Source organism: Streptomyces tritici, from assembly GCF_048500665.1.
GTDB lineage: Bacteria > Actinomycetota > Actinomycetes > Streptomycetales > Streptomycetaceae > Streptomyces > Streptomyces tritici.
Genome location: NZ_CP183183.1, coordinates 1219963 through 1276859, shown reverse-complemented (window position 1 = coordinate 1276859; position 56897 = coordinate 1219963). Strand labels below are relative to the sequence as shown.

The 56897-nt window shown below is 73.6% G+C and carries 51 protein-coding genes (2 of these 51 only partly in view); 36 read left to right on the top strand and 15 right to left on the bottom strand.

The annotated features are described in order from the left end of the window. From recN to ACNJ93_RS05905, 3 genes are all read left to right on the top strand, one after another. Positions 1 to 1608: the 3' portion of a DNA repair protein RecN gene (gene recN, locus ACNJ93_RS05915; protein WP_418961323.1), read on the top strand. The gene continues 111 nt to the left of window position 1, outside the view; the window shows 1608 of its 1719 coding nt (coding positions 112-1719); the start codon falls outside the window, past its left edge; its stop codon occupies positions 1606 to 1608. Between the two features lie 37 nt (positions 1609 to 1645). Continuing rightward, on the top strand, positions 1646 to 2386 hold the full coding sequence (locus ACNJ93_RS05910) for a hypothetical protein (protein WP_418956268.1): 741 nt from the start codon (positions 1646 to 1648) through the stop codon (positions 2384 to 2386). A gap of 90 nt (positions 2387 to 2476) precedes the next feature. After that, a complete protein-coding gene (locus ACNJ93_RS05905; RefSeq protein WP_418956267.1) occupies positions 2477 to 3577 on the top strand; it encodes a glycosyltransferase family 4 protein in 1101 nt (366 codons plus the stop codon). 36 nt (positions 3578 to 3613) lie between these two features. Here ACNJ93_RS05905 and ACNJ93_RS05900 read toward each other — a convergent pair whose 3' ends face one another. Continuing rightward, positions 3614 to 5236, bottom strand: a complete 1623-nt coding sequence (locus tag ACNJ93_RS05900) for a PucR family transcriptional regulator (RefSeq protein WP_418956266.1) — start codon at positions 5234 to 5236, stop codon at positions 3614 to 3616. A gap of 161 nt (positions 5237 to 5397) precedes the next feature. Between ACNJ93_RS05900 and ACNJ93_RS05895 the strand changes: the two genes are divergently transcribed. Both ACNJ93_RS05895 and ACNJ93_RS05890 read left to right on the top strand, forming a co-directional pair. Continuing rightward, positions 5398 to 6933 carry an APC family permease gene (locus tag ACNJ93_RS05895; RefSeq protein WP_418956265.1) on the top strand — a complete coding sequence of 512 codons (1536 nt, stop codon included), beginning with the start codon at positions 5398 to 5400 and terminating at the stop codon, positions 6931 to 6933. A 52-nt stretch (positions 6934 to 6985) separates the two neighbouring features. After that, on the top strand, positions 6986 to 8611 hold the full coding sequence (locus tag ACNJ93_RS05890; protein ID WP_418956264.1) for a flavin monoamine oxidase family protein: 1626 nt from the start codon (positions 6986 to 6988) through the stop codon (positions 8609 to 8611). A gap of 6 nt (positions 8612 to 8617) precedes the next feature. On the opposite strand, the gene ACNJ93_RS05885 is transcribed toward ACNJ93_RS05890, so the two are convergent. Beyond that, positions 8618 to 10003, bottom strand: a complete 1386-nt coding sequence (locus ACNJ93_RS05885; protein WP_418956263.1) for an FAD-binding oxidoreductase — start codon at positions 10001 to 10003, stop codon at positions 8618 to 8620. A gap of 105 nt (positions 10004 to 10108) precedes the next feature. Further along, positions 10109 to 11911 carry a glycoside hydrolase family 15 protein gene (locus ACNJ93_RS05880; RefSeq protein WP_418961322.1) on the bottom strand — a complete coding sequence of 601 codons (1803 nt, stop codon included), beginning with the start codon at positions 11909 to 11911 and terminating at the stop codon, positions 10109 to 10111. 502 nt (positions 11912 to 12413) lie between these two features. On the opposite strand from ACNJ93_RS05880, the gene ACNJ93_RS05875 reads away from it, so the two are divergent. The 12 genes from ACNJ93_RS05875 to ACNJ93_RS05820 all read left to right on the top strand — a co-directional run bounded on the left by ACNJ93_RS05875 (position 12414) and on the right by ACNJ93_RS05820 (position 26154). Continuing rightward, entirely contained in the window at positions 12414 to 14063 is a 1650-nt protein-coding gene (locus tag ACNJ93_RS05875) for a CTP synthase (protein ID WP_418956262.1), read from the top strand. Between the two features lie 80 nt (positions 14064 to 14143). Continuing rightward, complete coding sequence (locus tag ACNJ93_RS05870) at positions 14144 to 14770, top strand: NUDIX domain-containing protein (RefSeq protein WP_418956261.1); 627 nt, start codon at positions 14144 to 14146, stop codon at positions 14768 to 14770. Between the two features lie 185 nt (positions 14771 to 14955). Then, a complete protein-coding gene (locus tag ACNJ93_RS05865) occupies positions 14956 to 16941 on the top strand; it encodes a tetratricopeptide repeat protein (RefSeq protein ID WP_418956260.1) in 1986 nt (661 codons plus the stop codon). A 146-nt stretch (positions 16942 to 17087) separates the two neighbouring features. Beyond that, positions 17088 to 18203: an alanine dehydrogenase gene (gene ald / locus ACNJ93_RS05860; RefSeq protein WP_418956259.1), complete on the top strand. Its 1116-nt coding sequence runs from the start codon at positions 17088 to 17090 to the stop codon at positions 18201 to 18203. Between the two features lie 463 nt (positions 18204 to 18666). Next, positions 18667 to 19710 (top strand): ParA family protein, encoded by a 1044-nt coding sequence (locus ACNJ93_RS05855; protein WP_406860049.1) that lies wholly within the window; start codon positions 18667 to 18669, stop codon positions 19708 to 19710. After that, positions 19695 to 20213 (top strand): hypothetical protein, encoded by a 519-nt coding sequence (locus ACNJ93_RS05850; RefSeq protein WP_418956258.1) that lies wholly within the window; start codon positions 19695 to 19697, stop codon positions 20211 to 20213. The genes ACNJ93_RS05855 and ACNJ93_RS05850 overlap by 16 nt, the downstream gene beginning before the upstream one ends. Positions 20214 to 20258: 45 nt before the next feature. Beyond that, positions 20259 to 21410 carry a segregation and condensation protein A gene (locus ACNJ93_RS05845; RefSeq protein WP_418956257.1) on the top strand — a complete coding sequence of 384 codons (1152 nt, stop codon included), beginning with the start codon at positions 20259 to 20261 and terminating at the stop codon, positions 21408 to 21410. Then, a complete protein-coding gene (scpB, locus tag ACNJ93_RS05840) occupies positions 21407 to 22036 on the top strand; it encodes an SMC-Scp complex subunit ScpB (RefSeq protein ID WP_418956256.1) in 630 nt (209 codons plus the stop codon). Before ACNJ93_RS05845 ends, scpB begins: the two co-directional genes overlap by 4 nt. Then, complete coding sequence (locus tag ACNJ93_RS05835; protein ID WP_418956255.1) at positions 22036 to 23133, top strand: pseudouridine synthase; 1098 nt, start codon at positions 22036 to 22038, stop codon at positions 23131 to 23133. The genes scpB and ACNJ93_RS05835 overlap by 1 nt, the downstream gene beginning before the upstream one ends. Before the next feature lie 254 nt (positions 23134 to 23387). Beyond that, positions 23388 to 24386, top strand: a complete 999-nt coding sequence (locus tag ACNJ93_RS05830) for an AAA family ATPase (RefSeq protein WP_418956254.1) — start codon at positions 23388 to 23390, stop codon at positions 24384 to 24386. After that, a complete protein-coding gene (locus ACNJ93_RS05825) occupies positions 24383 to 25126 on the top strand; it encodes an NUDIX hydrolase (RefSeq protein ID WP_418956253.1) in 744 nt (247 codons plus the stop codon). Before ACNJ93_RS05830 ends, ACNJ93_RS05825 begins: the two co-directional genes overlap by 4 nt. Further along, positions 25123 to 26154: an ADP-ribosylglycohydrolase family protein gene (locus ACNJ93_RS05820; protein ID WP_418956252.1), complete on the top strand. Its 1032-nt coding sequence runs from the start codon at positions 25123 to 25125 to the stop codon at positions 26152 to 26154. The genes ACNJ93_RS05825 and ACNJ93_RS05820 overlap by 4 nt, the downstream gene beginning before the upstream one ends. A 39-nt stretch (positions 26155 to 26193) precedes the next feature. Here the strand turns inward: ACNJ93_RS05820 and ACNJ93_RS05815 are convergent, their stop codons facing one another. From ACNJ93_RS05815 to ACNJ93_RS05805, 3 genes are all read right to left on the bottom strand, one after another. After that, positions 26194 to 26883 carry a DNA polymerase beta superfamily protein gene (locus tag ACNJ93_RS05815; RefSeq protein ID WP_418956251.1) on the bottom strand — a complete coding sequence of 230 codons (690 nt, stop codon included), beginning with the start codon at positions 26881 to 26883 and terminating at the stop codon, positions 26194 to 26196. A 91-nt stretch (positions 26884 to 26974) separates the two neighbouring features. Then, on the bottom strand, positions 26975 to 27418 hold the full coding sequence (locus ACNJ93_RS05810; RefSeq protein ID WP_418956250.1) for a Rieske (2Fe-2S) protein: 444 nt from the start codon (positions 27416 to 27418) through the stop codon (positions 26975 to 26977). Positions 27419 to 27464: 46 nt separating this feature from the next. Then, positions 27465 to 27800, bottom strand: coding sequence for a DUF952 domain-containing protein (locus ACNJ93_RS05805; protein ID WP_418956249.1), 336 nt, complete (start codon positions 27798 to 27800; stop codon positions 27465 to 27467). A 103-nt stretch (positions 27801 to 27903) separates the two neighbouring features. Between ACNJ93_RS05805 and ACNJ93_RS05800 the strand changes: the two genes are divergently transcribed. From ACNJ93_RS05800 to der, 4 genes are all read left to right on the top strand, one after another. Beyond that, positions 27904 to 28992, top strand: coding sequence for a prephenate dehydrogenase (locus ACNJ93_RS05800; RefSeq protein WP_418956248.1), 1089 nt, complete (start codon positions 27904 to 27906; stop codon positions 28990 to 28992). Between the two features lie 109 nt (positions 28993 to 29101). Further along, on the top strand, positions 29102 to 29788 hold the full coding sequence (gene cmk, locus ACNJ93_RS05795; RefSeq protein ID WP_418956247.1) for a (d)CMP kinase: 687 nt from the start codon (positions 29102 to 29104) through the stop codon (positions 29786 to 29788). After that, positions 29743 to 30432, top strand: coding sequence for a lysophospholipid acyltransferase family protein (locus ACNJ93_RS05790; RefSeq protein ID WP_418956246.1), 690 nt, complete (start codon positions 29743 to 29745; stop codon positions 30430 to 30432). The genes cmk and ACNJ93_RS05790 overlap by 46 nt, the downstream gene beginning before the upstream one ends. 70 nt (positions 30433 to 30502) lie before the next feature. Beyond that, a complete protein-coding gene (der, locus tag ACNJ93_RS05785) occupies positions 30503 to 31951 on the top strand; it encodes a ribosome biogenesis GTPase Der (RefSeq protein ID WP_418956245.1) in 1449 nt (482 codons plus the stop codon). Between the two features lie 67 nt (positions 31952 to 32018). Here der and ACNJ93_RS05780 read toward each other — a convergent pair whose 3' ends face one another. Continuing rightward, entirely contained in the window at positions 32019 to 32255 is a 237-nt protein-coding gene (locus ACNJ93_RS05780; protein ID WP_418956244.1) for a hypothetical protein, read from the bottom strand. A gap of 218 nt (positions 32256 to 32473) precedes the next feature. Beyond that, positions 32474 to 33256, bottom strand: coding sequence for a hypothetical protein (locus ACNJ93_RS05775; RefSeq protein ID WP_418956243.1), 783 nt, complete (start codon positions 33254 to 33256; stop codon positions 32474 to 32476). A 193-nt stretch (positions 33257 to 33449) separates the two neighbouring features. Between ACNJ93_RS05775 and ACNJ93_RS05770 the strand changes: the two genes are divergently transcribed. After that, positions 33450 to 34100: a transglycosylase family protein gene (locus ACNJ93_RS05770; protein ID WP_418956242.1), complete on the top strand. Its 651-nt coding sequence runs from the start codon at positions 33450 to 33452 to the stop codon at positions 34098 to 34100. On the opposite strand, the gene ACNJ93_RS05765 is transcribed toward ACNJ93_RS05770, so the two are convergent. From ACNJ93_RS05765 to ACNJ93_RS05755, 3 genes are read right to left on the bottom strand one after another with little or no spacing between them, the layout of a single operon-like run. Continuing rightward, positions 34075 to 34755 (bottom strand): ATP-binding cassette domain-containing protein, encoded by a 681-nt coding sequence (locus ACNJ93_RS05765; RefSeq protein ID WP_418956241.1) that lies wholly within the window; start codon positions 34753 to 34755, stop codon positions 34075 to 34077. The genes ACNJ93_RS05770 and ACNJ93_RS05765 overlap by 26 nt on opposite strands. Continuing rightward, positions 34752 to 37376, bottom strand: coding sequence for an ABC transporter permease subunit (locus tag ACNJ93_RS05760; RefSeq protein ID WP_418956240.1), 2625 nt, complete (start codon positions 37374 to 37376; stop codon positions 34752 to 34754). Before ACNJ93_RS05760 ends, ACNJ93_RS05765 begins: the two co-directional genes overlap by 4 nt. Then, the gene (locus ACNJ93_RS05755) at positions 37364 to 37768 is read right to left on the bottom strand and encodes a hypothetical protein (protein ID WP_418961321.1); all 405 of its coding nucleotides are present in this window, start codon (positions 37766 to 37768) and stop codon (positions 37364 to 37366) included. Before ACNJ93_RS05755 ends, ACNJ93_RS05760 begins: the two co-directional genes overlap by 13 nt. A gap of 116 nt (positions 37769 to 37884) precedes the next feature. Here ACNJ93_RS05755 and ACNJ93_RS05750 point away from each other — a divergent pair, with 116 nt between their 5' ends. The 4 genes from ACNJ93_RS05750 (at position 37885) to ACNJ93_RS05735 (ending at position 42186) form a co-directional block, all read left to right on the top strand. Beyond that, complete coding sequence (locus ACNJ93_RS05750; RefSeq protein ID WP_418956239.1) at positions 37885 to 38421, top strand: hypothetical protein; 537 nt, start codon at positions 37885 to 37887, stop codon at positions 38419 to 38421. Further along, positions 38399 to 39688 (top strand): ABC transporter substrate-binding protein, encoded by a 1290-nt coding sequence (locus ACNJ93_RS05745; protein ID WP_418956238.1) that lies wholly within the window; start codon positions 38399 to 38401, stop codon positions 39686 to 39688. Before ACNJ93_RS05750 ends, ACNJ93_RS05745 begins: the two co-directional genes overlap by 23 nt. An 82-nt stretch (positions 39689 to 39770) precedes the next feature. Further along, a complete protein-coding gene (locus tag ACNJ93_RS05740) occupies positions 39771 to 41048 on the top strand; it encodes a glycosyltransferase family 4 protein (protein WP_418956237.1) in 1278 nt (425 codons plus the stop codon). Positions 41049 to 41184: 136 nt separating this feature from the next. Next, complete coding sequence (locus ACNJ93_RS05735) at positions 41185 to 42186, top strand: helix-turn-helix transcriptional regulator (protein WP_418956236.1); 1002 nt, start codon at positions 41185 to 41187, stop codon at positions 42184 to 42186. Here the strand turns inward: ACNJ93_RS05735 and ctaD are convergent. Beyond that, positions 42110 to 43858, bottom strand: coding sequence for a cytochrome c oxidase subunit I (ctaD, locus tag ACNJ93_RS05730; RefSeq protein ID WP_418956235.1), 1749 nt, complete (start codon positions 43856 to 43858; stop codon positions 42110 to 42112). The two genes, ACNJ93_RS05735 and ctaD, sit on opposite strands and share 77 nt — an antisense overlap. Positions 43859 to 44187: 329 nt before the next feature. Here ctaD and ACNJ93_RS05725 point away from each other — a divergent pair, with 329 nt between their 5' ends. Then, entirely contained in the window at positions 44188 to 44409 is a 222-nt protein-coding gene (locus ACNJ93_RS05725; protein ID WP_418956234.1) for an I78 family peptidase inhibitor, read from the top strand. Between the two features lie 99 nt (positions 44410 to 44508). Here ACNJ93_RS05725 and ACNJ93_RS05720 read toward each other — a convergent pair whose 3' ends face one another. Continuing rightward, complete coding sequence (locus ACNJ93_RS05720; RefSeq protein ID WP_418956233.1) at positions 44509 to 45534, bottom strand: phosphatase PAP2 family protein; 1026 nt, start codon at positions 45532 to 45534, stop codon at positions 44509 to 44511. Between the two features lie 428 nt (positions 45535 to 45962). Between ACNJ93_RS05720 and ACNJ93_RS05715 the strand changes: the two genes are divergently transcribed. Together ACNJ93_RS05715 and ACNJ93_RS05710 are read left to right on the top strand one after the other, a co-directional pair. After that, positions 45963 to 47642, top strand: a complete 1680-nt coding sequence (locus tag ACNJ93_RS05715; RefSeq protein ID WP_418956232.1) for an MFS transporter — start codon at positions 45963 to 45965, stop codon at positions 47640 to 47642. Positions 47643 to 47732: 90 nt separating this feature from the next. Beyond that, positions 47733 to 48935, top strand: a complete 1203-nt coding sequence (locus tag ACNJ93_RS05710; RefSeq protein WP_418956231.1) for an acyl-CoA dehydrogenase family protein — start codon at positions 47733 to 47735, stop codon at positions 48933 to 48935. 107 nt (positions 48936 to 49042) lie between these two features. Here the strand turns inward: ACNJ93_RS05710 and ACNJ93_RS05705 are convergent, their stop codons facing one another. Continuing rightward, complete coding sequence (locus ACNJ93_RS05705) at positions 49043 to 49477, bottom strand: cell division protein SepF (protein WP_418956230.1); 435 nt, start codon at positions 49475 to 49477, stop codon at positions 49043 to 49045. A 308-nt stretch (positions 49478 to 49785) separates the two neighbouring features. Here ACNJ93_RS05705 and ACNJ93_RS05700 point away from each other — a divergent pair, with 308 nt between their 5' ends. The 5 genes from ACNJ93_RS05700 to ACNJ93_RS05680 all read left to right on the top strand — a co-directional run bounded on the left by ACNJ93_RS05700 (position 49786) and on the right by ACNJ93_RS05680 (position 54611). Then, positions 49786 to 51045, top strand: coding sequence for a DUF5685 family protein (locus ACNJ93_RS05700; protein WP_418961320.1), 1260 nt, complete (start codon positions 49786 to 49788; stop codon positions 51043 to 51045). A gap of 45 nt (positions 51046 to 51090) precedes the next feature. Further along, positions 51091 to 51879, top strand: a complete 789-nt coding sequence (locus ACNJ93_RS05695; RefSeq protein WP_418956229.1) for a DUF1684 domain-containing protein — start codon at positions 51091 to 51093, stop codon at positions 51877 to 51879. 182 nt (positions 51880 to 52061) lie between these two features. Continuing rightward, positions 52062 to 52916, top strand: coding sequence for a S1 family peptidase (locus ACNJ93_RS05690; protein ID WP_418956228.1), 855 nt, complete (start codon positions 52062 to 52064; stop codon positions 52914 to 52916). A gap of 183 nt (positions 52917 to 53099) precedes the next feature. Further along, complete coding sequence (locus ACNJ93_RS05685; RefSeq protein WP_418956227.1) at positions 53100 to 54005, top strand: S1 family peptidase; 906 nt, start codon at positions 53100 to 53102, stop codon at positions 54003 to 54005. 117 nt (positions 54006 to 54122) lie between these two features. After that, complete coding sequence (locus ACNJ93_RS05680) at positions 54123 to 54611, top strand: hypothetical protein (protein WP_418956226.1); 489 nt, start codon at positions 54123 to 54125, stop codon at positions 54609 to 54611. Positions 54612 to 54664: 53 nt separating this feature from the next. Here ACNJ93_RS05680 and ACNJ93_RS05675 read toward each other — a convergent pair whose 3' ends face one another. Next, on the bottom strand, positions 54665 to 55540 hold the full coding sequence (locus tag ACNJ93_RS05675) for a DUF4231 domain-containing protein (protein ID WP_418961319.1): 876 nt from the start codon (positions 55538 to 55540) through the stop codon (positions 54665 to 54667). A gap of 213 nt (positions 55541 to 55753) precedes the next feature. Here ACNJ93_RS05675 and fxsA point away from each other — a divergent pair, with 213 nt between their 5' ends. Then, entirely contained in the window at positions 55754 to 55918 is a 165-nt protein-coding gene (fxsA, locus tag ACNJ93_RS05670) for an FxSxx-COOH cyclophane-containing RiPP peptide (RefSeq protein ID WP_418956225.1), read from the top strand. Positions 55919 to 55927: 9 nt separating this feature from the next. Further along, positions 55928 to 56897, top strand: the 5' portion of a protein-coding gene (fxsBH, locus tag ACNJ93_RS05665) for a radical SAM/SPASM protein FxsBH, inactivated beta-hydroxylase extension form (RefSeq protein ID WP_418956224.1). The gene runs 1262 nt beyond the window's last position; the window shows 970 of its 2232 coding nt (coding positions 1-970); its start codon is at positions 55928 to 55930; its stop codon lies beyond the right edge, outside the window.

Below are 56897 nucleotides of genomic sequence, written 5' to 3'. Positions count from 1 at the left end.
CTCGGGCTGCTGCTCGGCGGGCGGGCCGACCCGGCCCTCGTGCGGATCGGGGCGGGGTCCGCGGTGGTCGAGGGCCGCATCGCGCTGCCCCCCGGCGCGCCCGCCGCCGTCCGGGCCGAGGAGGCCGGGGCCGAGCTGGACGACGGGGCGCTCCTCGTCACCCGCACCGTCTCGGCCGAGGGCCGCTCGCGCGCGCACCTCGGCGGGCGTTCCGTGCCCGTGGGGCTGCTCGCCGAGCTCGCCGACGAGCTGGTCGCCGTGCACGGGCAGACCGACCAGCAGGGCCTGCTCAAGCCCGCCCGGCAGCGCGGCGCGCTCGACCGGTACGCGGGCGAGGCCGTCGCCGGCCCGCTGGCCGCGTACGGCGAGGCGTACCGCCGGCTGCGCGCCGTCACCGCCGAGCTGGAGGAGCTGACCACCCGCGCCCGCGAGCGGGCCCAGGAGGCGGACCTGCTGCGCTTCGGGCTCGCCGAGATCGAGGCCGTCGAGCCCCGGGCCGGCGAGGACGCCGAGCTGGCCGCCGAGGCCGAGCGGCTCGGTCACGCCGAGGCCCTGGCGTCCGCCGCCGCGCTCGCGCACACCGCGCTGGCCGGCAACCCCGAGGACCCCGAGGCCGTCGACGCGACGACCCTCGTCGCCGGGGCCGGGCGCGCGCTGGAGGCCGTACGGTCCCACGACCCGGCGCTCGCCGCGCTCGCCGACCGGATCGGCGAGATCTCCATCCTCCTCGCCGACGTCTCCGGCGAGCTCGCCGGCTACGCCGACAACCTCGACGCCGACCCGCGCCGTCTCGCCGCCGTCGAGGAGCGCCGCGCCGCGCTCACCCAGCTCACCCGCAAGTACGGCGCGGACGTCGCCGCCGTGCTCGCCTGGGCGCAGGAGAGCGAGGCCCGGCTCACCGAACTCGACGGCGACGACGACCGGATCGGCGAGCTGACCGCGGAGCGCGACGCGCTGCGCGCCGAGCTGTCCGGGCTCGCCCAGGCGCTCACCGACGCGCGGACGGAGGCGGCGGCGCGGTTCGCCGACGCCGTCACCGCGGAGCTCGCCTCGCTGGCGATGCCGCACGCCCGGGTCTCGTTCGACATCCGTCAGGTCGAGGCGGCGGACGGCATCGAGGTCGGCGGGCGGACCGTCGCGTACGGGCCGGCTGGCGCGGACGAGGTCGAGCTGCTGCTCGCCCCGCACCCGGGCGCGCCGCCGCGGCCGATCGCCAAGGGCGCGTCGGGCGGTGAGCTGTCCCGCGTGATGCTGGCGGTCGAGGTGGTCTTCGCGGGGACGGACCCGGTGCCGACGTACCTCTTCGACGAGGTCGACGCGGGCGTGGGCGGCAAGGCGGCCGTGGAGATCGGCCGCCGGCTGGCGAAGCTGGCGAAGTCCGCGCAGGTCGTGGTCGTCACCCACCTTCCGCAGGTGGCGGCGTTCGCCGACCGGCAGCTGCTCGTCGAGAAGACGAACGACGGCTCGGTCACGCGCTCCGGCGTGACCGCCCTGGAGGGCGAGGACCGCGTCCGGGAGCTGTCCCGGATGCTGGCCGGCCAGGAGGACTCGGAGACCGCCCGTGCCCACGCGGAGGAACTCCTCGCCACGGCCCGCGCGGAGGGCTGACCCGCCCGCCCCTGCCACCGCCCCCTAGGCTGATCACATGATCGGCAAACAGGGCGGGGCGGGGGCGTTCGTGCTGGCCGCGGGGGTGACCCGGGGGGTCTACGAGGCGCTCAGGCGCGGCGGGCCGGGCGGGGCGCGGCTGCGGCGGCTCAATCACGCGGGCCGTGACGTCGAGTTGTACGCCGGGCCGGCGACCGCGCTCGGCGCGGCCGTCGCGGCCGCCGCCGCGGGGAGCCCGCCGGCCGCGTTCGCGGTGCTCGCCGCCGGGGCCTGCGGGGCGTACGACGACGCCAGGGGCGACCACCGGCGCGGCTTCCGGGCGCATCTGGGCGCGCTGCGGCGCGGGGAGGTCACCAGCGGGGCCGTGAAGCTCTTCGGCATCGGCGCCGCCGGGCTCGTCGCGGGCGCGCTGATGAAGGAACGTCCCGTCGACAAGGTCCTCGCCGGCGTCGTCGTCGCCGGCACGGCGCACCTCGTCAACCTGGTGGACGTACGGCCCGGCCGTGCCCTGCTCGGCGTCCTGGCGCTCGGCGCGCCCGGTCTGCTGCGCGGGCCGGAGGCCGCGGCCCCGATGGGCGCGGCCGCGGCGGTCCTGGCCGACGACCTGGGGGAGCGGACGATGCTCGGCGACGCCGGGGCGCACGCGCTGGGCGCCGCCGTCGGCGCGGCCGTCGTCGCCGGCAACGGCCGGCTCGGGCTGGCCGCCCACGCGGCGGCGTTGGTGGCGGCGGCGGTGTGCGGAGACGAAGTCTCTGAGCTGGCTCGCTCACCCATGTGAGTGATCCCGTCCGGCGAGTTCGGGCGGCGGACACGGGAACGTGGCCCCTTCGGTGCCGGAACGTGCGTACGGGCTGGCATCCTTGGGCGCGTGACTCAGCTGCGTACGGTCCAAGTGCTGGGCGGCGGCAGCGCGGGCAGCAGCGCTCACGTCAGGTCACTCGCCGCGGGGCTCGTGGCGAGGGGCGTGCGGGTGACCGTGTGCGCCCCGGCCCACCTCGACCGTGACTACGACTTCCTGGGCGCCGGCGCCCACTTCGTGCCGGTGCCGCGCCGCAGCGACCCGGCGACGGTGGCGCAGCTGCGCAACGCGTGCATCGGGGCGGACGTGGTGCACGCCCACGGGCTGCACGCGGGCCTGCGGACGGCGCTGGCCCTCGCGGGACTGAGCGGCGGGACGCGGACGCCGTCGTACACGCCGGTCGTGATGACCTGGCACGTGCGCAGCCACGCGGACGGGGCGCGGGGCGGGCTGCTGCGGCTGATGGAGCGCAGGGCGGTGCGGGCGGCGGCGGTCGTGCTGGGCACCTCGTCGGAGCTGGTCGACCGGGCGCGCCGCCGCGGGGCCAGGGACGCGCGGCTGGCTCCGGTGAGCATGCCGGTGTCGCACGGCCCGGTGTGCCTGCACGACGGGAAGGCACGGGCCGAACTCGGCGCGGTGGACCGGCCGTTGCTGATGGCCGTGGGCGCGCTGGAGCCGGGGCGCGGGTACCGGCTGCTGCTGGACGCGGCCCGGGTGTGGCGCGCGGCCGATCCGCAGCCGCTGCTGGTGATCGCGGGGGAGGGGCGCGAACGGGCGGCGCTGCAGCGCCGGATCGACGAGGAGGCGCTGCCGGTACGGCTCCTGGGGCGGCGGGACGACGTGGCGGAGCTGCTTGCGGCGGCGGACGTCGCGGTGCTGCCCTCGCGCTGGGAGGCGCGGTCGCTGCTCGCGCAGGAGGCGCTGCGGCTGGGGGTGCCGCTGGTGGCCACGGCGGTCGGCGGGGTGCCGGAACTCGTGGGCGACGCGGCGGAGTTGGTGCCGTACGGGGACCCGGCGGCGCTCGCCGCGGCGGTCTCGGGCCTGCTGGCCGACCCCGACCGCCGCTCGCACCTGGCCGCGGCGGGGCGGGTGCAGGCGGCGACCTGGCCCACGGAGGACGAGACCATCGCCCACGTCCTGAGCGTCTACGACGAACTGACCGCCCGCTGAGCGCTCGGCGCCGGCCGCGCCCCGCGTCCCCGCCGGCTACCCCACGTGCCGCCGCGCCCTCAGGGCCAGGGACAGGGCCAGGACGACCTGGGGGTCGTCCAGGTCCGTGCCGAGGAGTTCGGCGATGCGGGCCAGGCGGTTGTAGAGGGTCTGGCGGTTGAGGTGCAGTTCGCGCGCCGTCTCCGCCTTGCGGCCCGCGTGCGCCAGGTACGTCTCCAGGGTGGGCAGCAGCGGGGGACGGGACGTGGCGTCGTGGTCGCGCAGCGGGCCGATCGCCCGCTCCACGAAGGCCGCCAGGTCCTCGTGGTCCCGCAGCCGCCACAGCAGCAGGTCGATGTCGAGGCGGCGCGCGTCGTACCAGGGGCGGTCCGACAGGCCCTGCGCCGCCGTCGCCGTCTCCGCCGCGTGCCGCAGGCCCGCCGAGGCCGCCGCCCAGCCGCCGGGCACGCCCACGACCACGACCGGCGGATGCGCGCCCGCCCTCTCCAGGCCGGCCCGCTCCACGCCCGCCCGCAGCGCCGCCGCGACCCGGTCCGCGACCGCCGTGCGCTCCGACTCCGAGCGCAGGCCCAGCAGCAGCGGCACCCGGCCCTCCACCGGGCGGACGCCCAGCAGCACCGGGACGCCCACCGACGACAGCTCCTCCAGGACCGCGCGGGCCAGCAGCGCCCAGTTCCCGGCCGGACCCAGCTCCGCGGCCAGCCGCATCACCACCGGCAGCAGCGGGCCCTCGCCCGGCTTGAAGCCGAGGACCCGTGCCTGCGCCGGCGCGTCCTCCGCCGTGATCCGCCCCTCGGCCAGGTCCGTCAGGAAGTCGCCCCGGCCGCGCGCGGCGAGCTCCTCCTCCTGCCGCGCCTGCATGAGGACGACCGCCAGGATGCCCGCGGCCCGCTCCGCCGCCATGCGGTGCACCGGGGCCAGCGGCCCCGACACCGACAGCAGGACCAGCCGCGCCCGTACACTGCCCGACCCCGGCCCGCCGCCGGGGACGTCCACGAGCACCGAACCGACCGGCGGGCCGGACTCGCGGGCCGCCCGCTGGCCGCGCAGGCCCTCCCACACCTGCAGCGGGTCCGCAGGCCCGGACTCGGTGCCCGCCGCGTACAGCAGCCGCCCGTCCGCGGTCTCCAGGAACACCGGGTTCGCCGCGAAGTCCGCGAGGATCCGCAGCACCTGCGGCACCCCGCCCCCGCCGAGCAGTGCCTCCGTGCACTGCCGGTGGACCTCCTCCGCCTGCCGCAGCAGCGCGTAGTGGCCGTTGACGATCTCGGTGTGGATCTCCTCCGTGACCGCCACGAACGGCACCTCGCGGTGCAGCTGCACCAGCGGCAGGCCCGCCGCCCGGGCCGTCTCCACGATCGTCGCCGGCAGCCGCGCGAACCGCGGCCCCAGCTCCACCACCAGCGCCGCGATCCCCCGCTCCGCGAGCCGCCGCACGAACGCCCGCTGCTCAGCCGGCCGGGTCCCGAGGCCCAGCCCCGTGGTCAGCAGCAGCTCGCCGCCCTTGAGCAGCGAGGCGATGTTGGGCACCTCGCCCGCGTGCACCCAGCGCACGGTGCGCTGCAGCCGGTCCGCGCCCGCGACGACCTCGGGCAGCCCGCCGCGCAGCCCGGGAAGTTCGAGGGCCCGCTGTACGGTGATCCCGCCCTGGTTGTCCATGGAGCCGGACGCTACCCGCGTCCGCGTTTCCGGGACATCACCCCACGGTCACGGCACCCGACAGTTCGCCCTCGGGGGCGACAACTCGTCGCCCCGTGGCGGGAATTGTGCGACCGCATGTCGATTGTGGCCTGCGTCACGCACGAGGATGCTCTCGCGCCATGGCAGACAACCCCACCCCGGCGGCCGCCGCCGCCCCCGAGGTCCACAGGCTGAAGGCGAACTCGGTCGGCGTCGTCGGCGTCGTTTTCATGGCCGTCGCCACCGCCGCGCCGATCACCGCGATGACCGGAAACCTCCCCATCGCCGTCGGTTTCGGCAACGGCACCGGCGCACCCGCCGGCTATCTCTTCGCCACCCTCGTCCTGACCGTCTTCTCCGTCGGCTACGTCGCCATGGCGAAGCGGATCACCGCCGCCGGCGCGTTCTACGGCTACATCTCGCACGGCCTCGGCCGGATCGCCGGCATGGCCTCCGGCATGCTCGCCGTGCTCGCGTACATCGTCTTCGAGGCGTCGATCGTCGGCGTCTTCTCCTACTTCGCGAAGACCACCGTCGCCGACCAGCTCGGCGTCGACCTGCCGTGGATCGTCTACGCGGCGGCCATGCTCGCCGTCACCGCCGTCCTCGCGTACTTCGACATCAACCTCACCGCCAAGGCGCTCGGCGTCATGCTGGTCGCGGAGATCGCCGTCCTCTTCGCGGTCGCCACCGCCGTGCTGCTCTCCGGCGGCGGCCCCGACGGGATCCCGGTGGAGCCGGTCAACCCGGCGAACGCCTTCACCGGGACCTCCGCCGGACTCGGCCTGTTCTTCGCTTTCTGGTCCTGGGTGGGCTTCGAGTCGACCGCCATGTACGGGGAGGAGTCCCGGGAGCCCAAGCGCGTCATCCCGCGCGCCACGCTGATCTCCGTGATCGGCGTCGGCCTGTTCTACATCTACGTCTCGTGGATGACGATCGCCGGGAACGGGCTCACCGGCTCGGTGAAGCTGTCCTCCTCCGCGAACCCGCTCGACCTGTTCTTCGCGCCCACCGAGTCCTTCATCGGCGGCTGGGCCGTCGACGCCTTCCAGTGGCTGCTGCTCACCGGCTCCTTCGCCTGCGGCATGGCCTTCCACCAGTGCGCCGCCCGCTACCTGTACGCCATCGGCCGCGAGGGCTTCCTCCACCCGGCCCTCGGGCGGACCCACCCGAAGCACGGCTCGCCGTACCTCGCCTCGTACGTGCAGAGCGCCATCGCCGTCGTCCTCGTCGGCGCCTTCTGGCTGACCGGCCAGGACCCGTACATCCACCTGTACACGCTGCTCGCGATCCTCGGCACGATGGCGATCCTCATCGTGCAGACCCTGTGCTCCTTCGCCGTCATCGGCTACTTCCGCAAGAACCACCCCGAGGACCGGCACTGGTTCCGGACCCTCACCGCCCCGCTGCTCGGCGGCATCGGCATGACCGCCGTGGTCGTGCTGCTGATCGCCAACATGGAGACCGCGGCCGGGCTCGCCGCGGACTCGCTCTTCTACGCGGCCATCCCGTGGATCGTCGGGTTGGTCTTCCTCGGCGGTCTCGGCCTCGGCCTCTACCTCAAGGCCCGCCGGCCCGAGCGCTACGAGATCATCGGCCGGATCGTCCTGGAGGACGCCGCCGAGCGCGCGGACGAGGACCCGGCGCCCGCGCCCGCCGCCGTACCGCAGAGCTGAACCCCGGCCCCCGATCCCGGGGGCCGGCCCCCTCCCACTCCAGGAGCGCCCCATGGCACGCACCAACCCGATGCACCTCCTGAAGCGACTGGCCGCCGAGCACGCCGACGCCCGGCGGCTGAACGTCCCCGTCGACGAACTGCGCGGCATGAGGGCCGACGCCGTCGGCCGGCGGTCCCTCCTCAAGTACGCGGCCGCCGCCGGACTCGCCGCCTCCGCCGCCGCGGCCGTCTCGCGCCCCGCCGCCGCCCGCGCCGTCACCCCCGCCCGCGTCGCCGTCGTCGGCGCCGGGATCTCCGGCCTGACCGCCGCCCTCACCCTCCAGGACGCCGGGCTCGCGCCCACGCTGTACGAGGCCAACCCGTCCCGCGTCGGCGGCCGGATGTGGACCCAGCGCGGCCACTGGGCGTACGGGCAGACCTCCGAGATCGGCGGGGAGCTCATCGACACCAGCCACAAGAAGATGCTCGAACTCTGCCGCCGCTTCGGCCTGCCCGTCGAGGACTTCCTCGGCGGCGGGCCCACCGGCGCCGAGGAAGTCCTGTGGTTCGACGGCGCGTACTACCCGCGCCACCAGGCCGACGAGGACTTCAAGGCGGTCTACCAGGCGCTCCACCGCGACCTGATCGAGGCGGGGGAGGTGAAGTGGAACCAGACCACCCCCACGGGCACCGCGCTGGACGACATGTCGATATACGAATGGATCGAGTCACGCGTCCCCGGCGGCCACGCCTCGCCGCTCGGCCGCTTCATCGACGTCGCCTACAACGTGGAGTACGGCGCCGACACCACCGAGCAGTCCTCACTCGCCCTCGTCCTGCTGATGGGCTATCAGACCAATCCGGGCCACTTCAACATCTGGGGCCTGTCCAACGAGCGGTACCACATCACCGGCGGCAACGACCGGCTCCCGAACGCCATCGCCGGCGCGCTCGCCCCCGGAACCCTGCGCATGGGCTGGTCCCTGACCGCCGTGCGCGCCAACGCCGACGGCACCCAGACGCTGACCTTCGAGGAGGCCGGCGCCGTCCGCACCGTCACCGCGGACCACACCGTCCTGTGCGTCCCGCTGCCGATCCTCCAGCGCCTCGACCTCAGCCGGGCCGGCTTCGACCCGCTGATGACGAACCTGCTGCGGGACGCCCGCATGGGCTACTGCACCAAGCTGAACATGCAGTTCGGCAGCCGCCCCTGGCGCGGCACCGGCCCCTGGCCCGGGGTCTCGGCCGGCGACTGCTTCACCGACTCCGAGGTGCAGCAGACCTGGGACACCACCAAGATCCAGGGCGGCACCGGCGGCATCCTCATCCAGTACGGCGGCGGCAGCCTCGCCAGGGCGCTGACCCCCGCCGCGCCGTTCTCCACCGAGTCCGACCCGTACGTACGGGACCTGGTCGCCCGTCACCTCAGGGGCATCGACGCGTTCTTCCCAGGGACGTCGAAGGCGTACACCGGGCGCGCCCAGCTCTCCGCCTGGCACCGCAACCCGTACACCCTGGGGGCGTACTCCTGCTGGCCGGTCGGCTATCTGCACCGGTACGCCGGCTACGAGGGCACCGCCCAGGGCCGGATCCACATCGGCGGCGAGCACTGCAGCTACGACTTCCAGGGCTTCATGGAGGGCGGCGCCACCGAGGGCGAGCGGGCCGCGCGGGAGGTGATCGCCGCGCTGTCCTGAGCCGCTTCAGGAGGTGGTCGGCACGATGTTGTGGTTGTGGCGGAACACGTTGTCGGGGTCGTACTGCGCCTTCACGGCGGCGAGCCGCCGGTAGTTCTCCTCGCCGAAGGAGTTCACCACCCGCTGCTCGCCCTCGACCCCGACGAAGTTCAGGTACACCGAGTCGACCGCCCACGGCCGGGCGTCCGCCCGCACGTCGCGCACCCACTGGACCGCCGGCTCGTCCAGGGCCGGGTCCTCCCAGGTGGCGAACGGGTGCACCGCCCAGGGCGCGGTGCGCCAGGGCTGCGGCCACCGCGCCGCGCCCCCGGCCACCGCGCCGCCCAGCATGAACAGCACGTGCTGGGTGGCCGTGCCGGCGGGGATCGCCGCCCCGCGTGCGCAGTACTGGTCGACGGCCTCGTCGGGGAACCCCGTCAGGTACTCGGCCGACCAGTAGTTCCGCAGGCCCGGCGGGTCGTCGAGCATGGACTGCAGCTCCGCGTACGGCACGTCCTGCACGATCTCCACCACCGGCCGCAGCGCGAACAGCGGCTCGGCGAACTCGCGCAGCTCCCCGACCGGCCCGGCGTACGTGAACAGCGTCCCGCACACCAGCCGGCCCACCAGCTCCTCGGGCACGAACGGCTCCGCCGGCGCGGGCATGTAGATCACCCCGCCGCCGTACCCGTCCGGGGCGCCCTCGGCGAGGTCCCGGAAGGTGCGCACGATCTCCGGCGCGTCGTCCGGCAGGAAGAACAGCATCGCCATGCTCATCCGTGGCAGCTCGTGCAGCCGCAGCGTCAGCGAGGTCGCCACCCCGAAGTTGCCGCCGCCGCCGTGCAGCGCCCAGAACAGCTCGGGGTTCTCCTCCGCGTCCGTGTGGACGTGCTTGCCCTCGGCCGTGATCAGGTCCGCCGCCAGCAGGTTGTCGCTGGCCAGCCCGAACTTGCGCTCCAGCCAGCCCGAACCGCCGCCGAGCGTGAAGCCGCCGACGCCGGTGGTCGACACCCGCCCGCCGGTGGTCGCGAGCCGGAACGGCGCGCACGCATGGTCCATCTGCCCCATCATGGTGCCGCCCTCGACCCGGACGGTGAGGTCCTCCGGGTCCACCACCACCGTGTGCATCCGGCGCAGGTCGACCACCAGCGCACCGTCGACCACGCAGGTCCCGGCGACGCTGTGGCCGCCGCCGCGCACCGCGATCGGCAGCTCCGCCTCCCGGCCGAAGAGGATCGCGTTCGACACGTCCGCCTGGCTCGCGCACTGGGCGATCACCGCGGGCCTGCGGTCGATCATGCCGTTGTGGATGACGCGGGCCTCGTCGTAGCCCGGATCGCCGGGCACATACACCTCGCCGGCCAGATCCTCGACGAGGCCGGCCAGGGCGCTTTCGGAGACGTGGGGACCCATGGGAGCCCCCCTTTCCGCGAGGGGCGACAGGACCTTCCCATCGTAGGTCGGCCGCCCCCGGCCCGCGCCCCGGCCGCGTACGCCCGCCCGGCCGCGTACCCCCGCTCAGCCCCCGTACGCCCCGCTGGCCGTCAGCCGCAGGGCGGTGTCGATCAGCGGCACGTGGCTGAACGCCTGCGGGAAGTTGCCCACCTGCCGCTGCAGCCGCGGGTCCCACTCCTCCGCGAGCAGCCCCAGGTCGTTGCGGAGCGCCAGCAGCCGTTCGAAGAGCCTGCGGGCCTCGTCCACCCGGCCGATCATCGCCAGGTCGTCCGCCATCCAGAACGAGCACGCCAGGAACGCGCCCTCGTCGCCGGGCAGCCCGTCCACGCCCTCCTCCGCGCCCTCCGTCGGGTAGCGCAGGATGAACCCGTCCTCCGTGGACAGCTCCCGCTGGATCGCCTCGATGGTGCCGATCACCCGCTTGTCGTCCGGCGGCAGGAAGCCCACCTGCGGGATCAGCAGCAGCGAGGCGTCCAGCTCCTTCGAGCCGTACGACTGCGTGAAGGTGTTCCGCTCCGGGTCGTAGCCCTTCTCGCAGACGTCCCGGTGGATCTCGTCGCGCAGCTCCGCCCAGCGCTCCAGCGGCCCCTCCGCGTCCCCGGACTCGATCAGCTTGATCGTCCGGTCGACCGCCACCCAGGCCATCACCTTGGAGTGCACGAAGTGCCGGCGCGGGCCGCGGACCTCCCAGATGCCCTCGTCGGGCTGGTTCCAGTGGTCCTCCAGGTACTGGATCAGCCGCACCTGGAGCAGCGAGGCGTAGTCGTTGCGGGACAGGCCCGTCATGTGCGCCAGGTGCAGCGCCTCGGTGACCTCGCCGTACACGTCCAGCTGGAGCTGGCTGGCCGCGCCGTTGCCGACCCGGACCGGGGCGGAGTTCTCGTACCCCGGCAGCCAGTCCAGCTCCGCCTCGCCGAGCTCCCGCTCGCCGGCGATGCCGTACATGATCTGCAGGTTCTCCGGGTCGCCGGCCACCGCGCGCAGCAGCCACTCCCGCCAGGCGCGGGCCTCCTCGCGGTAGCCGGTGCGCAGCAGCGAGGACAGGGTGATCGCCGCGTCGCGCAGCCAGGTGTACCGGTAGTCCCAGTTCCGGACGCCGCCGATCTCCTCCGGCAGGGAGGTGGTGGGCGCGGCGACGATGCCGCCGGTCGGGGCGTACGTCAGGGCCTTCAGGGTGATCAGGGAGCGGACCACGGCCTCCCGGTACGGGCCGTGGTACGTGCAGTGCTCCACCCACTCGCGCCAGAAGTCCAGGGTGGCGTCCAGGGAGCCCTCGGGGTCCGGCAGCGCCGGCTCCTCCTTGTGCGAGGGCTGCCAGGTCATGGTGAGGGTGACCCGCTCGCCGGGCTCCACGGTGAAGTCCGAGTACGTGGTCAGGTCCCGGCCGTGGGTCTCGGCGTCCATGTCCAGCCAGACGGAGTCCGGGCCGGCCACCGCGACCGTGCGTTCGCCGATCTTGTGGACCCAGGGCACGATCCGGCCGTAGCTGAACCGCATCCGCAGCGCGGAGCGCATCCGGACCCGGCCGCTGACGCCTTCCACGATCCGGATCAGCTGCGGCGCGCCGTCGCGCGGGGGCATGAAGTCGGTCACCCGGACCGTGCCCTGTCCGGTGTCCCACTCGGACTCCAGGACCAGTGAGTCGCCCCGGTAGCGCCGCCGGTCGGCGGGCGGCGGCGCGCTGCCGTCGGGGACCGCCGGCCCGATCCGCCAGAAGCCGTGCTCCTCGGTGCCGAGGAGCCCGGCGTAGACGGCGTGCGAGTCGAAGCGGGGCAGGCACAGCCAGTCGACCGACCCGTCCCGGCAGACCAGGGCTGCGGTCTGCATGTCTCCGATGAGTGCGTAATCCTCGATGCGCCCGGCCACGTGCATCTCCAGTCGAACGGCCACGTCCGCCCCGCGGGGCGCTGCTTGCAAGGTAAGCGATGGTCAGCGGGTCAAGGGTCGTTGACGAGACCTGTTCGACCGGTTGACAGCGGGGGTGTGCCGTTGGCCGGCCCGGCTCGGCAACGTGTCCGAGCAGAATACGTCGCACCCTAGTGATGCGCGCGGTCGTCCCGACAACGCCGCTGCTCCGTCCGAGGGAGCGAAAAGTGGCCGTTCGGGTGGGAGGAACGGATTGTCGGGTGACCTGATGGTGAATTCACCTCCCGGCGCGCCGCCGTCCGTCGCCGTGCGTGTGCACCCATGTGCCCCGTGTGGCCGGAAGCGGTCTCTCTTCGTCGCTGATACCCTGGTACCCCGTGGACCGGTGGGAAACGGCATCAGCCGAGGACCCCGAAACCGCAGCGACGGCGCCCCCGGAAGTCTCCGGAGCGGCCGCCGGTACGCACCTTCAGAACGCGACCACGGGAGCCCCCTCTTGGCGATGCCGCCCAACACCACGACGACCAAGCACATCTTCGTCACCGGGGGTGTCGCCTCCTCCCTCGGCAAGGGCCTGACCGCCTCCAGCCTGGGTGCGCTCCTGAAGGCGCGGGGCCTGCGGGTCACCATGCAGAAGCTCGACCCGTACCTGAACGTCGACCCCGGCACGATGAACCCGTTCCAGCACGGCGAGGTGTTCGTCACCAACGACGGCGCCGAGACCGACCTGGACATCGGCCACTACGAGCGCTTCCTCGACGTCGACCTCGACGGCTCGGCCAACGTCACCACCGGCCAGGTCTACTCCCAGGTCATCGCCAAGGAGCGGCGCGGCGAGTACCTCGGCGACACCGTCCAGGTCATCCCGCACATCACCAACGAGATCAAGTCCCGGATCCGCCGCATGGCGACCGACGACGTCGACGTGGTGATCACCGAGGTCGGCGGCACCGTCGGCGACATCGAGTCGCTGCCGTTCCTGGAGACCGTCCGCCAGGTCCGCCACGAGGTCGGCCGGGACAACGTCTTCGTGGTGCACATCTCGCTGCTGCCGTACATCGGCCCCTCCGGCGAGCTGAAGACCAAGCCGACCCAGCACTCCGTCGCCGCGCTGCGCAACATCGGCATCCAGCCCGACGCGATCGTGCTGCGCGCCGACCGGGACGTGCCCACCGCCATCAAGCGCAAGATCTCGCTGATGTGCGACGTGGACGAGGCCGCCGTGGTCGCCGCCATCGACGCCAAGTCGATCTACGACATCCCGAAGGTGCTGCACACCGAGGGCCTGGACGCGTACGTCGTGCGCAAGCTCGACCTGCCGTTCCGCGACGTGGACTGGTCCACCTGGGACGACCTGCTCGACCGCGTCCACAACCCGGAGCACGAGGTCACCGTCGCGCTGGTCGGCAAGTACATCGACCTGCCCGACGCCTACCTCTCGGTCACCGAGGCCATGCGGGCCGGCGGCTTCGCGAACAAGGCGCGGGTCAAGGTCAAGTGGGTCACCTCGGACGACTGCAAGACCCCGGCCGGCGCGGCCAAGCAGCTCGGCGACGTCGACGGCATCCTCATCCCGGGCGGCTTCGGCGACCGCGGTGTGAGCGGCAAGGTCGGCGCGATCCAGTACGCCCGCGAGAACAAGGTGCCGCTGCTCGGCATCTGCCTGGGCCTGCAGTGCATCGTCATCGAGGCGGCCCGGAACCTGGCGGACATCCCCGAGGCGAACTCCACCGAGTTCGACCCGGCCACCGCGCACCCGGTCGTCTCCACGATGGAGGAGCAGCTCGCGTACGTGGAGGGCGCCGGCGACCTCGGCGGAACGATGCGCCTGGGCCTGTACCCGGCGAAGCTCGCCGAGGGCTCGGTCGTCCGCGAGGTCTACGGCGACCAGCCGTACGTGGAGGAGCGCCACCGTCACCGCTACGAGGTGAACAACGCCTACCGCGCCGAGCTGGAGAAGAAGGCCGGTCTGGTGTTCTCCGGAACCTCCCCGGACAACAAGCTCGTCGAGTACGTCGAGTACCCGAAGGAGATCCACCCGTACCTGGTCGCGACCCAGGCGCACCCGGAGCTGAAGTCCCGCCCGACCCGCCCGCACCCGCTGTTCGCGGGCCTGGTGAAGGCCGCTGTGGAGCGCAAGACCGCGCAGTAACGGCACTTGTTACCGTTGCCGGGGTACGGGTCCCTTTCGGGACGCGTACCCCGGTTTCGTGTGTGGGAGGACGGACGCTGATGAAGTTGCAGGACACCCCCGAGGAGTGGCAGGTCGTCGCGACGGCGACGCCCTTCCAGGGGAACAAGACCAGCGTCCGCACGGACGACGTGGTGATGCCCGGGGGGACGGTCGCGCGCCGCGACTACCAGGTCCACCCCGGTTCGGTCGCGGTGCTCGCGGTGGACGACGAGGACCGCGTCCTGGTGCTGCGTCAGTACCGGCACCCCGTGCGGCACAAGCTGTGGGAGATCCCGGCGGGCCTGCTCGACGTGCCCGGCGAGAACCCGCTGCACGCGGCGCAGCGCGAGCTGTACGAGGAGGCGCACGTCAAGGCGGAGGACTGGCGGGTGCTGACCGACGTGTACACCACGCCGGGCGGCTGCGACGAGGCGGTGCGGATCTTCCTGGCGCGCGGTCTGTCCGAGGCGGAGGGGGACCGGTTCGAGGTCGCCGAGGAGGAGTCCGACATGGAGCTCGCCCGGGTGCCGCTGCCGGAGCTGGTGCGCGGGGTGCTCGCCGGCGAACTCCACAACAACTGCCTGGTGGTGGGCGTGCTGTCGCTGACGGCGGCCCGCGCCGGCGAGGGCCTGGAGGCGCTGCGTCCGGCCGAGGCGCCCTGGCCGGCGCGCCCGTTCGAGGCGTGAGGTCCGACGGCGGGGCGGGGGACACCCGCCCCGCCGTACCGGTGTGACGATCTGCTGATCCGATCGGGCGATCTGTCCGCCGCGCTCCGCCGGGGCGGCACCCGTGGCTGAACTACGCTCGTGATCGCCCGTGCGGAGCCCCCGCGGGATCGGATCGTGTGCGCGGACAGACGGGAGCGTGGCCCGTGTCGGATCAGGCGGTGGCGACCGGTGACGTGCGTCGATTCTTCGGCAGGCAGCGGGAGTTGAAGGCGCTGCGCGCCGACATCGAACGGGCGGGACTGGACACCCTGGCCGGCCGCAAGGCCCCCCGCGCCCGGGTCCTGCTGGTCGCCGGACGCCCCGGCTCCGGCCGTACCGCGCTGGCCGAGGAACTCGTCGCCGGACTGGCGGGCGCCTACCCCGACGGGGTGTTGCGCGCCCGGCTCACCGAGTTCGGCGGCGCCCCCGTGCCCACCGAGCGCACCGCCCGCGACCTGCTCGACGCCCTCGGCATCGCCGGACCCGCCGGGGCCGACGGCGACGAACTGACCGAGATCCTGCGCGAGGCCCTCGCCGTCCGCCGCACCGTCCTGCTGCTCGACGACTGCGTGGACGCCGAACAGGTCGACCCGCTGCTCCCCGACAACCCGGAATGCCTGGTCGTCGCCGTCGCGCAGGGCCCGCTCACCGGTATCCCCGACGTACGGCCCTGCACCCTCGGCGGGCTCGACCCCAAGTCCGCGATCGAACTGCTGGAGAGCTACACCGGCTCGGTACGGATCACCGTGGACCCGCAGGCCGCCGAGACGCTCACCGAGGTCTGCGGCGGCAAGCCCGCCGCGCTGGTCCTGGCCGGCTCCTGGCTGGCCGCCCACCCCAAGTCCTCCGTCGCCGACCTCGCCAAGCGGCTGCGCGCGCTGACCGGCGAACCGCAGGACCGCGCGTTCCGGCTGCTCCACGAGTCCCTGCCGCAGCCCGCCGCCCGGATACTGCGTCTGCTCGCCCTCGCCCCGCTGGGCCTCGCCGACGCCCACACCGCCTCCGCGCTGGCCGGCTGCTCCGTCTCCGCCGCCGCGACCACCCTGGCCGACTTCGCCCGGCTGGGGCTCGTCCGCCGGGCCGACGACGAGCAGTACCAGGTGCCCGGACACCTGGCGGCGCCGCTGCACGCCCTCCTGGAGGAGAAGGACCGGCCCGCCGAGGTGCAGCTCGCCCGGGCCCGGATGCTGGAGCGGACCGTACGGCTGCTGCAGTCCTGCCGCGCCGTGACCGAGCCCGAGGGCTCGCCCGCCCGCCGCCGGCTCGCCGGGCAGCCGCGCGCCCTCAGGTTCCCCGGCGCGCCCGCCGCCGCCCGGTGGCTGACCTCGCGCCGCCCGGTGCTGCTCGCCTCCGCCCGCCTCGCCGTCGCCGACGGGGAGCTCGACACCCTCGCGCGCCGGCTGGTGTCCGCCCTGGTCCGGGCCCTGGCCGCGCACCGCGGCGCGGAGGCCGCCGCCCCCGACCTGTACGGGCTGCACGGGCTGGTCCTGGACGTCGCCGAGCGCCGCGGACTGCACCGGGAACGCGCCGCCGCCCTGCTGAACCTCGGCGACCTGGACGCCGCGACCGGCCGCACCGAGGCCGCCCTGGTGCGCTACCGGACCGCGCTCGACGCCGGACGGGCCGCGAACGACCCGTACGCGATCGGCCGCGCGATGGAATCCGTAGGAGGTTCCTACCAGGAGCTGGGGGACTGGCAGCGGGCCGGCGACTGGTACTCCCGGGCGCTGGCGCACCGGCTCGCCCGCGACGAGCGCGCCGACCAGGCCCGGCTGTACGGCCGGCTCGGCGCGGTGCTCACCTACTCCGGCCGCTACGGCGAGGCGCTGCGGAACTGGCGCGCGGCCGCCGCCGGCCACCGCCGGCTCGACGATCTGCCCGGCTACGCACGGGCGTTGAGCGAGGCCGCGCGGGTCCAGGAGTACGCCGGCCGGCCCGAGGAATCGCTGCGGACCTGCGAGGAGGCGGTGGAGTGGGCCCGGCGCGCCCGCGACGAGCGGCTGCAGGCCGCCCTGCAGCTGAGGCTGGCCGACACCCTCGACCGGCTCGGCGATCCCGCGGCGGCCCGGCTGCACCGGGCGGCAGCCGAGAGGTTCCTTGGAACTGACTCTTCCGCCTACGAAATCCGTAGTGCTTCTCGTGAGGATTAGTTGTTTGTAAGGCTAGACAGCGGGAAATCCTTCATTAGACTGGGTCCGCCGCGATGGAACGCGGTCTGTCCCGGTGCGCAGCGATGCATCCGGGTATGTATGGCATTGCTCCACCTTTCCCCCTGATTCAAGGACCGTGATCGACGATGAAGGTCGGCATCCCCCGCGAGGTCAAGAACAACGAGTTCCGCGTGGCCATCACCCCCGCCGGTGTCCACGAGCTCGTCCGCAACGGCCACCAGGTCTTCATCGAGCAGAACGCCGGTGTCGGCTCGTCCATCACCGACGAGGAGTACGTGGCCGCGGGCGCCGAGATCCTCGGCACCGCCGACGAGGTCTGGGCCACCGCCGACCTGCTGCTCAAGGTCAAGGAGCCCATCGCGGAGGAGTACCACCGCCTCCGCAAGGACCAGACCCTCTTCACCTACCTGCACCTGGCCGCGTCCAAGGAGTGCACCGACGCCCTGCTGGCGTCCGGCACCACCGCGATCGCCTACGAGACCGTCGAGACCGCGAACCGCGCCCTGCCGCTGCTCGCCCCGATGTCCGAGGTCGCGGGCCGCCTGGCCCCGCAGGTCGGCGCGTACCACCTGATGCGCTCGGCCGGCGGCCGCGGCGTGCTCCCCGGCGGTGTCCCCGGCACCCACGCCGGCAAGGCCGTGGTCATCGGCGGCGGCGTCTCCGGCTGGAACGCCACCCAGATTGCCGTCGGCATGGGCTTCCACGTGACCCTGCTCGACCGGGACATCAACAAGCTGCGCGAGGCCGACCGGATCTTCGGCACCCAGGTGCAGACGATCGTCTCCAACGCCTACGAGCTGGAGAAGGCCGTCGTCGAGGCCGACCTCGTCATCGGCGCCGTCCTCATCCCGGGCGCCAAGGCCCCGAAGCTGGTCACCAACGAGCTCGTCGCCAAGATGAAGCCCGGAAGTGTCCTTGTCGACATTGCCATCGACCAGGGCGGCTGCTTCGAGGACTCCCACCCGACCACCCACGCCGAGCCGACCTTCCAGGTCCACAACTCGGTCTTCTACTGCGTCGCCAACATGCCGGGCGCGGTGCCGAACACCTCCACCTACGCCCTCACCAACGCCACGCTGCCCTACATCGTGTCGCTGGCGAACAACGGCTGGGCCGAGGCGCTGCGCCGCGACGCCGCGCTGGCCAAGGGCCTCAACACCCATGACGGCAAGGTCGTCTACAAGGAGGTCGCCGAGGCTCACGGCTACGAGCACGTCGAGCTGAACGCCCTTCTGGGCTGAGCCGAGGCCGCCCGGGAGCCCCGGGCCGAGCTTCGCCGACGGTGAGTCAATCCCCGCCGTCAACCTCACGCGTCCGGCCGGACCTTGTCGAGCAAGGTCCGGCCGGATGTGTGTCCGGCCACGTTCCGGCCCGGGTTCAACTCGCCTCGAACGTAACCCTTTAACCGTTTCGCACACCCCTGAAACGTGTGGATGCATGCTTGTGCACCCTTGACAGAGGGATGTTCGGTTGCCGACACATCGGGCCGGGTCCGGTGGATTGTGTTGCTGCGGACCGGTGACACGCCATAGAGTCGCCAACCGTCGGCATGGTGCCACGCTGACCTATCGATAAATGTTCCTGGTCACTTCCAAGGAGGTAAGACGACTTGTGAATAAGTCGACATTCACTCCCGGGAGTGGCGAGCCAGGAGGCGACCCGATCGGCTCCGTCGCGGTCCGTACCTTCGCGACACACCAGCCCATGACGACAGCCCACACGATGAAGACGATGGACGGCCTACACGTGAACGCCACGGCCGGCAACGAGAGTGGCCGAGAGTCCACCCACTTCGCCGCCTACGACGAGCTGCCCGAGGGGCACTTCTACGACCCCGACGCCGAGTACGAGCCCGACCCGGAGTACGCGGCCACCCTCGCACCGGACGCTGCCCGCCAGCGCCGCGAGCGGATCGGCCCGACCGGACGGCCCCTGCCGTACTTCCCGATCCCGGGACCGCTGACCGACCACGGTCCCGCGAAGATCATCGCGATGTGCAACCAGAAGGGCGGCGTCGGCAAGACCACGTCGACCATCAACCTGGGCGCGGCGCTCGCCGAGTACGGCCGCCGGGTGCTGCTCGTCGACTTCGACCCGCAGGGCGCGCTGTCCGTGGGTCTCGGCGTCAACCCGATGGAACTCGACCTCACCGTCTACAACCTGCTCATGGAGCGGGGCATGTCGGCGGACGAGGTGCTGCTCAAGACCGCGGTCCCCAACATGGACCTGCTGCCGAGCAACATCGACCTCTCGGCGGCCGAGGTCCAGCTGGTGAGCGAGGTGGCGCGGGAGTCCACGCTGCAGCGCGCGCTCAAGCCGCTGATGAACGACTACGACTACATCGTGATCGACTGTCAGCCCTCGCTCGGCCTGCTCACCGTCAACGCCCTGACGGCGGCTCACAAGGTCATCGTGCCGCTGGAATGCGAGTTCTTCGCGCTGCGCGGTGTCGCCCTGCTCACCGAGACCATCGAGAAGGTCCAGGAGCGGCTGAACCCGGAGCTGGAGCTCGACGGCATCCTCGCCACGATGTACGACTCCCGGACCGTGCACAGCCGCGAGGTGCTCGCCCGTGTCGTCGAGGCCTTCGACGACCACGTGTACCACACGGTGATCGGCCGGACCGTGCGCTTCCCGGAGACCACGGTCGCCGGTGAGCCGATCACCACGTACGCCTCGAACTCCGTCGGCGCCGCCGCCTACCGCCAGCTCGCCAGGGAGGTGCTCGCCCGGTGTCACGCCGAGTGAGTCTGCCCGGAGCCGACGAGCTGTTCCGCACGACCGGAGGCATGGCCCTGCAGTCCTCCTCGCCCCGCCGGGGCGAGCCGAGGGTGCCCGCGCCGGCGGGCGAGAGCGACACCGAGGCGGCGGCCGAGGGCGCGAGCGGCTCCGAGGAGCACGCCGCGGCGGACTCCTCGGACACGGCCGAGCCGCGCGCCCGCGCGGCCGAGCAGGAGCCCGCGGCGGGGCCGAAGCCGGGGACGGCGGGCGCCGCGACGCCGGCGGCCCGCCGCCGCCGTACGCCCAGCCGGCGGCCGAGCGGGCGGGAACGGCACGACGAGAAGATCACGGTCTACGTCTCCGCCGAGGAGCTGATGGACCTGGAGCACGCGCGCCTGGTGCTGCGCGGCGAGCACGGCCTCGCGGTCGACCGCGGCCGGATCGTCCGCGAGGCGGTCGCGGTGGTCCTCGCCGACCTGGAGTCCCGCGGCGACGCGAGCATCCTGGTCCGGCGCCTGCGCGGCCGCTGACGGTAGCCTGCGCCCTGCCGCGCCCCCCGCACCGCCAGGACCTCCATGCCCCCCGCCGAAACGTCCCCCCAGCCCCGCCGCCGCCCCCTGGGCCGAGGCCCGGGCGCCGCGACGCGCCCGGCGGCGGGGGAGGGGACACCGGACACCGCGCCGGCCCCGCTGCCGCCTGGCCCGGAGCCGGACTCGGAGCCGCCTGGCCCGGAGCCGGAGCCCGAGTCGGCCGCCCCGCAGCCGGAGCAGCCCGAGCCGCAGCCGGCCGCACCGCAGCCCGGGCCGGTCGCCCCCCAGCCGGAACCCGCCGCTCCGATCGCGCCCGCGCACCCCGCCGAGGAGCCGGCGCCCGCGGACGTACCGGATGCCCCGCAGCCCGCGCCCGCGGACGCCCCGGACGCTCCCGCCCCGGCGGAGGGCGGGCGGTTCACCGTGCGGCTGGGGAACTTCGAGGGCCCCTTCGACCTGCTGCTGCAGCTCATCGCCAAGCACAAGTTGGACGTCACCGAGGTCGCGCTGTCCAAGGTGACCGACGAGTTCATGGCGTACATCCGCGGCATGGGACCCGACTGGGACCTCGACCAGGCGACCGAGTTCCTCGTCGTGGCCGCCACGCTGCTCGACCTCAAGGCCGCCCGGCTGCTGCCCGCCGCCGAGGTGGAGGACGAGGCGGACCTCGCGCTGCTCGAAGCGCGCGACCTGCTGTTCGCGCGGCTCCTGCAGTACCGCGCGTACAAGCAGATCGCCGCGATCCTCGCCGAGCGGTGGGAGACCGAGGGCCGCCGCCACCCCCGGACCGTCGGCCTCGAACCGCACCACGCCGCCCTGCTGCCCGAGGTCGTCATCAGCATCGGCCCCGAGGGCTTCGCCCGGCTCGCCGTCAAGGCCATGCAGCCCAAACCCAAGCCGCAGGTGTACGTCGACCACATCCACGCCCCCCTCGTGAGCGTGCGCGAACAGGCCGCCCTCGTGGTCGCCCTGCTGCGCGAGCGCGGGACGCTGAGCTTCCGGGAGCTCGCCGAGGACGCCGACGACACCCTCACCGTCGTCGCGCGCTTCCTCGCGCTCCTGGAGCTGTACCGCGAGAAGGCCGTCGCCCTCGACCAGGAGGACCCGCTCGGGGACCTCACCGTGTCCTGGACCGGCGGGGACGGGGACACCCGCGTCACGGACGAGTTCGACCGCGTAACGGAGGCCATGGAGTGAGCGACGTCCCGGGCGGCCTCAAGCCCGCCCTCGAAGCCGTGCTGCTCGTCGTCGACGAGCCCGCCACCGAGGAGCAGCTCGCCAAGGTGCTCGACGTGCCCCGCCGCGCCGTCGCCGACGCGCTGCGCGAGCTCGCCGACGAGTACACCGTCCAGGGCCGCGGCTTCGAGCTGCGATTCGTCGCCGGCGGCTGGCGGTACTACACCCGCCCCGAGCACGCCGCCGCCGTGGAGCGCTTCGTGCTCGACGGGCAGCAGGCCCGGCTGACCCAGGCGGCGCTGGAGACCCTCGCGGTCGTCGCGTACCGCCAGCCGGTCAGCCGCTCCCGCGTCTCCGCGGTGCGCGGAGTCAACTGCGACGGCGTCATGCGGACCCTCCTCCAGCGCGGTCTGGTGGAGGAGGCGGGCGCGGAACCCGAGACAGGTGCGATCCTGTACAGGACGACGCACTACTTCCTGGAGCGGATGGGCCTGCGCGGCCTGGACGAACTCCCCGAGCTCGCGCCCTTCCTCCCCGAGGCGGACGCGGTCGAGGCCGAGTCCCTGGAAGGAATGCCGTCGTTCGATCCGGACACCCCGGATCGCGAGGACGAAGACGCACGAGCCCACGACAAGACGGAACTTTGATGCGAAGCAGCAGCGGCAGGAACAGCGGAAACAACGGCGGGAGCCGTGGTGCCAAGAGCGGCGGCCGCGGCAACTACCGGGGAGCCGGCAACGGCCGGGACGAGCGGGGCCAGACGCCCGGCCGCTCTCGCCGGCCCCGCCCCGAGGAGCGCACGTACGACGTGGGCACGCCCACCGACGGCCCGAAGCGCGGCCGTGGCGAGGCCGCCCGCGGCGGCGCCAAGGGCGGCCCCAAGCAGTCCCCGAAGCGCGGCGGCGGCCGTACCGCCCCCGCCCGCTCGCGCGAGTACGAGACCCGCGCGGAGGAGCGCAACCGCGAGCGGTACGCGAACAAGCCCGAGATCAAGACGCCCAAGACCTTCCCCGGCGCCGAGCAGGAGGGCGAGCGGCTGCAGAAGGTGCTGGCCCGCGCCGGCTACGGCTCGCGCCGCGCCTGCGAGGAGCTGATCGAGCAGGCCCGCGTCGAGGTCAACGGCGAGATCGTGCTGGAGCAGGGTCTGCGCGTCGACCCGGAGAAGGACGAGATCCGGGTCGACGGCCTGACCGTCGCCACCCAGTCGTACCAGTTCTTCGCGCTGAACAAGCCGGCCGGCGTCGTCTCCACCATGGAGGACCCGGACGGCCGCCAGTGCCTGGGCGACTACGTCACCAACCGCGAGACGCGGCTGTTCCACGTCGGCCGGCTCGACACCGAGACCGAGGGCATCATCCTGCTCACCAACCACGGCGAGCTGGCCCACCGTCTCACCCACCCGAAGTACGGCGTGAAGAAGACCTACCTGGCGGCCGTCACCGGCCCGCTGCCCCGTGAGGTCGGCAAGCGGCTCAAGGACGGCATCCAGCTGGAGGACGGCTACGCGCGCGCCGACCACTTCCGGGTGGTCGAGCAGACCGGCAAGAACTACCTGGTCGAGGTCGTGCTCCACGAGGGCCGCAAGCACATCGTGCGGCGCATGCTCGCCGAGGCGGGCTTCCCGGTGGAGAAGCTGGTGCGCACGGCCTTCGGGCCGATCGCGCTCGGCGACCAGAAGTCCGGCTGGCTGCGCCGGCTGTCGAACACCGAGGTCGGAATGCTGATGAAGGAGGTCGGCCTGTAGGCCGGCGTCCGTCCGACGAAGGGGCCCGTGACCGCCGCCCGGCGGTCACGGGCCCCTTGTCGTGCGGTCACGTGCCCCTGCGCCGTTCCCGTCGCTTCGTACTTGTGGACGAGCGCTCCCAGGCTTTATAGTCAAGGTGACTCTTAAAGAGCTCGGTGTGTCGTGCGACGGCCGGGCCGCCTGGACCCACGGGGGTGGACCAGGCGGCACCCGGCGGCACGGCGCCCGATCGCCGCGAGGCGGAGGTGACGGGCATGAGGCGCTACGGGCACGGGCTGGTCCTGGGCAGGTTCTGTCCGCCGCACGCCGGCCACCACCACCTCATCCGCACCGCCCGCGACCGCTGCGAGCGGCTCACCGTCGTGGTCTGCGGCGCGGCCCCCGAACCGCTCGCCCTCGACGACCGGGTCTCCTGGCTGCGCGAGGTGCATCCCGAGGTACGGATCGTCGCCGCGGACTCCGTGACCGATCCGTCCGCCGTGCCCGCGGCCGTCCTCGCCGCCGCCGCGGTCCCCGAACCGATCGACGCGGTCTTCAGCTCGGAGCGGTACGGCGAGGAGCTGGGCCGGCGGCTCGGCGCGGAGGCGGTCTGCGTGGACCCCGGGCGCAGCGTCTTCGCCGTCTCCGGCGCCGCGGTCCGCAAGGACCCGGTGAGCTGGTGGGACTTCCTGGAGCCGCCGGTGCGCGCGGCGCTCACCCGGCGGATCGTCGTGCTCGGCGCGGAGTCCACCGGCGCGACCACCCTGGCCCTCGCCCTCGCCGACCACTACCGGCGGCGCGGCGGCGTGTGGGCGCGCACCCGCTGCGTACCGGACCATGCGGACGCCTACCGCGGCCCGCGGCCGGTGCGGGAGCTGCGCTCGGAGGAGTACCCGCTGATCGCCGACGGCCAGGCCGAGCGGGAGGAACAGGCGGCCCGCACGGGCTCGCCGGTGCTGTTCTGCGACGCGGACGCGTTCACGGCGGCCATCCGGCACGAGCGGTACCTCGGCGTCCCGAGCGAGGACACGGCCCGGATCGCCGCGCGCGGACGCCAGCACCTGTGGCTCCTGACCGACCACCGGGGCGTGCCGGCGGACGGCGACGACGGGCTCCGGGCCTGGATGACCGCGCGGCTGCTCGCCCAGCTCGCGCACACCGGGCGGCGGACCGCCGTCCTGACCGGACCGCACGAGGAGCGGCTGGCGACCGCCGTCGCCGCCGTGGACGACCTGCTGGCCGAGGGCTGGCACCTGACCCCGGAGTTCCCATGAGCACCGCCCGGGCCCCCGAGGGCTACGACAAGTACGCCTTCGAGCCCTTCGCCGTCACCGTCGACCTCGCCGTCCTGACCGTCCGCGCGCAGCGGCTGCACGTCCTGCTCGTGGAACGCGGCCAGGAGCCGTACGCGGGGGCCTGGGCGCTGCCCGGCGGCTTCGTGCTGCCCCGGGAGTCCTCCGAGCAGGCCGCGCGGCGCGAACTCGCGGAGGAGACCGGGCTGTCGGAGGAGACGGTCGCGGGGCTCCACCTGGAGCAGCTGCGGACGTACAGCGAACCGGACCGGGACCCGAGGATGCGGGTCGTGTCGGTCGCGTACACCGCCCTCGTGCCGGACGAGCTGCCCGAGCCGCGCGGCGGCGGGGACGCGGCGCAGGCGCGCTGGCTGCCGTACGGGACGCACGGGCCGCTCGCCTTCGACCACGACCGGATCCTCGCCGACGCCCGGGAACGGGTCGGCGCCAAGCTCGAGTACACGTGTCTCGCCACCGCCTTCTGCCCGCCGGAGTTCACGCTCGGCGAGCTGCGGGAGGTGTACGAGACGGTCTGGGGCGTCGAGCTCGACCGCCCCAATTTCCGGCGCAAGGTCCTCGCCACGCCCGGCTTCGTGCAGGCCGTGGAGGGACCGCCGCGCCTCACCGGCGGACGGGGGAAACCGGCCGCTCTCTACCGGGCGGGCAGCGCCACCGCGCTGCACCCGCCCCTGCTGCGACCGGAAGGACGGTCAACCGCATGATCCATGCACGGACCCTCACCAAGCAGGCCGCCACGGGGACCCTGATCGGCCTGGCGCTCGGCGACGCGCTGGGCTTCCCCACCGAGTTCAACGACGTGCCCGCCATCCTCGCCAAGTGCGGGCCCTGGCGGCGGATGGAGCTGCCCGGAGGACGCGGGAAGGCGTACGTCACCGACGACACCCAGATGACCCTGGCGGTCGCGCGCGCCCTGCGCACGGCCCAGGACCGGGGCACGCTGGCGCCCCTGAGGCTGACCCGCCCCCTCCGCGAGGAATTCGTCGACTGGTACCACTCCCCGGACAACAACCGGGCACCCGGCCGGACGTGCATGGTGGCCTGCCGGCTGCTCGACGGCGACCGGCCCTGGCAGCAGGCCAGCCAGATCGGCTCCAAGGGCTGCGGGGCGAACATGCGGGTGGCGCCGGTCGGGCTCGCGCCCGGGCTCGGCGACGAGCAGCGGGCGGGCGCGGCGCAGCTCCAGTCCGCGCTGACGCACGGCCACCCGACGGCCCTGGCCGCCTCCGACCTGACGGCCCGCGCGGTGTACCTGCTCACGCAGGGCGCGGAACCGCTGGGCCTGGTCGGCCGGCTGCGCTCGTACGCGTACGAGAACCGGTCCCGCTACCACCACAAGTGGCTCGGCGACCTGTGGACCCACGGCCACGACGCCACGCCGGAGTCCTTCATCGAACGCGGCTGGGACGAGTGCCTGGCCGTCCTGGAGAAGCTCGCCGAGGCCGTCCGCACCGCCGACCCGGAGCTCGACCCCTGCGAGTACACCGGCGACGGCTGGATCGCCGAAGAGGCCCTGGCCACCGCCCTCCTGTGCTTCCTGCAGTTCCCCGAGGAACCGCTCACGGCCCTCCGCCGCGCCGCCTGCACCCGCGGCGACTCCGACTCCATCGCAGCCCTCACCGGCGCCTTCGCCGGCGCCCACCTCGGCGCCGCCGCGTGGCCCAACGAATGGTCCGAACGCCTCGAATACCGCACCGAACTCCTCACCCTGGGCGCCCTCTGGGACGCCTGACGGCCAGGACCTGTCCGGCGGATCATGGCCGGACAGGTCCTAGAGGGCGCGCAGGGCTGAGGTGTGGCGGGTTCGGGTGAGGAAGGTCTCGATCTTCGGGTGGTCCGGGGATTCGGGGAGGGGGGAGGTGTTCAGGGACTCGTCCGCCTCCGTGCGGAGGCGGGTCATCCAGGACTCGACCTCGGGCCAGGGGACCTCGCCGCGTTTGACGGCGAGGAGGCGGTCGCGGTGGGGGCCCGCGTCCAGGGTCAGGCGGCCGGTGCGCAGGAGGTCGCGGCAGCTGATCAGGAGGCGCAGGAGGTGCATCGCGTGCTTCCAGCGCGGGGCGCCGTACTGGCGGAGGTCGGCGTCCAGCTTGCGGCGCTGGCCGGCCGCGTAGCCGACGAAGGTCGCGTGCGTGCGGCGGGACAGGAACGCGCCGCGCAGCGCCAGCAGTTCGCGGCCGGTGTCGTCCACGTGGTCGACGAGCGGGGAGTGCAGGCACTCCAGGATGTTCGGGTTGCCGCGCAGGGCCAGTTCGCAGAAGCGTTCCAGCTCCCAGCTGAACTGCTCCTCGCCCGGCCCCTCCACATGCGTCGGCGGCTTCTCGAAGCGCCAGTACAGGGGCGTCGGGGCCAGGAACACGCCCCGCCGGTCCGTGTCGCTGCCTTCGGTCGCCAGACCGAAGGCGCGCGACCCCATGACGCAGGAGTAGATCGTGTGGTCGCGCACCAAGGTCTCGGGAATCATGCGGGGGAGGGTAGTGCGGGAGCCCGACCTGGGGCGCGGGGGTTTTCGCGTGGTGGACTCAGCGCGGGATTCTCCCGCGCTCGGCGTGCGCTCAGCCCAGGGTGATCCGGTCGCCCACCACCGTGATCCGTGCCGCCGGCAGCGCGCGCGTGGCCGGGCCCGCCTCCACCGCGCCGTCGGCGACGGCGAACTTCGAGCCGTGGCAGGGGCAGTCGATCGTGCCGTTCGCGACCTTGCTCACCGTGCAGCGCTGGTGCGTGCAGATCGCCGAGAACGCCTTGAACTCGCCCGCCGTCGGCTGCGTCACGACGACCTTGCGGTCCGGGAAGATCCTGCCGCCGCCGACCGGGATGTCCGCGGTCGTCGCCAGCGCCTCGCCCGCCGGGGCGGAGGCCGTCGGCCCCGTGGCCGTCGGCGTCGGCGCCGCGCCCCCGTCCGAGCCGCCGTCCGCGTCGCAGCCCGCCGCCGCCAGCGCTGCCAGCGAGCCCGCACCGGCCAGCAGGACGCTGCGGCGGGGCTTGGGTTCAGAAGTCATGGCGCCCAGCTTGGTCGCCCACCCCGCCGAAGCGCCGCCAACACGCCTACACCCAGGGCGTCAGCTCCCTCGCACGGCCGTCCTCGTCCCGCCGCACCTCCAGGACCGCCGTCACCGCCGTCCGCTCGATCGGGCCGTACACGTGGGGGAAGAGCCGGTCCTCGCCGCCCTCCCAGCGGACCTCCGCCGACAGCCGCGCCTCGTCCAGGACCAGCACCAGCAGCGTCCCCGGCACGTCCCGGTAGTGCGCGTCGGCGATCGCCAGCGCCGCCTGCTCGTCCGGCGAGCAGTGCACGAAGCCCTCCGCCGCGAGCGACGGCGGGGCGTAGGCGGCCTCGGGGGCCGCGATCCAGGTGTCCAGGGGTACGACGTGCATCAGCATGCGGACCTTTCTACCGCCTCCGGCCCCGGCGACTAATCTTGATCGGAGCACTCCGCACCCTCCCCGCAGGCCCCGTGGCCGCCCCGAGCAAGGACACCGCCCAGTGAGAACCGCCGTCGTCATCGGAACCGGGCTGATCGGCACCTCCGCCGCGCTCGCCCTCGCCGGCCGGGGCGTCACCGTCCACCTCGTCGACCACGACCCGGCCCGCGCCCGCACCGCCGCCGCCCTCGGCGCCGGCACCGACGAGCCCGCCGAGGGCCCCGTCGACCTCGCGATCGTCGCCGTCCCCCCGGCCCACGTCGCCACCACCCTCGCCGACGCCATGCGCGCCGGCCTCGCCCGCGGCTACCTCGACGTCGCCAGCGTCAAGGGCGGCCCCCGGCGCGAGCTGGAGGCGCTGGGCCTCGACCTCACCGCGTACATCGGCACCCACCCGATGTCCGGCAAGGAGCGCTCCGGACCGCTCGCGGGCAGCGCGGACCTCTTCGAGGGCCGCCCCTGGGTGCTCACCCCCACCCGCGACACCGACACCGAGGTCCTCAACCTCGCCCTGGAGCTGGTCGCGCTCTGCCGCGCCGTGCCCGTCGTCATGGACGCCGACGCCCACGACCGCGCCGTCGCCCTCGTCTCGCACACCCCGCAGCTCGTCTCCTCCATGGTCGCCGCGCGGCTCGAGACCGCCGACGAGACCGCCGTACGGCTGTGCGGGCAGGGCATCCGCGACGTGACCCGCATCGCCGCCTCCGACCCCCGGATGTGGGTGGAGATCCTCTCCGCCAATCCCGGCCCGGTGGCCGACGTGCTGGCGGGCGTCGCCGCGGACCTCGACGAGACCGTGCGCGCGCTGCGCGCCCTGCAGTCCGCCGACGAGGACAAGCGCCGCGACGGCGCCACCGGCGTCGAGGACGTGCTGCGCCGCGGCAACGCGGGCCGCGCCCGCGTCCCCGGCAAGCACGGCGCGGCGCCCACGCAGTACGAGACCGTCGCCGTGCTCATCAGCGACCAGCCGGGCGAACTGGCCCGGATCTTCGCCGACGCCGGCGCCGCGGGCGTCAACATCGAGGACGTCCGCATCGAGCACGCCACCGGCCAGCAGGCGGGCCTCGTCCAGCTCATGGTCGAGCCCACAGCGGCGGGCCTCCTGGGCGCGGCGCTCCGCGAACGGGGCTGGTCCCTGAGGACGGCGTAGCGGCGCCGGGCGGCCCGCCCCGGACCGCTCGGCCGAACGGGGGTCCGGGAATCGGTAACCTTGTGGTGGTCCCTCGCATCCGCCGGGGCCGTCCCCTGCCACCAGGAAGGTGCCCCACACCGTGGAATCCGTGATCGTCGCCATCGACGGCCCCTCCGGCACGGGCAAGTCGAGCACGTCGAAGGCGGTCGCCGCCAAGCTCGGACTGCGCTACCTGGACACCGGCGCCCAGTACCGGGCGATCACCTGGTGGATGATCACCAACGGGGTGGACGTCGAGGACGCGCAGGCCGTCGCGACCGCGGCCGGCAAGCCCGTGATCGTCTCCGGCACCGACCCGACGGCCCCGACGATCACCGTCGACGGGCTCGACGCCTCCGGCCCGATCCGGACGCAGGAGGTCACCTCCCGGGTCAGCGCCGTCAGCGCCGTCCCGGAGGTCCGCTCGATCATCACCGACCTGCAGCGCTCCATCGCCGCGCAGGCCGCCGGCGGCATCGTCGTCGAGGGCCGGGACATCGGCACCACGGTGCTGCCCGACGCCGACCTGAAGATCTTCCTCACCGCGTCCCCCGAGGCCCGTGCCGCCCGCCGTTCCGGCGAGCTCAAGGGCTCCGACGTGCACGCCACCAGGGAAGCCCTGATCAAGCGGGACGCGGCCGACTCCAGCCGCAAGACGTCCCCGCTCGCCAAGGCCGACGACGCCGTCGAGGTCGACACCACCGAGCTCACGCTCGACCAGGTCATCGAATGCGTGGTCACCCTGGTGGAGGAGAAGAGGGCGGCCGGCAAGTGAGCGAAGCTCCGACGGAGCGCGGCGCCGAGGTTGGCCGCAGGATCGGCGTCGGCCTCATGTACGGGTTCTGGAAGCCCCGCGTGCTCGGCGCCTGGCGGGTTCCGGCCACCGGGCCCGTGATCCTCGCCGTCAACCACGCGCACAACATCGACGGGCCGATGGTCATGGGCGTGGCGCCCCGGCCCACCCACTTCCTCATCAAGAAGGAGGCCTTCGTCGGGCCTCTGGGCTCGTTCCTCAAGGGGATCGGGCAGGTCGAGGTGGACCGCTCCGGCGCCGACCGCGCCGCGATAGGCAACGCCCTCGCCGTCCTGGAGCAGGGCGGCGTGCTCGGGATCTTCCCCGAGGGCACCCGGGGCGAGGGCGACTTCGCCTCGCTGCGCGCCGGGCTCGCGTACTTCGCCGTCCGCAGCGGCGCGCCGATCGTCCCGGTCGCCGTCCTGGGAAGCACCGACGCCCCCGGACGGTTGATCAAGGCGCTGCCGCGGCTGCGCAGCCGCGTCGACGTCGTCTTCGGCGACGCCTTCCAGGCCGGCGACGGCTCGGGGCGGCGTACCCGCAGGGCGCTGGACGACGCCACCGTGCGCATCCAGGAGCAGCTCACCGCGCACCTGAAAAACGCCAGGCGTCTCACCGGACGCTGAGCGAGACTCTGAGTAGTGGGGCCCGGGGCCCGGGAACCCACCGACCACGAATGATCAAGGAACGGACTTCATGAACGACCAGCACGATCACGGGGCACTTGGCGACGCCGAGTACGCGGAGTTCATGGAGCTCGCCGCGGAAGAGGGCTTCGACCCGGAGGAGGTCGAGGGCGCGATCGAGGAGGCCGGCCACGGCCCGCTCCCCGTCCTCGCCGTCGTCGGCCGCCCCAACGTGGGCAAGTCGACCCTGGTGAACCGGATCATCGGCCGCCGCGAGGCGGTCGTCGAGGACCGTCCGGGCGTCACCCGCGACCGCGTCACCTACGAGGCCGAGTGGGCCGGCCGCCGCTTCAAGGTCGTCGACACCGGCGGCTGGGAGCAGGACGTCCTCGGCATCGACGCCTCCGTCGCCGCCCAGGCCGAGTTCGCCATCGAGGCCGCCGACGCGGTCGTCTTCGTCGTCGACGCCGTCGTCGGCGCCACCGACACCGACGAGGCCGTCGTCAAGCTGCTGCGCCGCGCCGGCAAGCCCGTCGTGCTCGCCGCCAACAAGGTCGACGGCCCGTCCGGCGAGGCCGACGCAGCCATGCTGTGGTCCCTCGGCCTCGGCGAGCCGTTCCCGGTCTCCGCGCTGCACGGCCGCGGCACCGGCGACCTGCTCGACGAGGTCCTCAAGGCCCTCCCCGACGCCCCCGAGCAGACCTTCGGCACCGCCCTCGGCGGCCCCCGCCGCATCGCCCTCATCGGCCGGCCGAACGTCGGCAAGTCCTCCCTGCTCAACAAGGTCGCCGGCGAGGAGCGGGTCGTCGTCAACGAGCTGGCCGGCACCACCCGCGACCCGGTCGACGAGCTGATCGAGCTCGGCGGCAAGACCTGGAAGTTCGTGGACACCGCGGGCATCCGCAAGAAGGTCCACCTCCAGGAGGGCGCGGACTACTACGCCTCCCTGCGCACCGCCGCCGCCGTGGAGAAGGCCGAGGTCGCGGTCATCCTCATCGACACGACCGACTCCATCTCCGTCCAGGACCAGCGGATCATCACCATGGCCGTCGAGTCCGGCCGGGCGATCGTCATCGCCTACAACAAGTGGGACGAGCTCGACGAGGAGCGCCGCTACTACCTCGAGCGCGAGATCGAGACGGAGATGCAGCAGGTCTCCTGGGCGCCCCGGGTCAACGTCTCCGCGAAGACCGGCCGCCACATGGAGAAGCTGGTCCCGGCGATCGAGACCGCGCTGGAGGGCTGGGAGACCCGCGTCCCCACCGGCCGGCTGAACGCCTTCCTCGGCGAGCTGGTCGCGGCCCACCCGCACCCGATCCGCGGCGGCAAGCAGCCCCGCATCCTGTTCGGCACCCAGGCCGGCACCAAGCCGCCGCGGTTCGTGCTCTTCACGTCCGGCTTCCTGGAGCACGGCTACCGCCGCTTCGTCGAGCGCCGGCTGCGCGAGGAGTTCGGCTTCGAGGGCACCCCGATCCACATCTCGGTGCGGGTGCGCGAGAAGCGCGGCAGGAAGAAGTGACCTGACGGCACACACGGCGGAGGGCCGGGGCGCACAGCCCCGGCCCTCCGCCGTTCCACGAGGTGCGTCACAGTCCCCGGCGCGGGCCCGGTGGCAGCGCCGCCTGCCAGCCCCGGGAGTACGTGAACCCGCTCGTGCCGCCGTAGCCGCCGTACCCGCCGGTGCCGAGGGTCCGGAAGTTCGGCTCGTCCTCGCCGCTGCGGTCGCCCGGCAGGGCCCGGAAGGCCCTGCGGTACTCCGCGTACAGCCGGTCGTAGATCGGCGTCTGCGACGGCTCCGCCGTGCCCTCCTGCGCGGGGCGCATGGCGGGGATCGGACTCTGGTACGGCTGCGGGGAGGGATCGTATGCGTGCACGTATGTGCCAACGACCCCGCCGCCCGTCGGATGCGGGCGGCCGTCGGAAAGAGGACGCTCCGTGGGGCGGCTCGCCATGGGGCCGCTCTCCGGAGCGGCCCGCGGGCGCGGGACGGCCGGGACCCCCGGCACGTACGCCGGTCCTATGTCCCGGCGCACGTCCCCCATCAGGTGCCGGCCAGCGGCATCGCGGCGGCCACCAGGCGGCCGTTCGCCGCGGCCTTCTCCAGCGCGTCGCGCAGCAGGTCCTCGCGCGGCTGCTGGCCGATGGAGCCGACCGGGGCGGCGAACACCAGGACCGTGTGCGACTTGTTGGCCGCCGCGCGCCAGCCCTCGGTGACCTGCAGTGGCTGGTGGGCCTGCCACCAGGCCGCCTGGCCCGCCCCGCCGGGCCCCGGCTGGAGCACGGAGTGCAGCTGGCCCATGGCCACCAGGACGGACCAGCCGGGCAGCTGGGCCGGCTTCTGGTTGACGTCCACGACGGGCTGGAAGCCCTGCTCCAGGAGCAGCGGCAGGAACTCGTCGGTGGTGCCGTCGGAGCCGGGCCGGGCGACCGGCGCGGTGGGCTCGACGACCAGCGCGGGGTGCAGCTCGCCCTCGATGAGCACGAGACCGCTGGTGACGCCGAGGACGGCCTGCTCCGGGTGGGCGGCGGCCAGCGCGTCCGCCGCGTCCGAGGCGGTGATGGAGCGGACCGCGCCCTGCAGCTGGTCCTCGGCGACCCTCACGACCTGCGACGGGATGCAGCTGGCGTGGGCGAACGCCAGGACCGCGGTCTCCTCGCCGACGAACAGGACGGTGCTCGTGCGCTCCTGCTCGGAGTCGCCCGGCGTCCGGCAGGAGGTGCAGTCGTAGCTGCCCGGGGCGTTCTCGCCGGCGAGCAGCCGGTCCGCTTCTTCGTCGCCGATCTCGGCGCGTACGTCCTCGCTGACGTCGAGCATGCGCGGCACGGGGGACTCCCTGGACTCGGTGCGTGCGACGCCGGGCGGTTCCCGGTCGTCTCATGCCGAGTTCAACGGGCGATGCGCGGCCGGAGTCACGCGTCACATGCCACGGGGTTGCGGTGGGCCGACCGGGTGGGGTCGGCGGGCGGCCCGCGCGGCGACGCCGCCGCGGCGGGGGAGCGGTCCTTAGCGTGACCCGATGTCGAAGATCCGATGTTCTGCGGCCGGCGGCCGGCGCGCCGCTCTGCTCGCGGCCGGTGCGCTGCTCTCCACGGTGACCGCCGCGGGCCTGTGCACGCCTCCCGCCGAGGCGGCCCCCGTACCGTCCGCCGCGTCCGCGTCCTCGTCCCCTTCCTCCGCCTCCGTCGCCCCGGCGGCCGTGTCCGCGTCCGTGCGGGCCGGTGCCGTGCCCGCGTACGCCTGTGCCAAGGACCAGTGGCCGTGGGGCTGCGTCGCCCTGTGCGAGAGCGGCGGCGACTGGCACATCAACACCGGCAACGGCTACTACGGCGGGCTGCAGTTCTGGCAGCCCACGTGGGAGGAGCACGGCGGCCTGAAGTACGCCCGGCGCGCCGATCTCGCCACCCGGGCCCAGCAGATCAAGGTCGCGGAGGAGGTGCTGCGCACCCAGGGCTGGAAGGCGTGGCCGGTCTGCTCCAAGCGGTACGGGCTGAGCGGGCGGATGCACGTCGTCCAGCCCGGCGACACGCTCAGCTCGATCGCCCGGCGGTTCCGGATCAAGGGCGGCTGGAAGGCGCTGTACGAGGCCAACAAGAAGGAGATCGGGGCGGATCCGAACCGGCTGCGGACCGGGGTCATGCTCCTCATCTCGATTCCGGCGTCCACGTAGCGACTTCGGCGGGCTCCCCGCTGAACGCGAGGGAGCCCCGCCGCAGTTCGTGCACCAGCGTGCCGCGGGGCAGCGCGCCCGGCGGCGGCAGGCGCTGCTCGGCGAGCACCACGGCCGCGCCGCGCTCGGCCGTGAGCGCGGCGAGCCGCTCGTACGTGCGGGCCGCCACGGGCGGGGACATGCCGAGGGCCGGCTCGTCGACGAGGACGACGCGGGCGTCGGGGGTGAGCAGCGCGCGGGAGACGGCGAGCATGCGGCGCTCGCCGCCGGACAGGGTGCCGGCGCGGCGGGGGAGCAGCGGGACGAGGGCGGGGTACGCGTCGAGGGCCGCGTCGGGGGCGGCGGGGCAGAGGGCCAGATTCTCCGCGACGGTGAGGGTCGCGTACACGGCGCGCAGGTCCGGTACGAGGCAGAGCCCGCGCCGCGCGCGGACGTGGGCGGGCCAGCGGGTGGCGTCCTCCCCACGCCAGAGGAGGCGGCCGGATGCCAGCGGGACGGTGCCGGCGAGGGCGCGCAGCACGGTGGTCCGGCCGGCGCCGTTGCGGCCGAGGAGGACGGTGACGGTGGCGGCGGGGACGGGCAGGTCGACCCCGTGCAGGGCTTCGAGGGGCCCGTAGCGGACGCGGGCGCCGATCAGGTGCATCTCCGTACTCATGACACGAGCCGCCCGCCCTCCATGGTGTGCACGGTGTGCGCGATCCCGGCGACGAGGTCGAGGTCGTGCTCGACGACGAGCACGGCGAGGCCGTCGGCGGCGAGGGCGGCGAGGACGCGGGCGAGGTCCGCCGTCTCGGCGGCGTCGAGTCCGGCGGCGGGCTCGTCGAGCAGCAGCGTGTGCGGCCGCCCGGCGAGGGCCCGGGCGAGCTCGACGCGGCGGAGGGTGCCGGTGGGCAGCCCGGCGGCCGGGAGGCGGCGCAGGGCGCCGTCGAGCCCGAAGAGGCGCAGGGCGAGGTCGGTGGCCTGCCCCGGGGGGCCGGCGCGGCGGTGGCCGCCCTGCTCGGCGCCGATGCGGACGTTGTCCTCGACGCTCAGGGACGGGAACACGGCCAGCTGCTGGAAGCTGCGGGCGATGCCGAGGCGGGTACGGGTGTGGGCGGGGCGGTGCGTGATGTCCGTGCCGTCGAGCACGACGCGGCCGGCGCGGGGGCGGAGGCTGCCGGCGAGGCAGCCGAAGAGCGTGCTCTTGCCGGCGCCGTTGGCTCCGACGACCGCGGTGATGCGCCCCGGCGGTACGTCGACCCCCACCCGGTCGAGCCCCAGCACGCCACCGGGGTACGCGTACACCAGCCCTTCGGCCCGCAGCCCGGCTGCGCCGCCGCCGCGGCGAGCGGACGCGGGGTGCGGGGCGCCGCCGGCGGGTGCGGGTGGGTGGGGCTGTGCCCGGCCTCCGGCCGGGCTGTGGTTCCCTCCCGTGCCACCCGTGCGGGTGGGAGTGTCGGGTGCGGGTCCACCGGTGCCGGGCTGGGCGCCGTCGGCGGCTGCGGGTCGGTGGGGGTGCGTCCGGCCTGCGGCCGGGGCGGGGGCGCGCGTGGACAGCCAGGCGGTCAGGGTGGGGAGGCGGGCGTTGAGGGTGGCCAGGAGGCCGATCAGGGCGGCTGCGACGCCGCCTCTCGGGCCGGCGTCCAGGGCGACCAGCAGGGCGGCGCCCAGCAGGGGGGCCAGGAGGCTGTCGGCGCCCAGGACGACGAGCGCGGCGAACCACAGGAGCGCGCGGACCGGGTCGTACGCCTCCGGGTCGAAGGCCCGCAGCGACATGCCCCACAGCGCGCCGCCCAGCCCCGCCAGGCCCGCGCCCGCGACGAAGGCGGCCAGTTTGAGGCGGGCGACCGGGACGCCCGCCGCCTCCGCGCCCGGCTCGTGGTCCCGCAGGGCCGCCAGGGCCCGTCCCGCGCGGCCCCGGCGCAACGCCGCGACCAGGGCCAGGCAGGCCGCCAGGACGGCCAGCTCCAGGGCGTAGTACGCGCGGTCGTCCGCGAAGCCCGGCGGCCGGTCGAGCGACAGCCCGGCCGTCGCGTACGGCTGGGCGAAGACGAAGCGGCTCACCGCCACCCCCACCGCGAGCGTCGCCAGCGCCAGCGCCAGGCCGTGCCGGCGGATCGCCGGCCAGGCCGTGAGCCCGCCCGCGACCGCCACCGCCGCCACGGCCACCGGCAGCGCCGCCCAGGCCGGCCGGCCCGCCCCGGTGAGCACCCCCGTCAGCAGCGCGCCCAGCCCCGCGTACGCCGCCTGCCCCAGCGCGATCTGGCCGCCCCGGCCGGTCACCACCACCAGCGACAGCAGCACGATCGCCAGCGCCGGGACCTGCATCGACGTCCTCAGGTCCGAGCCCCCCAGGCCCAGGGGCAGGAGGAACAGGACCGCGGCCACGAGCCAGATCCCCGGTGGCAGCCGGGCCGGCACCGACGGGGGCGGCAGCGTGTCCTTCGCCCCCACCCCCGGCAGCACCCACGCCACCACGAGCAGCGCCACCACGAACAGGTTCGCCCCCAGCGCCTGCACCAGCGGACCCGCCCAGCCCTCCGGGTGCAGCCGCGTCAGCTGCGCCTGCGCCACGCCGATCGCCAGCGCCGTGCCCACCGCCACCGGCAGGCTCCGCATCCGCGCCGCCACCGCCACCGCGATCACCTCGACGACCAGCAGCGGCATCCCGTACGGGTCGAGGCGCACGTACGGCGCGAGCAGCACCCCCGTCAGCCCCGCCGTGAACGCGCCGAACGCCCAGCCCACCGACGCCACCCGGTCCGCGTCGATGCCGCCCAGCACCGCCAGCGGCCGGTTGTCCACCACCGCGCGCAGCTCCCGCCCGAACCGGGTCCGGCGGGTCACCGCCGCCACGCCGCAGGCCAGCACCACCACCGCGCCCAGCTGCGCCCAGGGGTCGTCGCCCAGCAGCACCGGTGCGTCGTCCCGCGCCCCCGTGCCCCACAGCAGCGCCGCCGCCCCGACCAGCAGCACGAACACGCCGATCGAGGCCACCAGCGTCCGCGTCGGATCGGAGCCGGCCCGGGCCAGCGGCCGGAACACCACCCGGTCCAGGGCCAGGCCCAGCCCGGGGGCCACCAGGAGCAGGGTCACCGCCGTCCCGAGGGCGAGCGGCCAGTCCCACACCACCACGAACTGCCGCAGCGCGTACGCGCACACCATCGCGATCGCCCCGTGCGCCAGGTTCAGCACCCCGGTCGCGCGGTAGGTGACGACGAGCCCGATGCCGGTGAGCGCCGCCGCGCTGCCGATCGCCAGGCCCGCGAGCGTCAGCTCGTACGTCAGCGAGGCCACGGCTCACACACCGGGCAGGGGTCCAGCTCCTCGTCCCCCGCCGGCACCGCCTCCGCCTTGCCCGCGACCAGCGGGCAGTCCGGGCGGTGGGCCAGCGTCCCGCCGGGCACCCGCAGCGGCGGGTCCGTGGACGACGGCCTCCAGGGGACCTCGTCCGGGGACTCCGGCGGCCCCTGGGCGGGAAGCCCGCCCTCGGGCGGCCCGTCCCGCCCCGCCGCCCCCGCCGCGACCAGCACCGCGGCCGCCACGATCAGCGCCGCCCCCGGCACCGTCCCGGACGCCAGCCACGGCAGCTGGCGCTCGGCGAAGCGCTCGCCGGACATCCCGTACCAGCCGACCGCGCACAGCACCGCGCCCGCGGCCGCCGCCGCGAGCCCGGCCCACAGCAGCATCCGGCGTGTCGGCACGGACGGGACCTCCCAGGGCTTGCTTTGCGTGGAGCCGGTAACCGGCCCACCCTGGAATCATCGGGCCGCAGGGCCCGAACGGACACCCGGTGGTGAGCCAGATGGTTCTCAACAGACTCGGCGGGCGCTCACGTCTGGCGGCGCTCGCGGCCGCGGCCGTCCTCGTCGTCGCTCCCGTCGCCGCGGCCTGCGGTGACGACGACTCGCCGTCGTCGCCGTCGACGCCGACCTCACCGATCGCCCCGCCCGTGCCCACGTCGCCCCCGGCGGCCGACGAACCGGCCGACCCGGTGGCCGCGAAGGCCGAGATCACCAAGAACTGGACCGCCTTCTTCGACGCGAAGACCCCGGTGGACGAGAAGGTCCGCGTCCTGGAGAACGGCGAGCAGATGCGGCCGGTCCTGGCCGCCTTCGCGCAGGATCCGAACGCCGCCAAGTCGTCCGCGAAGGTCAGCGCCGTCTCCTTCACGGCGAAGGACAAGGCCGAGGTCACCTATGACCTGCTGGTCGGCGGGACCCCCGCGATCCCGGACAGCAAGGGCACCGCGGTCGAGCAGGAAGGCACCTGGAAGGTCTCCGTCCAGACGCTGTGCGCTCTGGTGAAGCAGAGCGGCAATGCGGCCGTTCCGGGCTGCTGAGGCACTGTTCCTGACGCTGCTGCTCGCACTGCTCGCCGCCTGCGGCAGCCGGCTCCCCGAAGCGGCCTTCGGGACGCGGTCCACCGGCCCCGCCGACGGCACGCCGATCCGCGTCGGCATCATCACCAGCGCGACCAGCCCCGTCGGCGGCGACGCCTTCACCGGCCCGCGCGACGGAGCCCTCGCGTACTTCGCCGCGCTGAACGCCGACGGCGGCGTGGCCGGCCGCCGCGTCGAGCCGGTCACCTGCGACGACGGCGGCAGCGGCGTCGGCAACACCGCCTGCGTGCACGAACTCCTCGACGAGAAGAAGGTGTTCGCCCTCGTCGCCACGACCGCCCTCGACTACGCGGGCGCCCCGCTCGTCGCCCGCGCCGGCGTCCCCGACATCGGCGGCCAGCCGCTCGGCCCCGCGTACGACACCTATCCGCACCTCTACGGGATCTACGGCAGCCTCGCCCCACGCACGGGCGGGTCGCCGGGCTGGAACGGCGTCCTGTACGGCGGGACCGAGGTGTACCGCTACTTCCGGACCGAGCACGGTGCGGGAACGGCCGCCGTCGTCTCGTACAACCAGGCCGCCTCCGCCGCCTACGCCCGGCTGATCGTGGCCGGACTGCGCGCCGAGGGCTACCGCGTGGTCACCGAACAGGTCGACTTCGCCCTGCCCAACTACCGCGCCGTCGCCGCCGATCTGCGCGCCCAGCGCGCCGACCTCGTCTTCGACGCGCTGGACAGCCACGGCAACGCCCGGCTGTGCGAGGCGATGGACGACGCCGGGGTCCGGGTCACCGCCAAGGTCACCAACGTGCAGAACTGGAATTCCGCCGTCCCCCAGGACTACGCGCGCTCCCCGGTCTGCCGCAACGCCCTGTGGGTGACCGGCTCCAGCCGCAACTACGAGGACACCGACCACCCGGCGGTCAAGGCGTTCCGCGAGGGCGTCCGGGGCACGCTGAAGGGCCGGCCGCTCTCCCAGTGGCAGCTGGAGGGCTGGGCGGCGGCCATGTGGTTCACGGATGCGGCGCGCTCCTGCGCCGGCGCGCTCACCCGGGCGTGCGTGGAGCGGTACCTGAACCGGCCGGAGCCGTACACCGCCGGCGGACTGCTGCTGCCGGTCCGCTTCGAGCGCCTGGACGAGCCGCCGAAGGCCCGGCGGACCTGCCTGTCCGTGGCCCGCTGGCAGGACGGCCGCGGCTGGGTGACGCAGGGCGGCGGGATGACGGCCACCTGCGCCACCGTGCCCCAGCTGCCGTACCGGCCGTGACGACGCGCTCCGCCGGGGCAGTAGAGTTCCCGGGGACCCAATTCACCACGGACGTTCTCGACGGGGGAGGCGCGTCAGCGCCATGCGCATTTCCTTTCTGCTGCACAACGCCTACGGCATCGGCGGCACGATCCGCACCACGTTCAACCTCGCGCAGGTGCTCGCGGAACGTCATGACGTCGAGATCGTCTCCGTGTTCCGCCACCGCGACGAGCCGATGCTCGGCGCCCCCGCCGGGGTGACGATGCGTCACCTCGTCGATCTGCGGAAGCACAGCCCGGAGTACGACGGGAACCACCCGGACTACGCGAAGCCGGCCCGGGTCTTCCCGCGCGGCGACGGCCGCTGGAAGCAGTACAGCCGGCTCACCGACGACCGGATCGCCGCGCACCTGAGGAACCTTCAGGCGGACGTGGTCGTCGGCACCCGGCCCGGACTGAACGTGCACATCGCCCGGCAGACCCGGCGCGGCCCGGTCCGGGTCGGCCAGGAGCACCTGACCCTGGACAGCCACGGCTACCGGCTGCGCCGCGAGATCGGCCACCGGTACGTGCTCCTCGACGCCGTCACCACGGTCACCGAGGCGGACGCCCGCTCGTACCGGACGCGGCTGAAGCTGCCCGGCGTGCGGATCGAGGCCGTGCCCAACAGCGTGCCCGCCCCCTCGGTGCCGCCCGCCGACCCGGCGTCCAGGATCGTCGTGGCCGCCGGCCGGCTCACCAAGGTGAAGCGTTACGACGTGCTGATCGACGCCTTCGCCAAGGTCGTCGCCGCCCGCCCCGACTGGAAGCTGCGGATCTACGGCACCGGCGACGCCACCGGCAACGAGCGCGGCGCGCTGGAGAAGCAGATCGCCGCGCTGGGCCTGAAGGAGCACGTGGCCCTGATGGGCACGGCCAACCCGATGGAGCCCGAGTGGGCGAAGGGCTCGATCGCGGCGGTCACCTCGCGGCTGGAGTCCTTCGGGATGACCATCGTCGAGGCGATGCGCTGCGGCCTCCCGGTGGTCTCCACGGACTGCCCGCACGGTCCGCGGGAGATCATCGAGGACGGCGTGGACGGCCGGCTCGTCCCCGTGGGCGACTCCGACGCGGTCGCCTCCGCGCTGCTCGAACTGATCGAGGACGACGCACTGCGGGCCGCGACGGCCGAGGCGGCCCGGACGGCCTCGGAGCGCTTCGACCCGGTGCGCATCGCCGCCCTCCACGAGACCCTGTGGAGCGAGCTGGTCGCCCGCGGCGACTCCGGCCGGGCCCGCAGCCGGTTCCGTGACGCCCTGCACCAGGCCCGCGGCACCGTGCTCGACGCGGCGTACGCGGTCCGCTACAAGGCCGCGGACGTCCTGCGCCGCAAGGGCTGACCCGGACCGCGCGGAAGCGCTGATCCGTACGGCCGGCAAGCGCTGAGCCGCACCGCCCGCAAGGGCCGACCGCGCCCCCGCGAGAGCGGGGCATCGCGGACGGAGGCTGTCCGCGACGGCTGGCAGACTCGGGCCCATGTTGGAGACCTCGGCACGACTGCTGCGCCTGCTCTCGCTGCTCCAGACCCACCGCGAGTGGTCCGGGACCGCCCTCGCCGACCGCCTCGGCGTGACCACCCGGACCGTCCGCCGGGACGTCGACCGGCTGCGGGAGCTCGGCTACCCGGTCAACGCCAGCCCCGGCACCGGCGGCGGCTACCAGCTCGGCGCCGGGGCGGAGCTGCCGCCGCTGCTGCTGGACGACGAGGAGGCCGTGGCGGTGGCCGTGGGGCTGCGCACGGCGGCCGGACAGGGCATCGAGGGCATCGGCGAGACCTCCGTACGCGCCCTGGCCAAGCTGGAGCAGGTGCTGCCCGGCCGGCTGCGGCGGCGGGTGAGCGCCCTCAACGCCTTCACCGTGCCGATGCTCCGCACCCCCGCCGCACAGCTCGACCCTTCGGTGCTCACCGAGCTGGCCAACGCCTGCCGGGACGGCGAGCGGCTCCGCTTCGAGTACCGCGACCACCACGGCGCCGCCACCCGCCGCACGGTCGAGCCGCACCGCCTGGTGTGCACGGAGCGCCGCTGGTACCTGGTCGCGTGGGACGTGGAACGGGACGCCTGGCGGACCTTCCGGGCCGACCGGATCACCCCCAAGCCCCCGCACGGCCCGCGCTTCCCGCCGCGCGAGCCGCCCGCCGAGGACTTGGCGGCGTACGTCGCGCGCGGGGTGTCGAGCGCCGTGTACTCCACCGAGGCGGTGGTGCGGCTGCACGTCCCGCTCGACGAGGCGCGGCGGGCGATCGGCCCGATGGACGGCGTCCTGGAGGGGGACGGCCCGGACCGCTGCCTGCTGCGCACCGGGGCGCACGGCCTGGACGTGGTGATGATCCACATCGCGCTGCTGGGCTTCGAGTTCGAGGTGGTCGACCCGCCCGAGCTGGAGGACCGGATCCGCGCGCTCAGGGACCGGCTGTCCCGGGCCCTGGACCGGACCGGTCGGACGGCTCCACCTCCGCCGGCCCCGAGCCCGCGCTGAGCCGGATCCGCTCGTACGAGGCGAACTCCGGGTGGTGCAGGTCGAACGCCGGGCTCTCGGAGCGGATCCGCGGGATGGAGGCGAAGTTGTGCCGGGGCGGCGGGCAGGAGGTCGCCCACTCCAGCGAGCGGCCGTACCCCCAGGGGTCGTCGACGTCGATCTTCGTCCCGTACCGGTGGGTCTTCCAGACGTTGTGGAGGAACGGCAGCGTGGACGCGCCGAGCAGCAGGGAGCCGATCGTCGAGACGGTGTTCAGCGCCGTGAAGCCGTCGGCCTCCAGATAGTCCGCGTACCGGCGGGGCATGCCCTCCGCGCCGAGCCAGTGCTGCACGAGGAAGGTGAGGTGGAAGCCGGTGAACAGCGTCCAGAAGTGCAGCCGGCCCAGCTGCTCGTCGAGCATCTTGCCGGTGAACTTGGGCCACCAGAAGTAGAAGCCGGCGAAGGTCGCGAAGACGACCGTGCCGAAGACCGTGTAGTGGAAGTGCGCCACGACGAAGTACGAGTCGGTGACGTGGAAGTCCATCGGCGGCGAGGCGAGCACCACCCCGGTCAGCCCGCCGAACAGGAACGAGACCAGGAAGCCGATCGACCACAGCATCGGGGTCTCGAAGCTCAGCGAGCCCTTGAGCATGGTGCCGGTCCAGTTGAAGAACTTCACCCCGGTCGGCACCGCGATCAGGAACGACAGCAGCGAGAAGAACGGCAGCAGCACCGCGCCCGTGGCGAACATGTGGTGCGCCCACACCACCACCGAGAGCCCGGTGATCGCCATGGTCGCGCCGATGAGGGTGACGTAGCCGAAGATCGGCTTGCGGGAGAAGACCGGCAGGATCTCCGTGACGATGCCGAAGAACGGCAGGGCGATGATGTAGACCTCGGGGTGGCCGAAGAACCAGAACAGGTGCTGCCACAGCAGTGCGCCGCCGTTCTCGGCCTGGAAGACCACCGAGCCGAACCGGCGGTCCGCCTCCAGGACCAGCAGCGCCGCCGCGAGCACCGGGAAGGCGAGCAGGACCAGGATCGCGGTGAACAGCACGTTCCAGGTGAAGATCGGCATCCGGAACATCGTCATCCCCGGGGCCCGCATGCCGATGATCGTCGCCAGGAAGTTCACCGAGGTCAGGATCGTGCCGAAGCCGGAGAGCGCCAGGCCCATGATCCACAGGTCGGCGCCCACGCCGGGGGAGCGCTCCAGCCCGTTCAGCGGGGCGTACGCGGTCCAGCCGAAGCTCGCGGCGCCGGTCGGCACGAGCAGCGAGCCGATCACCATCAGCCCGCCGAAGAGGAACAGCCAGTACGAGAACATGTTCAGCCGCGGGAACGCCACGTCCGGCGCCCCGATCTGCAGCGGCACCAGCTCGTTGGCGAAGCCCGCGAAGGTCGGCGTCGCGAACAGCAGCAGCATGATCGTGCCGTGCAGGGTGAACGCCTGGTTGAACTGGTCGTTGCTGATCAGCTGCAGGCCCGGCCGGGCCAGCTCGGCGCGCATCAGCATCGCCATCAGCCCCGCGAGGAGGAAGAAGGCGAACGAGGTGATCAGGTAGAGGTGCCCGATCTTCTTGTGGTCGGTGGTGGTCAGCCAGCCGATCACCGCCCGTCCCCGGCGCCGGGGCGAGGAACGCCGCCGGGCGGGTGGCTCCGCCACCTCCGCCGTCGCCGACTCCGTCCCCATGGGCTCCCTCCGGTGATCCGTCGAGGACTCGTGCACATCCTGCGGTGAGGACGTGAATGCCAGGTGGAATCGGCGCCCCGCAATTCACCGTCGGGCCCCGCTTCCGGCAATTCCGCAAGCCTCTCGGACGTGACCCCGTAGCGCGGCGGAATTACCGGCCGACCGGCGGGAAACTCCCCGTACGAGTGACATTGTTCGAGCCAAACACATGTCGGCGAGCTGTGACAGAAGTGTGACGGATGTGCCGCACGAGCATGCTGAGACAACTCGTCCCGGCCCCTCACCGGTCCCGCTTCCGTCACCGTCCGAGGCCGCCTAACGTGAGGGCCATGGCACCGATACCGACCACTCCCGAACCGCCCGAGGACACCCCGCAGGCCTATGTCGGCCTCGACGCGGACAGCGCGGAACGACGCGCGAGAAGCCGCGGCTGGGGCGTCGTGCGCTCCCTCGCGCCCGGCTCGATCATCACCATGGAGTACCTGCCGAGCCGGATCAATTTCGAGGTGGACGAGAACGAGAACACCGTCCTGCGCTGCTGGCTCGGCTGAGCCGCCGGCGGCCGGCCCCTGGAGCCCGGCCATGACGAAGGCCCCGGCCGTGCGGCCGGGGCCCTGTCGTCGAACGGGTCGTGCGTACCGCTCCCCGCGTCAGCCGCCCGTCGCCGGGCGGGAGTGCGGCGGCCGCCGGCTGCCCGACTTGGTCACCGGCGTCCGCTCCCCGCGCGCGTGCGCGTGACCGTGCGGATGCGCGTGCGCGCGCGAGGGCGTGGCCAGCGGGTTCGTGCCGCGGGCCGCGGCGGCGCGGCCGCTGCCGGCCCCCACCGGCTCGCGCACCGGCCCCTCGTGCGCCTCGTGCTCCCCGGCCGGGACCGCCGCCGGACGCGGCGGGTACAGCGCGGGACGCGGGCCACCTGCCGCGACGGGCCGCGACGGCGCCGTACGGCGACGGGCCCGCAGCTGCGCGCGCTGGTCCAGGATGAACGCTTCGGCCCGGGCGATCACCGGCTCGCACCACGGCAGCGCCAGCAGGATCAGCAGACCGGCGGCCCAGCCCAGCAGCACGTCGCTCAGCCAGTGCGTACCGAGGTAGACGGTGGTGAGACCCACGCCCAGGGCGACCACCGCGGACAGCGCCGACAGGTAGCGGCGGGCCCGCGGGGTGGTGGCGAGATACGCCAGGATGCCCCAGGTCACGACGCCGTTCGCGGTGTGACCGGACGGAAATATATCGCCGCCCGCGAAGAGCTCGGCCGAGCCGATCTGCGTCGCGTAGTGGGGGCCGAGCCTGCCCAGCCCCAGCTTGACCGCGCCCACCGTCACGTTGAGCAGCAGGAGCGCGGCCCCCAGCGCGAGCAGCGGACGCAGCGTGTGCTGCCGCCAGGACCGCCAGCCCAGCCAGGCCGCCACCATCACCGCGGTGGGACCGCGCTGGCCGAGCACCACGTAGTAGTCGAGGAACGCGTGCAGCTCCGGCCATTGCTGGTACGGACGGAAGAGCATGATCTTCCAGTCGAGCAGCACCAGCCAGGTCGACAGCAGCACCGCGACCACGATCGCGAGATAGAACACGGCCGTCCCGCCGAAGAGGGCGAGACGGGTTCGGGTCATCCGTGGGATCTCTATCTTCGGCGGTTCCGGCTCCCGGTCCAGCCGGGCAAAGATGTCGGTACGCACCCAATGGACGTTACAGGGAGTGAGTGCGCGGACCCGCCGATCCGGGCTGTTCGTGATGACGATGTGATGTGGAGTCCGTCTCATTGGCGGTCCCAATTACCCGGTCGCCGCGGAAATCCCGGGGAGTCCGCGCCTATTGGCCGGGCAGCGTTTGTCGGAACTCTGTTTGCGGCTCGGGACCGCGGTCGACGGAGGGCCGGGTTGCGGGCCGGCGAAATATTTCACCCGGACGGCCGCGGTGAATTCCAGGCGCCGCGCCGGGCCTCCCGCGTGGCCTACGCCACACCCCCCGCTCCCCGGGGTGAGAGCTGCGCCACGCGCCCGACCCCCGAACTCGCGTACGCTGGCGACTCACTCGCCTGTCGATGCCGGGCCGCCCCGAGGGGCCTGCGCCCGCCGAACGCGAGCGGTCACTGGGAGGTACGTACATGGCGCGGACGATCACGGCTCGGGCACGGCTGCGGGCCGCGGCCGAGGGTGCCAACCGCTGGGTCGTCCTCGTCGTCCTCTGTGTCAGCCTGCTTCTCGTCACCCTCGACGCGACCGTGCTGCACGTCGCCGTCCCCTCCCTCACCGCTGAGCTCAGGCCCAGCTCGACCCAGCTCCTGTGGGTCGTCGACGCCTACCCGCTGATCTGCGCCTCGCTGCTGATCCTGTTCGGCACGCTCGGCGACCGGGTCGGACGGCGGCGGGTGATGCTCCTCGGGTACGCGCTGTTCGGCACCGCCTCCGCGCTGGCCGCCTCGGCCGACTCGGCCGGGGTGCTGATCGCCGCCCGCGCGCTGCTCGGCGTCGGCGGCGCGATGATCATGCCCGCCACCCTCTCGATCCTCCGGGCGGTCTTCCCCGACCGGCGGGAGCGGGCCACCGCCATCGGCATCTGGACCGCCACCGCCGCCGTCGGGGCGGCTACCGGGCCGGTGCTCGGCGGGTTCCTGGTGGAGCACTTCTGGTGGGGCTCGGTCTTCCTCCTGAACATCCCGATGATGGCGCTGATGCTGCTGCTCGGCCGCATCCTGCTGCCGGAGAGCAAGGGCGCCGCCGACGGGCCCTGGGACGTCCTCGGCGCGCTGATGGCCGCGGCGGGTGTGCTCGGCATGGTCTTCGGCGTCAAACGCGTCGGCGCGGGGCACGCCCCGTTCGAGCCGGCCACCCTCGGCCCGCTGCTGCTCGGCGCCACCCTGATCGTCCTCTTCGTCCGCCGGCAGAAACGCCGGCCGCACCCCCTGATCGACACGGGCCTGTTCTCCCGTGCCGGGTTCACCACCTCCGTCGGCTGCGTCGTGCTCGCCATGCTGGCGCTGGTCGGCCTCCAGCTGATCGCCGTCCAGTACCTGCAGCTGATCCTCGGGCTCAGCCCCCTGGAGACCGGGCTCCGACTGCTCCCGCTGACCTTCGCGGCCATGGCCGCCGGGGCCACCGGCTCCTCCACGCTGCACCGGATCGGTCCGCGCCGGATGGTCGGCGGCGGGTTCGTGCTGACCGCCTCGGCCGTGCTGCTGCTGGTCCTGATGGGCCAGCACGACCGCCCGCTGCTGCTGACCTGCGCGTTCGTCCTGCTCGGCTTCGGCCTGCAGACCACGCTCTTCGGGGCGTACGAGTCGATGCTCAGCGAGGCTCCGGCGGAGAGCGCGGGCGGCGCGGCCTCGATCGGCGAGACCTCGTACCAGCTCGGCGCGGGCATGGGCATCGCCCTGCTCGGCAGCGTGATGAACGCCGCGTACGCGCCCGGCCTGGAGCAGGTGCGCGGCGTCCCCGCCGCCGCCTCGCGGGCGGCCGCGAACTCGCTGGGCGAGGCGTACGAGGTCGCCGAGCGGCTCGGCGGCCCGGCGGGCGCGGCGCTGCACGCCGCCGCCCGGCACTCCTTCGTCAGCGGCCTGCACGTCACGCTCATGGTCAGCGCGGGTCTGCTGCTGATCGGCGCGCTGATGGCGCTGCGGCTGCCGCGGGTCATGGAGTGCCCGCAGGAGCTGCCCGACGACGCGGACGCCGGGACCGCGCAGGACCGGGTCTCGCTCGCGAAGCCCGCCGCCGGGTCCGTCGGGGCGCGGCTGCCGCAGCGGCGCGAGCCGTGTGAGCCGGCCGGGTCTGGACGCGCGGCGCACTGATCCGTAACGTCGGCGCCGGTCCGTGACCACGGGCGCCGCACCGACCGGGGGCGCGGCGCCGTCCCGAGTGCGATCCGCCGGAGGCCCCGCATGTCCGCCCCCTCGCCCGCCCCGTCGACGCTGCCGCCGTTCGACCCCGCCGACCCGCTGGGCCTCGACGACCTGCTCGACCCCGAGGACCTCGCGGTCCGCGACACCGTCCGCCGCTGGGCCGCCGACCGGGTGCTGCCGCACATCGCCGAGTGGTACGAGAAGGGCGAGCTGCCGCAGATCCGGGAGCTGGCCCGCGAGCTCGGCTCGATCGGCGCGCTGGGCATGTCCCTGACCGGCTACGGCTGCGCGGGCGCGACGAACGTCCAGTACGGCCTGGCCTGCCTGGAGCTGGAGGCCGCCGACTCCGGCATCCGCTCGCTGGTCTCGGTACAGGGTTCGCTCGCGATGTACGCGATCTGGAAGTACGGCTCGGAGGAGCAGAAGCAGCGCTGGCTACCCGGGATGGCGGCCGGCGAGATCATCGGCTGCTTCGGGCTGACCGAGCCCGACCACGGCTCGGACCCCGCGGGCATGCGCACGTACGCCAAGAAGGACGGCGGGGACTGGGTCCTCAACGGCCGCAAGATGTGGATCACCAACGGTTCGGTGGCCGGCGTGGCCGTGGTCTGGGCGCAGACCGACGAGGGCGTCCGCGGCTTCGCGGTGCCCACGGACACCCCCGGCTTCTCCGCGCCGGAGATCCACCACAAGTGGTCCCTGCGGGCGAGCGTCACCAGCGAGCTGGTCATGGACGACGTGCGGCTGCCGGCCGACGCGGTGCTGCCCGGGGTGACCGGGCTGAAGGGTCCGCTGAGCTGTCTGTCGCACGCCCGGTACGGCATCGTCTGGGGCGCGATGGGCGCGGCGCGGGCCTCGTTCGAGGCCGCGCTGGAGTACGCGAAGAGCCGCGAGCAGTTCGGCCGGCCGATCGGAGGCTTCCAGCTCACCCAGGGCAAGCTCGCCGACATGGCCGTGGAGCTGCACAAGGGCGTCCTGCTCGCGCACCACCTCGGGCGCCGGATGGACGCCGGGCGGCTGCGGCCGGAGCAGGTCAGCTTCGGCAAGCTCAACAACGTGCGGGAGGCGATCGAGATCTGCCGCACCTCGCGCACGATCCTGGGGGCCAACGGAATCTCGCTGGAGTACCCGGTGATGCGGCACGCCACCAACCTGGAGTCGGTGCTCACGTACGAGGGCACCGTGGAGATGCACCAGCTGGTGCTGGGCAAGGCGCTCACCGGCCTCGACGCGTTCCGCTAGACACGCGCCGAGAACGGCCGGCGAGCGGCCCGGGCCCCTCGGCTCTGGTTGCTGTGCTTTTCCGGGGGCGACCCCCGGACCCCCGGCGGCAACCACCCCCGGGCCCCTCAGCTCTGGTTGAAGAAACCGTCCTGCGAGCGGGCCGCGGGGTCGCCGCTGACGATCCGGGTGTCGGCGGGGGTCAGGAGGAAGACCCGGGTCGCCACGCGCTCGATGGAGCCGCGCAGGCCGAAGGCGAGGCCGGCGGCGAAGTCGACCACGCGCTTGGCGTCGGTCGGCTCCATCGACGTGAGGTTGACGATCACCGGGACGCCGTCGCGGAACAGCTCGCCGATGGTCCGGGCGTCGCGGAAGCCGTCCGGCGAGACGGTGGCGATCCGGCGGCCGTGCTCCTGCGCCGAGTCGGAGGCCACCCGCACCCGCGGGTCCGTCACCCAGGCGTCGCCGCCGTCGGCTTCCTCGGCGTACTCGTCGTCGTAGTAACGCTCGTCGCTGTCCTCGACGAGTCCCAGCCATGCACTCGCCTTGCGCACCGATCCCATGGACGCCTCCTTTCACGCGGTCACTCGTGGTTCCGCATCCCTATGGTCGTCCATGATGCGGATCGTGCGCCAAGTGGATAGGCACCGTGCAGGGGATTCGTGACGGACCTGGTGCAGAAGATATGGCGATACGTCAAGGTTCTTCCCATATAGGGAGCCTGACGAGGCTTCGAACGTGTCGCACACCGCACAAAAACAGGAAAGTCGGACCGCGACGGGCCGGACGGGTGATCGGGGGGACGTCCGGGTGAACGGATGTGCTGGGTACGATGCCTGCCGCACTGACGCTCGAAGCCCGGGGGAATCTGTTGTTCGGAATCGTCAGGCCCTGCACGCACCGTCTCACCGACGGACTGAAGACCGAGTGGATGGCTCACCTCTGCGGCCTCTGCCTAGCGCTGCGGGCCGACCACGGCCAGTTCGCCCGCGTCGCCACCAACTACGACGGCCTGATCGTCTCTGTTCTGACGGAGGCTCAGACCGGCGTGCGGAAGTCCGGCCGGCGCACCGCCGGTCCCTGCCCGCTGCGCGCGATGCGCACCGCCCCGGTCGCGCAGGGGGAGGGCGCCCGGCTCGCGGCGGCCGTCTCCCTCGTGCTGGCCTCGGCGAAGGTACGGGACCACGTGGCGGACCGGGACGGTCTGCTCGCCCGCCGGCCGGTCGCCGCCGCGGCCCGCCGGGTCGCCCGTTCCTGGGACCGGGCCGGCGCCCGCACCGGCCGGGACCTCGGCTTCGACACCGCCGTCCTGGTCGACGCGGTGGACCGGCAGACCGGCATCGAGGCGCTGGCCGGCCCCGGCACCTCCCTGCTCACCGTCACCGAGCCCACCGAGACCGCGACCGCCGCCGCCTTCGCGCACACCGCGGTGCTGGCCGGCCGCCCGGGCAACGCCGAACCGCTCGCCGAGGCCGGCCGGCTCTTCGGCCGGCTGGCCCACCTCCTCGACGCGGTCGAGGACCGCGCCGCCGACGAGGCGGCCGGCGCCTGGAACCCGCTCACCGCCACCGGCACCTCCGTGGAGGAGGCCCGCCGGCTCGCCGACGACGCGCTGCACGGCATCCGCCTTGCCCTGAAGGACGCGGAGTTCGTGAACGGCAAGCTCACGCACGTGCTGCTCGCGCACGAACTGGGCCGCTCCGTCGACCGCGCCTTCGGCACCACGAGGTGCGCGCACGGTGTGTCGGCCGCACACCAGCCGGGGCCGTACCAGCCCGGCCCGTACGCCCCGCAGCAGCCCGGCCCGTACGGGCCCGTGCCCGGCAACCCGTACGCCCCCGGTCCGGGAGGCCCGGGCGGGCCCGGCGGGCCGCTGCCGCCCGAGCCGCCGAACCGGCGCGGGCTGCTCGCCGGCTGCGCGGTCTGGATGGGCCTCGCCTGCACCTGCCAGCTGTGCTGCGGCGAGTACGAGGACCCCTGGAGCCGCGAGCGCAAGCAGGGGCCGTGCAACGACTGCAGCGACTGCGGCTGCGGTGACTGCTGCAGCTGCTGCAACAGCTGCGGCGGCGGCGAGGGCGGCGACGGGGGCTGCTGCGACGGCTGCGACTGCGGGTGCGACTGCGGCTGCTGACGCCGGATCGGTCGGCGGGCCGGAGCCGTGTGCGAAGGTGACCCCATGACCACCGATCCACACAAGGACTGGCAGCACTGGCACGAGCGGCGCTCCGCCGCGGTCGCGGCACCGCACGGGCCGCTCTCCCTCACCGGCACCTATTGGCTCGAGGACTACCCGGAGGGGCGAATTCCGGCCGTTCCGGGGGAGTGGCGGGCCGAGGGCGACGAGGTGCTCCTCACCGCCGGCGCCGAGGACGGTGTGACCGTCGACGGCGCGCCCCTGATGGGCAGCGTCCGGCTCACCGCCGACCACGGACCCATCCCGGACTCCCGGGTCGAGTCGGCCGGCCGCCGGCTGGTCGTGCTCCGTCGCGAAGGGTTGTGGGCTGTCCGGGACTTCGACCCCGAGTCCCCGGCGCGCCGCGCCTACCGGGGCATCGAGGCGACCCCGTACGACCCGGACTGGGTGCTGCCGGGCGTGTACCGCCCGTACGAGGAGGCCGCGAGCATCCGGGTGGAGAACGCCGACGGACGCGAGCGCGGGCTCGGGCTCTCCGGTGAACTGCTCTTCACGGTGGGCGGCGAGGAGCACAGCCTGCGGGTGGCGGTCGAGGACGACGGCTCGCTGTGGGCGGTGTTCGCCGACGACACCAGCGGGAAGGACAGCTACCGCTTCCGTTTCCTGCGGCCGCCCGCCCCGGCCGAGGACGGCTCGGTGACCGTGGACTTCAACCGCGCCCTGCTGCCGCCGTGCGCGTTCGCGGACCACTTCATCTGCCCGTTCCCGCCGCCCGGGAACACGCTTCCGCTGCCGGTTCCGGCGGGGGAGCGGCGGGTCCTGAGCGACTGAACCGGACGCGTGGGGACGCGCCCGTCCCGCGCGTCTCCGCGGTCCCGTCGGTACCGCGGTCTTGTGCGCCGTGCCGTGGGGGTCCACCATCACTGGCGGTGCATGTCAGGGACACATCACCTGATGGCGCCTCACGGGCCCGACACCCAGCGGGCCCCTCCACTTCTCCCAGGAGGAGCACAGTGAGGAACAACCGCACCCGACTGCTCGCCGTCGCCGCCGGTCTCGCGGCCGTCACCGCCCTCGCCCTGCCCGGCGCCCAGGCCGCGCCCGCCCCCGCCGCCGCGGGGGCCGCGCAGCTCGCCCGCGCCGACGCGGCCGTGGACAAGGCGCAGGTCGGCGGCGTCGCCTGGCACGTCGACCGGGCCGCGGGCCGGGTCGTCGTCACCGCCGACTCCACCGTCTCCGACGCCGAGCTCGCGAAGATCAGACGGACCGCGGGCGCCGACGCGGGCGCGCTCACCGTCACCCGCGCACCCGGCGTCTTCACGCCCCTGCTCTCCGCCGGCGACGCCATCTACGGCAGCGGCTACCGCTGTTCGCTCGGCTTCAACGCCCAGAAGGGCGGCACGTACTACTTCCTCACCGCGGGCCACTGCGGCAACGTGGCCCCCAACTGGTACACCAGCTCGGCGCAGACCACCCTCATCGGCCCCACGGTCGGCTCCAGCTTCCCGGGCAACGACTACGCCCTGGTCCGCTACGACAACACCTCGCTGAGCCACACGGGCGGCTTCACCGCCGCCGACGCCTACGTCGGCGAGTCCGTCAAGCGCACCGGCTCCACCACCGGCACCCACGGCGGCACGGTCACCGCGCTCAACGTCACCGTCCGGTACTCCGGCGGCGGCACCGTCCGCGGCATGATCCAGACCAACGTCTGCGCCGAGCCCGGCGACTCCGGCGGCCCGCTCTACGACGGCAGCAAGGCCCTCGGCATCACCTCCGGCGGCAGCGGCAACTGCCGCACCGGCGGCACCACGTTCTACCAGCCCGTGACCGAGGCGCTGGCCAAGTACGGCGTCTCCCTCTACTGACCGAACCGCCCCGAAACCTCTCGCCCGCCCGATAGTTGAGCGTCGTACGGTACGGCTGAAAGCCGCCCTTGCGACCCCGGCCCGGGCGGGCCGAGACTCCCCCACAGCGCCGGCCCCAGGCCGCGCCTCACGGGCCCGGCACCCCACGGACGGGCCCCCGATTCCCCCATGGAGGAACGAGAAGTGAGGATCAAGCGCACCACCCCCCGCAGCGGAGCGACGAGACGAGCCCGCCTCCTCGCCGTCACCACCGGTCTCGCCGCCGCCGCAGCCGTGCTCGCCGTCCCCACCGCGAACGCGGACTCCGCCGGCACGTTCAGCGCCACCCAGCTCTCCGCCGCCAGCGACGCGGTCCTCGCGGCCGACGTCCCGGGCACCGCCTGGCACGTCGACCAGGCTGCCGGGACCGTCGTCGTCACCGCCGACTCCACGGTCTCCCGGGCCGAGATCGCCGAGATCAAGCGCGAGGCCGGCGCCAACGCCGGCGCGCTCCGCATCGAGCGGACCCCCGGCAAGTTCAGCAAGCTCATCTCCGGCGGCGACGCGATCTACGCGGACAGCTGGCGCTGCTCCCTGGGCTTCAACGTCCGCAACAGCGCCGGGACCTCGTACTTCCTGACCGCCGGTCACTGCACCGACGGCGCGGGCACCTGGTACGCCAACTCCGGCCGGACCACGGTGCTGGGCAGCACCTCGGGCTCCAGCTTCCCGAACAACGACTACGGCATCGTCCGGTACACCAACTCGACGATCACCAAGTCCGGCTCGGTCGGCTCCCAGGACATCACCCGCGCGGCCAACCCGACCGTCGGCCAGTCCGCCTGCCGCCGGGGCTCCACGACGGGCACCCACTGCGGCAGCGTCACCGGCCTCAACGCCACCGTGAACTACGGCGGCGGCGACATCGTCTACGGCATGATCCGCACCAACATCTGCGCCGAGCCGGGCGACTCCGGCGGCGCGCTGTACTCGGGCAGCACCGCCCTCGGCCTCACCTCCGGCGGCAGCGGCAACTGCAGCTCGGGCGGCACGACCTTCTTCCAGCCGGTGGTGGAGGCGCTCAACGCCTATGGCGTGAGTGTCTACTGACACTCCCGCACCACGATGAGCCCCTGCCCGGTTTCCGGGCGGGGGCTCGACCTTTTCCGCATTTTTGGGAGGATGTGCGTAGGGTCGGGCACCGGTCGAACGGGGGGTTGCGGGTCAGTGAAGCGCATCGGAGTGACCGGCCACAGGAACATTCCCGACGCGGCGTACGCGCATGTCCGCGCCGAGCTGGAGGCGGCGCTCAAGGCGGCGGGCTGCGACCGCGGCGGCGTCGAGGTGTACTCCAGCCTGGCCGCCGGCGCGGACCAGCTGTTCGCGGACCTCGCCCTGGACTGCGGGGCGCGGCTGACCGTGGTGATCCCGAGCGGGGACTACGAGGACGCCTTCGAGGAGCCCGGCGAGCTGGCCCGCTACCGGGTCCTGCGCGGGCGGGCCAGCCGAGAGGTCCGGATGGCCTTCGCGCACTCCACGGACGAGGCGTACTTCGCCGCCGGCACCTACATCGCCGACCACTGCGACGCCCTGTTCGCCGTCTGGGACGGCGAGCCGGCCCGCGGCCTCGGCGGCACCGGGGACATCGTGGCGTACGCGCGCGAACGCGGCCGGCCCGTCACCGTCATCTGGCGCGAGGGCGTCCGCCGCGGCTGACGCCCGCCGGTGCCGGACCGCGCCGCCGTGCGGTCGGCCGCGGTGCAGGGGGCTCAACTGCGGTGCCGCACCAGCCAGTCGGTGTGCTGCGGCGACACCACCCGCTCGGCCTCGTAGACCGCCGCCGGCCAGCGGGCCTCGTCGACCGTGGTCTGCATCGCCGTCTGGATGGCGGCCAGGTCCTCCTCCACCAGGGAGTGCGCCGCTATCAGCGGCTGGTGCCGGCGCACCTCGGCCCAGGCCACGCAGGCGGCGGCCGCGGCGGCCAGCACCCCGGCCGGATCGAACGACTCGGCGACCGCGAAGGTGTGCAGCACGCCGAAGAACAGGGCCAGAAGGGTGAGCGCGGAAATGGTGACCGCCCAGAACAGGGTCGCCTTGCGGGAGACGACCGTACGCCGGTGGTACCAGTTCCGCTGCTCGATCAGCCGGTCGCGGACGTACGTCTCCTTGCGTACGCTGAACGGCTTCTCGCGCAGCATGCGCATCGGCCCCGTGATGAGCTCGGCGCCCGAGCCGGACTCCTGCTCCCGGGGGTCCTGCCAGCCCACCTTGCGCAGCTCCGCCAACCCCTCCTCGAGCCGGCTGACGAACTCCCCGTCCGGGTCGGGGGAGTCGGAGTCGTACGGGGCGCCGTGCACCGCGTACCGCCAGCACGTTGACTTGATGAACTCGGCGGCCGAGCGGTTGAGTTGCCAGTGCGACTTTGCGCGGCGGCGGGACGCGCGGTAGGTCACGGCCAGCACCCCGGCGAACGTCAACGCGCTGAGCGCGCTGGTGAGTTGGAACGGAGCGAGCGCGAAACAGGCGCCCAGGACGAGAAGCAGCAGCTGGAGGCGGGTGTCGGTGACGGCCTCCCGCTGGCGTGTCACCGCGATCTCGTCGGTCCGGTGGAAGAGGACCGGCAGATCGGCGTTGCGGAAGACCATGCTCTGGAGAGGACCGCCGAGCCCGCTCATGCGTACCCCCGTCTTTGCTGTTGTGGCTTCACTCTTTCGATGGAATGGCTTGTTCTGTGCGGTCGGGACGGCGTTGCAACGCTTTTGTTTCGTCGCTGTGGGCTGATTTGCCGCACGTGGTCCTGAGGGTAAAGTCGTGCGCGCACGCACCGCAATGGTGCCCTAGTAATAAGGACGGCCATCGTGAGCCTTCAGACCGCTGTCACCTTCGCTGCCGCGAAGAAGAACCGGGTGCCCCTCGCCGACATCGACGTGCGGGACGCCGCCACCGCAAAGAAGATCGGTCGTCTTCTGCCCGTGTCCGCGGACCGAGCCGAGCGTGCATCGAGCTTCAATTCCGCGCTCTAGACTGGCGGAATGACAGAACCCCTGGTCCCTTTCCAGGAAGTAGTTCTCAAGATCCACAGTCGTTGTGATCTTGCATGTGATCACTGCTACATCTATGAACACGCTGATCAGAGCTGGCGAGCCCGACCCAGGGTGATCTCTGAACAAGCGGTCGCCCGGACTGCTCTGCGACTGGCGGAGCATGCCGAGAAACATGCTCTGACCTCCGTGTCGGTCATCCTGCACGGAGGGGAGCCATTGCTGGCGGGGCCCGCGCGGCTGCGCGAGATCTGTGCGGAACTCACCCGGACTCTCGCCCCCGTCACCGAGCTGGACCTGCGGATCCACACCAACGGCCTCCAGCTGAGCCCGCGTCACCTCGACGTCTTCGACGAGTTCGGGGTCCGCGTCGGCATCTCCCTCGACGGCGACAAGGCCGCCAACGACCGGCACCGGCGCTACGCCGACGGCCGCAGCAGCCACGCCAAGGTCCTCAGGGCCGTCGAACTCCTGCACCAGGACCGCTACCGGCACCTCGACCTCGGCCTGCTGTGCACCATCGACATCGAGAACGACCCCGTCGCCGTGTACGACGCGCTGCTCGCGCTCGACCCGCCCCGCATCGACTTCCTGCTCCCGCACGCCACCTGGGAGCACCCCCCGCCCCGCCCGGACGGCTCGCCCACCGCGTACGCCGACTGGCTGCTCGCGGTCTTCGACCGCTGGGACGGCCGCGGCCGGCCGGTCCCGGTCCGGTTCTTCGAGTCCGTGCTCTCCACCCTCGCGGGCGGCCCCAGCCTCACCGAGTCCCTGGGCCTGGCCCCCACCGACCTCGTCGTGGTCGAGACCGACGGCACCCTGGAGCAGGTCGACTCGCTCAAGAGCGCCTACGAGGGCGCCGCCGCCACCGGGTTCGACGTCTTCCGCCACTCCCTCGACGAGGTCGCCGCCCACCCCGGCGTCCGCGCCCGCCAGCTCGGCCTGGCCGGCGTCGCCCCCG

Coding starts and splice junctions, on each gene's coding strand:
- ACNJ93_RS05910 (WP_418956268.1), top strand. CDS start 1,646: ATGATCGGCAAACAGGGCGGGGCGGGGGCGTTCGTGCTGGCCGCGGGG.
- ACNJ93_RS05900 (WP_418956266.1), bottom strand. CDS start 5,236: ATGGACAACCAGGGCGGGATCACCGTACAGCGGGCCCTCGAACTTCCC.
- ACNJ93_RS05895 (WP_418956265.1), top strand. CDS start 5,398: ATGGCAGACAACCCCACCCCGGCGGCCGCCGCCGCCCCCGAGGTCCAC.
- ACNJ93_RS05890 (WP_418956264.1), top strand. CDS start 6,986: ATGGCACGCACCAACCCGATGCACCTCCTGAAGCGACTGGCCGCCGAG.
- ACNJ93_RS05885 (WP_418956263.1), bottom strand. CDS start 10,003: ATGGGTCCCCACGTCTCCGAAAGCGCCCTGGCCGGCCTCGTCGAGGAT.
- ACNJ93_RS05875 (WP_418956262.1), top strand. CDS start 12,414: ATGCCGCCCAACACCACGACGACCAAGCACATCTTCGTCACCGGGGGT.
- ACNJ93_RS05870 (WP_418956261.1), top strand. CDS start 14,144: ATGAAGTTGCAGGACACCCCCGAGGAGTGGCAGGTCGTCGCGACGGCG.
- ald (WP_418956259.1), top strand. CDS start 17,088: ATGAAGGTCGGCATCCCCCGCGAGGTCAAGAACAACGAGTTCCGCGTG.
- ACNJ93_RS05855 (WP_406860049.1), top strand. CDS start 18,667: ATGACGACAGCCCACACGATGAAGACGATGGACGGCCTACACGTGAAC.
- ACNJ93_RS05845 (WP_418956257.1), top strand. CDS start 20,259: ATGCCCCCCGCCGAAACGTCCCCCCAGCCCCGCCGCCGCCCCCTGGGC.
- ACNJ93_RS05835 (WP_418956255.1), top strand. CDS start 22,036: ATGCGAAGCAGCAGCGGCAGGAACAGCGGAAACAACGGCGGGAGCCGT.
- ACNJ93_RS05830 (WP_418956254.1), top strand. CDS start 23,388: ATGAGGCGCTACGGGCACGGGCTGGTCCTGGGCAGGTTCTGTCCGCCG.
- ACNJ93_RS05825 (WP_418956253.1), top strand. CDS start 24,383: ATGAGCACCGCCCGGGCCCCCGAGGGCTACGACAAGTACGCCTTCGAG.
- ACNJ93_RS05820 (WP_418956252.1), top strand. CDS start 25,123: ATGATCCATGCACGGACCCTCACCAAGCAGGCCGCCACGGGGACCCTG.
- ACNJ93_RS05815 (WP_418956251.1), bottom strand. CDS start 26,883: ATGATTCCCGAGACCTTGGTGCGCGACCACACGATCTACTCCTGCGTC.
- ACNJ93_RS05810 (WP_418956250.1), bottom strand. CDS start 27,418: ATGACTTCTGAACCCAAGCCCCGCCGCAGCGTCCTGCTGGCCGGTGCG.
- ACNJ93_RS05805 (WP_418956249.1), bottom strand. CDS start 27,800: ATGCTGATGCACGTCGTACCCCTGGACACCTGGATCGCGGCCCCCGAG.
- ACNJ93_RS05790 (WP_418956246.1), top strand. CDS start 29,743: ATGCGTGGTCACCCTGGTGGAGGAGAAGAGGGCGGCCGGCAAGTGAGC.
- der (WP_418956245.1), top strand. CDS start 30,503: ATGAACGACCAGCACGATCACGGGGCACTTGGCGACGCCGAGTACGCG.
- ACNJ93_RS05780 (WP_418956244.1), bottom strand. CDS start 32,255: ATGCGCCCCGCGCAGGAGGGCACGGCGGAGCCGTCGCAGACGCCGATC.
- ACNJ93_RS05770 (WP_418956242.1), top strand. CDS start 33,450: ATGTCGAAGATCCGATGTTCTGCGGCCGGCGGCCGGCGCGCCGCTCTG.
- ACNJ93_RS05765 (WP_418956241.1), bottom strand. CDS start 34,755: ATGAGTACGGAGATGCACCTGATCGGCGCCCGCGTCCGCTACGGGCCC.
- ACNJ93_RS05755 (WP_418961321.1), bottom strand. CDS start 37,768: ATGCTGCTGTGGGCCGGGCTCGCGGCGGCGGCCGCGGGCGCGGTGCTG.
- ACNJ93_RS05750 (WP_418956239.1), top strand. CDS start 37,885: ATGGTTCTCAACAGACTCGGCGGGCGCTCACGTCTGGCGGCGCTCGCG.
- ACNJ93_RS05745 (WP_418956238.1), top strand. CDS start 38,399: ATGCGGCCGTTCCGGGCTGCTGAGGCACTGTTCCTGACGCTGCTGCTC.
- ACNJ93_RS05740 (WP_418956237.1), top strand. CDS start 39,771: ATGCGCATTTCCTTTCTGCTGCACAACGCCTACGGCATCGGCGGCACG.
- ACNJ93_RS05735 (WP_418956236.1), top strand. CDS start 41,185: ATGTTGGAGACCTCGGCACGACTGCTGCGCCTGCTCTCGCTGCTCCAG.
- ctaD (WP_418956235.1), bottom strand. CDS start 43,858: ATGGGGACGGAGTCGGCGACGGCGGAGGTGGCGGAGCCACCCGCCCGG.
- ACNJ93_RS05725 (WP_418956234.1), top strand. CDS start 44,188: ATGGCACCGATACCGACCACTCCCGAACCGCCCGAGGACACCCCGCAG.
- ACNJ93_RS05715 (WP_418956232.1), top strand. CDS start 45,963: ATGGCGCGGACGATCACGGCTCGGGCACGGCTGCGGGCCGCGGCCGAG.
- ACNJ93_RS05710 (WP_418956231.1), top strand. CDS start 47,733: ATGTCCGCCCCCTCGCCCGCCCCGTCGACGCTGCCGCCGTTCGACCCC.
- ACNJ93_RS05705 (WP_418956230.1), bottom strand. CDS start 49,477: ATGGGATCGGTGCGCAAGGCGAGTGCATGGCTGGGACTCGTCGAGGAC.
- ACNJ93_RS05695 (WP_418956229.1), top strand. CDS start 51,091: ATGACCACCGATCCACACAAGGACTGGCAGCACTGGCACGAGCGGCGC.
- ACNJ93_RS05675 (WP_418961319.1), bottom strand. CDS start 55,540: ATGGTCTTCCGCAACGCCGATCTGCCGGTCCTCTTCCACCGGACCGAC.